General features: G+C 63.4%; 64 protein-coding genes and 1 tRNA gene (2 of these 65 cut by a window edge). 49 read left to right on the top strand and 16 right to left on the bottom strand.

The window, feature by feature from the left end; all coding sequences use genetic code 11:
• Together AAA069_RS00800 and AAA069_RS00795 are read left to right on the top strand one after the other, a co-directional pair.
• Positions 1-320: the 3' portion of a zinc-dependent alcohol dehydrogenase family protein gene (locus AAA069_RS00800; protein WP_349127307.1), read on the top strand. It extends 706 nt beyond the left edge of the window; 320 of the gene's 1,026 nt are visible here — the last part of the coding sequence; its start codon lies beyond the left edge, outside the window; it ends in the stop codon at positions 318-320.
• 65 nt (positions 321-385) lie between these two features.
• A complete protein-coding gene (locus tag AAA069_RS00795) occupies positions 386-1,141 on the top strand; it encodes a GntR family transcriptional regulator (RefSeq protein ID WP_349127306.1) in 756 nt (251 codons plus the stop codon).
• Positions 1,142-1,271: 130 nt separating this feature from the next.
• On the opposite strand, the gene AAA069_RS00790 is transcribed toward AAA069_RS00795, so the two are convergent.
• The 4 genes from AAA069_RS00790 to AAA069_RS00775 form a co-directional block, all read right to left on the bottom strand.
• A complete protein-coding gene (locus AAA069_RS00790; protein WP_195443546.1) occupies positions 1,272-2,525 on the bottom strand; it encodes a 4Fe-4S binding protein in 1,254 nt (417 codons plus the stop codon).
• 150 nt (positions 2,526-2,675) lie between these two features.
• Complete coding sequence (locus AAA069_RS00785) at positions 2,676-3,743, bottom strand: glycerol dehydrogenase (RefSeq protein ID WP_349127305.1); 1,068 nt, start codon at positions 3,741-3,743, stop codon at positions 2,676-2,678.
• Between the two features lie 113 nt (positions 3,744-3,856).
• Entirely contained in the window at positions 3,857-4,957 is a 1,101-nt protein-coding gene (locus AAA069_RS00780) for a glycerol dehydrogenase (RefSeq protein ID WP_117563611.1), read from the bottom strand.
• Between the two features lie 83 nt (positions 4,958-5,040).
• Positions 5,041-6,264 (bottom strand): iron-containing alcohol dehydrogenase, encoded by a 1,224-nt coding sequence (locus AAA069_RS00775; RefSeq protein WP_349127304.1) that lies wholly within the window; start codon positions 6,262-6,264, stop codon positions 5,041-5,043.
• Between the two features lie 500 nt (positions 6,265-6,764).
• Here AAA069_RS00775 and AAA069_RS00770 point away from each other — a divergent pair, with 500 nt between their 5' ends.
• The 4 genes from AAA069_RS00770 to AAA069_RS00755 all read left to right on the top strand — a co-directional run bounded on the left by AAA069_RS00770 (position 6,765) and on the right by AAA069_RS00755 (position 11,284).
• Positions 6,765-7,841: a hypothetical protein gene (locus AAA069_RS00770; RefSeq protein ID WP_349127303.1), complete on the top strand. Its 1,077-nt coding sequence runs from the start codon at positions 6,765-6,767 to the stop codon at positions 7,839-7,841.
• Entirely contained in the window at positions 7,841-8,884 is a 1,044-nt protein-coding gene (locus AAA069_RS00765) for a hypothetical protein (protein ID WP_349127302.1), read from the top strand. The genes AAA069_RS00770 and AAA069_RS00765 overlap by 1 nt, the downstream gene beginning before the upstream one ends.
• A 45-nt stretch (positions 8,885-8,929) precedes the next feature.
• Entirely contained in the window at positions 8,930-11,107 is a 2,178-nt protein-coding gene (locus tag AAA069_RS00760; RefSeq protein WP_349127301.1) for a MurT ligase domain-containing protein, read from the top strand.
• Positions 11,108-11,207: 100 nt separating this feature from the next.
• A tRNA-Glu gene (locus tag AAA069_RS00755) sits at positions 11,208-11,284 on the top strand.
• Positions 11,285-11,921: 637 nt separating this feature from the next.
• Here AAA069_RS00755 and AAA069_RS00750 read toward each other — a convergent pair.
• Positions 11,922-14,009, bottom strand: a complete 2,088-nt coding sequence (locus AAA069_RS00750; protein ID WP_349127300.1) for a glutamine synthetase III — start codon at positions 14,007-14,009, stop codon at positions 11,922-11,924.
• A gap of 426 nt (positions 14,010-14,435) precedes the next feature.
• Between AAA069_RS00750 and AAA069_RS00745 the strand changes: the two genes are divergently transcribed.
• The 6 genes from AAA069_RS00745 to AAA069_RS00720 all read left to right on the top strand — a co-directional run bounded on the left by AAA069_RS00745 (position 14,436) and on the right by AAA069_RS00720 (position 21,802).
• Positions 14,436-15,308, top strand: coding sequence for a methylenetetrahydrofolate reductase (locus tag AAA069_RS00745; RefSeq protein ID WP_138339668.1), 873 nt, complete (start codon positions 14,436-14,438; stop codon positions 15,306-15,308).
• On the top strand, positions 15,308-16,096 hold the full coding sequence (locus AAA069_RS00740) for a hypothetical protein (RefSeq protein ID WP_349127299.1): 789 nt from the start codon (positions 15,308-15,310) through the stop codon (positions 16,094-16,096). Before AAA069_RS00745 ends, AAA069_RS00740 begins: the two co-directional genes overlap by 1 nt.
• Before the next feature lie 9 nt (positions 16,097-16,105).
• Complete coding sequence (locus AAA069_RS00735) at positions 16,106-18,664, top strand: homocysteine S-methyltransferase family protein (protein WP_349127298.1); 2,559 nt, start codon at positions 16,106-16,108, stop codon at positions 18,662-18,664.
• A gap of 108 nt (positions 18,665-18,772) precedes the next feature.
• A complete protein-coding gene (locus AAA069_RS00730) occupies positions 18,773-20,137 on the top strand; it encodes a PFL family protein (protein ID WP_035136908.1) in 1,365 nt (454 codons plus the stop codon).
• 523 nt (positions 20,138-20,660) lie between these two features.
• A complete protein-coding gene (locus AAA069_RS00725; protein WP_349127297.1) occupies positions 20,661-21,344 on the top strand; it encodes a hypothetical protein in 684 nt (227 codons plus the stop codon).
• Positions 21,345-21,502: 158 nt separating this feature from the next.
• Positions 21,503-21,802, top strand: coding sequence for a YhbY family RNA-binding protein (locus AAA069_RS00720; RefSeq protein ID WP_006234690.1), 300 nt, complete (start codon positions 21,503-21,505; stop codon positions 21,800-21,802).
• Positions 21,803-21,871: 69 nt separating this feature from the next.
• Here the strand turns inward: AAA069_RS00720 and AAA069_RS00715 are convergent, their stop codons facing one another.
• The 10 genes from AAA069_RS00715 to AAA069_RS00670 all read right to left on the bottom strand — a co-directional run bounded on the left by AAA069_RS00715 (position 21,872) and on the right by AAA069_RS00670 (position 33,728).
• The gene (locus AAA069_RS00715; protein ID WP_349127296.1) at positions 21,872-24,871 is read right to left on the bottom strand and encodes a BTAD domain-containing putative transcriptional regulator; all 3,000 of its coding nucleotides are present in this window, start codon (positions 24,869-24,871) and stop codon (positions 21,872-21,874) included.
• A gap of 448 nt (positions 24,872-25,319) precedes the next feature.
• Entirely contained in the window at positions 25,320-26,048 is a 729-nt protein-coding gene (nagB, locus tag AAA069_RS00710) for a glucosamine-6-phosphate deaminase (RefSeq protein WP_055287061.1), read from the bottom strand.
• 271 nt (positions 26,049-26,319) lie between these two features.
• Positions 26,320-26,787: a PTS glucose transporter subunit IIA gene (locus AAA069_RS00705; RefSeq protein ID WP_306421699.1), complete on the bottom strand. Its 468-nt coding sequence runs from the start codon at positions 26,785-26,787 to the stop codon at positions 26,320-26,322.
• Between the two features lie 101 nt (positions 26,788-26,888).
• Entirely contained in the window at positions 26,889-28,226 is a 1,338-nt protein-coding gene (gene glmM / locus AAA069_RS00700; protein ID WP_349127295.1) for a phosphoglucosamine mutase, read from the bottom strand.
• Positions 28,227-28,349: 123 nt separating this feature from the next.
• A complete protein-coding gene (gene rpsI / locus AAA069_RS00695; RefSeq protein ID WP_022094634.1) occupies positions 28,350-28,745 on the bottom strand; it encodes a 30S ribosomal protein S9 in 396 nt (131 codons plus the stop codon).
• A gap of 2 nt (positions 28,746-28,747) precedes the next feature.
• Positions 28,748-29,191 (bottom strand): 50S ribosomal protein L13, encoded by a 444-nt coding sequence (rplM, locus tag AAA069_RS00690; protein WP_349127294.1) that lies wholly within the window; start codon positions 29,189-29,191, stop codon positions 28,748-28,750.
• Between the two features lie 194 nt (positions 29,192-29,385).
• A complete protein-coding gene (locus AAA069_RS00685) occupies positions 29,386-30,264 on the bottom strand; it encodes a patatin family protein (protein ID WP_349127293.1) in 879 nt (292 codons plus the stop codon).
• A 577-nt stretch (positions 30,265-30,841) separates the two neighbouring features.
• Positions 30,842-32,353, bottom strand: coding sequence for a recombinase family protein (locus tag AAA069_RS00680; RefSeq protein ID WP_349127292.1), 1,512 nt, complete (start codon positions 32,351-32,353; stop codon positions 30,842-30,844).
• Between the two features lie 2 nt (positions 32,354-32,355).
• The gene (locus tag AAA069_RS00675; protein ID WP_349127291.1) at positions 32,356-33,045 is read right to left on the bottom strand and encodes a hypothetical protein; all 690 of its coding nucleotides are present in this window, start codon (positions 33,043-33,045) and stop codon (positions 32,356-32,358) included.
• Between the two features lie 2 nt (positions 33,046-33,047).
• Positions 33,048-33,728, bottom strand: a complete 681-nt coding sequence (locus tag AAA069_RS00670; RefSeq protein WP_349127290.1) for an XRE family transcriptional regulator — start codon at positions 33,726-33,728, stop codon at positions 33,048-33,050.
• A gap of 110 nt (positions 33,729-33,838) precedes the next feature.
• On the opposite strand from AAA069_RS00670, the gene AAA069_RS00665 reads away from it, so the two are divergent.
• The 21 genes from AAA069_RS00665 to AAA069_RS00565 all read left to right on the top strand — a co-directional run bounded on the left by AAA069_RS00665 (position 33,839) and on the right by AAA069_RS00565 (position 43,731).
• Positions 33,839-34,045, top strand: coding sequence for a helix-turn-helix domain-containing protein (locus tag AAA069_RS00665; RefSeq protein WP_349127289.1), 207 nt, complete (start codon positions 33,839-33,841; stop codon positions 34,043-34,045).
• Positions 34,046-34,067: 22 nt separating this feature from the next.
• Positions 34,068-34,406: a hypothetical protein gene (locus tag AAA069_RS00660; RefSeq protein WP_349127288.1), complete on the top strand. Its 339-nt coding sequence runs from the start codon at positions 34,068-34,070 to the stop codon at positions 34,404-34,406.
• A 49-nt stretch (positions 34,407-34,455) separates the two neighbouring features.
• Positions 34,456-34,656, top strand: coding sequence for a hypothetical protein (locus AAA069_RS00655; RefSeq protein ID WP_349127287.1), 201 nt, complete (start codon positions 34,456-34,458; stop codon positions 34,654-34,656).
• An 88-nt stretch (positions 34,657-34,744) separates the two neighbouring features.
• On the top strand, positions 34,745-34,945 hold the full coding sequence (locus AAA069_RS00650; protein WP_117637854.1) for a hypothetical protein: 201 nt from the start codon (positions 34,745-34,747) through the stop codon (positions 34,943-34,945).
• Positions 34,933-35,331: a hypothetical protein gene (locus AAA069_RS00645; RefSeq protein ID WP_349127286.1), complete on the top strand. Its 399-nt coding sequence runs from the start codon at positions 34,933-34,935 to the stop codon at positions 35,329-35,331. The genes AAA069_RS00650 and AAA069_RS00645 overlap by 13 nt, the downstream gene beginning before the upstream one ends.
• Positions 35,328-35,693, top strand: coding sequence for a RusA family crossover junction endodeoxyribonuclease (locus tag AAA069_RS00640; protein ID WP_158551309.1), 366 nt, complete (start codon positions 35,328-35,330; stop codon positions 35,691-35,693). Before AAA069_RS00645 ends, AAA069_RS00640 begins: the two co-directional genes overlap by 4 nt.
• Positions 35,690-36,247: a hypothetical protein gene (locus AAA069_RS00635; protein WP_117765305.1), complete on the top strand. Its 558-nt coding sequence runs from the start codon at positions 35,690-35,692 to the stop codon at positions 36,245-36,247. The genes AAA069_RS00640 and AAA069_RS00635 overlap by 4 nt, the downstream gene beginning before the upstream one ends.
• A 42-nt stretch (positions 36,248-36,289) precedes the next feature.
• Positions 36,290-36,586: a hypothetical protein gene (locus AAA069_RS00630; RefSeq protein WP_117765307.1), complete on the top strand. Its 297-nt coding sequence runs from the start codon at positions 36,290-36,292 to the stop codon at positions 36,584-36,586.
• Entirely contained in the window at positions 36,574-37,857 is a 1,284-nt protein-coding gene (locus AAA069_RS00625) for a ParB N-terminal domain-containing protein (RefSeq protein WP_349127285.1), read from the top strand. The genes AAA069_RS00630 and AAA069_RS00625 overlap by 13 nt, the downstream gene beginning before the upstream one ends.
• On the top strand, positions 37,858-38,868 hold the full coding sequence (locus AAA069_RS00620) for a DUF1351 domain-containing protein (protein WP_349127284.1): 1,011 nt from the start codon (positions 37,858-37,860) through the stop codon (positions 38,866-38,868). It begins immediately after the preceding gene.
• A 1-nt stretch (position 38,869) separates the two neighbouring features.
• Positions 38,870-39,442 (top strand): ERF family protein, encoded by a 573-nt coding sequence (locus tag AAA069_RS00615; protein WP_349127283.1) that lies wholly within the window; start codon positions 38,870-38,872, stop codon positions 39,440-39,442.
• Complete coding sequence (locus AAA069_RS00610) at positions 39,443-39,796, top strand: hypothetical protein (RefSeq protein WP_117637860.1); 354 nt, start codon at positions 39,443-39,445, stop codon at positions 39,794-39,796.
• The gene (locus tag AAA069_RS00605) at positions 39,793-40,347 is read left to right on the top strand and encodes a single-stranded DNA-binding protein (protein ID WP_161160587.1); all 555 of its coding nucleotides are present in this window, start codon (positions 39,793-39,795) and stop codon (positions 40,345-40,347) included. Before AAA069_RS00610 ends, AAA069_RS00605 begins: the two co-directional genes overlap by 4 nt.
• 19 nt (positions 40,348-40,366) lie before the next feature.
• Positions 40,367-41,068, top strand: a complete 702-nt coding sequence (locus AAA069_RS00600; RefSeq protein ID WP_349127282.1) for a conserved phage C-terminal domain-containing protein — start codon at positions 40,367-40,369, stop codon at positions 41,066-41,068.
• Positions 41,052-41,780, top strand: a complete 729-nt coding sequence (locus AAA069_RS00595) for an ATP-binding protein (protein ID WP_152067353.1) — start codon at positions 41,052-41,054, stop codon at positions 41,778-41,780. Before AAA069_RS00600 ends, AAA069_RS00595 begins: the two co-directional genes overlap by 17 nt.
• The gene (locus AAA069_RS00590; protein WP_349127281.1) at positions 41,767-42,162 is read left to right on the top strand and encodes a hypothetical protein; all 396 of its coding nucleotides are present in this window, start codon (positions 41,767-41,769) and stop codon (positions 42,160-42,162) included. The genes AAA069_RS00595 and AAA069_RS00590 overlap by 14 nt, the downstream gene beginning before the upstream one ends.
• 256 nt (positions 42,163-42,418) lie before the next feature.
• A complete protein-coding gene (locus AAA069_RS00585; RefSeq protein ID WP_346964631.1) occupies positions 42,419-42,628 on the top strand; it encodes a hypothetical protein in 210 nt (69 codons plus the stop codon).
• Positions 42,625-42,816 (top strand): hypothetical protein, encoded by a 192-nt coding sequence (locus AAA069_RS00580; RefSeq protein ID WP_117637866.1) that lies wholly within the window; start codon positions 42,625-42,627, stop codon positions 42,814-42,816. Before AAA069_RS00585 ends, AAA069_RS00580 begins: the two co-directional genes overlap by 4 nt.
• A gap of 2 nt (positions 42,817-42,818) precedes the next feature.
• On the top strand, positions 42,819-43,325 hold the full coding sequence (locus AAA069_RS00575; RefSeq protein WP_349127280.1) for a hypothetical protein: 507 nt from the start codon (positions 42,819-42,821) through the stop codon (positions 43,323-43,325).
• Between the two features lie 2 nt (positions 43,326-43,327).
• On the top strand, positions 43,328-43,513 hold the full coding sequence (locus AAA069_RS00570; protein WP_117637868.1) for a hypothetical protein: 186 nt from the start codon (positions 43,328-43,330) through the stop codon (positions 43,511-43,513).
• On the top strand, positions 43,510-43,731 hold the full coding sequence (locus AAA069_RS00565; RefSeq protein ID WP_349127279.1) for a hypothetical protein: 222 nt from the start codon (positions 43,510-43,512) through the stop codon (positions 43,729-43,731). The genes AAA069_RS00570 and AAA069_RS00565 overlap by 4 nt, the downstream gene beginning before the upstream one ends.
• Positions 43,732-43,801: 70 nt before the next feature.
• Here AAA069_RS00565 and AAA069_RS00560 read toward each other — a convergent pair whose 3' ends face one another.
• Complete coding sequence (locus AAA069_RS00560) at positions 43,802-43,969, bottom strand: hypothetical protein (RefSeq protein WP_349127278.1); 168 nt, start codon at positions 43,967-43,969, stop codon at positions 43,802-43,804.
• A 55-nt stretch (positions 43,970-44,024) separates the two neighbouring features.
• Between AAA069_RS00560 and AAA069_RS00555 the strand changes: the two genes are divergently transcribed.
• From AAA069_RS00555 to AAA069_RS00480, 16 genes are all read left to right on the top strand, one after another.
• Positions 44,025-44,651: a DNA methyltransferase gene (locus tag AAA069_RS00555; RefSeq protein WP_349127277.1), complete on the top strand. Its 627-nt coding sequence runs from the start codon at positions 44,025-44,027 to the stop codon at positions 44,649-44,651.
• Positions 44,652-44,675: 24 nt separating this feature from the next.
• On the top strand, positions 44,676-45,107 hold the full coding sequence (locus tag AAA069_RS00550) for a hypothetical protein (protein WP_117765325.1): 432 nt from the start codon (positions 44,676-44,678) through the stop codon (positions 45,105-45,107).
• Complete coding sequence (locus AAA069_RS00545) at positions 45,091-46,374, top strand: PBSX family phage terminase large subunit (protein WP_349127276.1); 1,284 nt, start codon at positions 45,091-45,093, stop codon at positions 46,372-46,374. The genes AAA069_RS00550 and AAA069_RS00545 overlap by 17 nt, the downstream gene beginning before the upstream one ends.
• 224 nt (positions 46,375-46,598) lie before the next feature.
• Complete coding sequence (locus AAA069_RS00540) at positions 46,599-47,888, top strand: hypothetical protein (protein ID WP_349127275.1); 1,290 nt, start codon at positions 46,599-46,601, stop codon at positions 47,886-47,888.
• Between the two features lie 50 nt (positions 47,889-47,938).
• Complete coding sequence (locus AAA069_RS00535; RefSeq protein WP_349127274.1) at positions 47,939-49,564, top strand: phage minor capsid protein; 1,626 nt, start codon at positions 47,939-47,941, stop codon at positions 49,562-49,564.
• Positions 49,561-49,761, top strand: coding sequence for a hypothetical protein (locus AAA069_RS00530; RefSeq protein ID WP_349127273.1), 201 nt, complete (start codon positions 49,561-49,563; stop codon positions 49,759-49,761). The genes AAA069_RS00535 and AAA069_RS00530 overlap by 4 nt, the downstream gene beginning before the upstream one ends.
• 202 nt (positions 49,762-49,963) lie before the next feature.
• A complete protein-coding gene (locus AAA069_RS00525; RefSeq protein WP_349127272.1) occupies positions 49,964-50,521 on the top strand; it encodes a phage scaffolding protein in 558 nt (185 codons plus the stop codon).
• Positions 50,522-50,524: 3 nt separating this feature from the next.
• Positions 50,525-51,406 carry a hypothetical protein gene (locus tag AAA069_RS00520; protein WP_349127271.1) on the top strand — a complete coding sequence of 294 codons (882 nt, stop codon included), beginning with the start codon at positions 50,525-50,527 and terminating at the stop codon, positions 51,404-51,406.
• Positions 51,407-51,420: 14 nt separating this feature from the next.
• Positions 51,421-51,576, top strand: a complete 156-nt coding sequence (locus tag AAA069_RS00515; RefSeq protein WP_349127270.1) for a hypothetical protein — start codon at positions 51,421-51,423, stop codon at positions 51,574-51,576.
• A complete protein-coding gene (locus tag AAA069_RS00510) occupies positions 51,566-51,925 on the top strand; it encodes a hypothetical protein (RefSeq protein WP_349127269.1) in 360 nt (119 codons plus the stop codon). The genes AAA069_RS00515 and AAA069_RS00510 overlap by 11 nt, the downstream gene beginning before the upstream one ends.
• A gap of 32 nt (positions 51,926-51,957) precedes the next feature.
• Entirely contained in the window at positions 51,958-52,251 is a 294-nt protein-coding gene (locus AAA069_RS00505; protein ID WP_147336073.1) for a putative minor capsid protein, read from the top strand.
• A gap of 2 nt (positions 52,252-52,253) precedes the next feature.
• Positions 52,254-52,604 carry a minor capsid protein gene (locus tag AAA069_RS00500; RefSeq protein WP_118349157.1) on the top strand — a complete coding sequence of 117 codons (351 nt, stop codon included), beginning with the start codon at positions 52,254-52,256 and terminating at the stop codon, positions 52,602-52,604.
• A 1-nt stretch (position 52,605) separates the two neighbouring features.
• Complete coding sequence (locus AAA069_RS00495) at positions 52,606-53,004, top strand: minor capsid protein (RefSeq protein ID WP_349127268.1); 399 nt, start codon at positions 52,606-52,608, stop codon at positions 53,002-53,004.
• 2 nt (positions 53,005-53,006) lie between these two features.
• Positions 53,007-53,723, top strand: coding sequence for an Ig-like domain-containing protein (locus AAA069_RS00490; protein ID WP_349127267.1), 717 nt, complete (start codon positions 53,007-53,009; stop codon positions 53,721-53,723).
• Positions 53,724-53,831: 108 nt separating this feature from the next.
• Complete coding sequence (locus AAA069_RS00485; RefSeq protein WP_349127266.1) at positions 53,832-54,335, top strand: hypothetical protein; 504 nt, start codon at positions 53,832-53,834, stop codon at positions 54,333-54,335.
• Positions 54,335-54,550 carry the 5' end (the start) of a Gp15 family bacteriophage protein gene (locus tag AAA069_RS00480; protein ID WP_349127265.1) on the top strand. Its footprint extends 441 nt past the window's final position, so only the first 216 of its 657 coding nucleotides appear in the window; the start codon lies at positions 54,335-54,337; its stop codon lies off the right edge, out of view. Before AAA069_RS00485 ends, AAA069_RS00480 begins: the two co-directional genes overlap by 1 nt.

Below are 54,550 nucleotides of genomic sequence, written 5' to 3'. Positions count from 1 at the left end.
AATGCGTCGGCAAGCCCGTCACCATCGAGCAGGCCATCCAGATCGCCGGCCACAAGGCTACGGTCATGATGTTCGGCCTCACCAAGCCCGATGAGACAATCACCGTCAAGCCCTTCGAGGTCTTCCAGAAGGAGCTCGTGCTCACCTCGTCCTACATCAACCCTTACACACAGCGTCGCGCGCTCGAGCTCGTCGACTCTGGCAGGCTCGACGTATCCTCGATGGTCGCAAAGGTAGCCTCCCTCGATGAACTCGGTGCCATCCTGTCAGACCCGGCCCTGCGTGCCATGGGCAAATATATAATCGACCCCAGCAAGTAAATCGATTGACACCTGCGCGGGCGGCCCTCATCCGTCGTTCACGCACCCAGCTCTAGGAGACCGTCATGGCGCGAGCCATCTTCCAAACTATTTATGACAACGTGAAGCAGTCGATTGACGACGGCACATACGCTTATCAGAGCTATCTGCCTTCGGAGACTGAGCTCACGCAGCTGTTTGACTGTTCGCGCATGACGGTCCGTCGCGCCATCTCGATGCTTGCGGCAGATGGCTACGTGCTCCCCCAGCAAGGCAAAGGCATGCGCGTCATTCGCAACATCAGTGACGAGACGAGTCGTGGCGGCGGCGGACTCGAGACCTTTAAGGAAATCGCAGCCAGTCGAGGCTTTGAGCTCAAAACGGTTACCACTGTCTTTGAGCTCCTCGTCTGTAACAAGGCGCTCTCCAAGATTACCGGGTTTCCTGAAGGCTGTGAGCTCACGCGTGCCAAACGCATCCGTTATGCAGACGGACGGGCCGTGTGCTCCGACGACTCCTATTACCTAAGCTCACAGGTACCGGGGCTGACACCCGAGATTGTCAACGACTCGATCTATCGTTACCTCGAAGAAGGCCTTGGCATTAAGATTGCCACGGGCAAACGCGATGTAACGATTGAGCATCCCACGCCCGAGGATGCACGCGTGCTCGATCTCGACGACTTTAACGCACTCGCTGTTGTACGCGGACAGACCTACAACGCCGACGGCATCCTTATGGAATACACCGAGACAAAACAGGTCCCCGGGTTCTTTTTGCTCCATGAAACCGTGACGCGCAACGGTACCGGTCGAACCGGCCACCAAAGCAGCATGAACTAACCATCTATTAGTTGCGGTGGAATAGTTCCTAGAATGGCCAGCTTAAGGGCAACACAGGAACTATTCCACCGCAACTTTTTGGCCGGTGGGGCAGTACCTGTCCCACCGGCCATCATTTACGCTCTTTTAGCTAGTCCGCGAGCTTCTCCACCTGATCGAGCATCTTGTCGAGCTTGGCCTTTGCTTCGGCTTTGACCTTCTCAGCTTCTTCGTGAGCCTTCGCCTTCTGGGCGGCCTTTTCTTCGGCTTCAGGATCGACGACGACCAGATTGGACGCGTCGTGCTCAACAAGCTTGAGCGCATGCTCGGGACAAACCTTGACACAGGCGCCGCAGCCTAAACAATACGTGGACTCCAACGCAAAGCGGCCGCTTCCCACCAGATCGCAGGCAAACGTGGGGCACACGTTGACGCACTCGCCGCACGACGTACACTTGTCAAAATCGCACTCCGGTGTGCTCACCTGCATGTTCTGGGCAAGCTCGGGGTGGTTCTGCAGTGTCGAGAGCACCAGCTGCCGCCCATGGGTGAGCGAACGGCGACGCTTGGTCGTCGTGGTGCCGCACATGGTGTTGAGCGTGCGCTCCAGCTGGGTAATCTGATGGCGATGGGCCTTGAGCTTTTGCGTCACCGAGGCCAGCGCCGCCGTCGCCGGGTTGAGCTTGGTCACGGTAAGGCCCGTGGTGCGGGCGATCTTTTCCATGTACTCCTTGCGCTCGTACTCGCGGCGCTTATGGCATTTGAGGCTCTTGGAGTCGACCTCCAAGCCCATACCCGTACCGGACCACTCCTCGGCCTTCGCAATCGCCTCGCCCAGAATGTCCTCACCGCCGGTGTTGCGGCACTTATCGCACACGCCCAACGGCAGGTAGACGCTCACGTTGGGATAGTCGGCCAGCACCGAGAACCAGGTCTCGGCCGTAATATCGCCCACGCAGGCGACGACGACCTCGTTTTCGCGCGGCATGCGCTTGAGGGCGCGCGTGCAGGTGACGTAGGCGGTCTCGTGGCTCGTAGCAGCAGAGACGATATCGTCATACAGGTTTTTAGGCGCCAGGCGCGGCGAGATGATCGCCTCGGTCGGGCAGGCAGCGGCGCACAGGCCGCACTTGCGACAGGAGTCGAGGATCTCGATGGCGTCTTCCTCGACCTCGATAGCGTTGACCGGGCACACGTCCATGCACGCGGTGCAGCCGCTCTTTTCGTTTTTGCAGGTCAGGCACGGAATGGTGTTGCCGCGCGGGCGCTCCTTATAGTCGGCAGGATTCCACTGCGGCGCCGACGGATCGAGTGCATCGGTCACGCCACCAAGCGGGTTTTTAAGAAAGTCGAAACCCTTGCTGATCTCGATAATGTCATCAAACAGATCGTGTTCCTGCGCCATGCGCGGCCCCTCCCTGAGCAGTGCAAACAAGCAAGAGATAATGATACGCCATCGGCCCACGCCTCGGGCAAATTACACGCGGCGCACCTTGAGGGAAATAACCCATAGCCTATCGCTGCCTCGATTGCACAAGGTCAATCAAGCGCCAAACTATGCCTCGCACATGAGCTGCACGAGCTTTTGTCTGGTCACCTTGGCCTGTTCGTTAGCCATATTGCGTTCGTTTCTAAAGGCCGCATCTGCAACGCTCATCAGGTCGGCATCGGAAATCTCGTCAAGGCCCAGCTCCTCGAGCGTCGTCGGCAGACCGACGCGCTGGCAAAACTCGAGCACCTGATTAAGCTCGGGCGCACGCTCCAGGCGCAGCTGCACCACCAGACCAAACGCTACGGCCTCGCCGTGCATGGCTTTGCACTCGGGCAAAATCGTCAGGCCGTTGGCGATGGCATGCGCCAGCGCCAAACCGCCACTCTCAAAGCCAACGCCCGAGAGCAGAATATTGCACTCGATCAGGCGCTCAACCGCCGGCGATATACGGCCCTTTTTGAGATCGCGCTTGGCAGCGACACCACATTCCATGAGCGTGTCGTAGCAGGCACGTGCCGCGACCAGGGCCAAGTGTCCCGGCGTGCCACCGTGCTCGTTGGAGCCGTGCGCCGCGGCGCACGAACGCGCCTCGAAGTACGTTGCCAGTGCGTCGCCCATACCAGCGACTGTCATGCGCAGCGGAGCTGCCGCGACCACGTTGGTATCGACCACGACCAGGTCTGGATTCTTTTCGAGCATCAAGTAGCGGTCGAACGACCCATCCTCGTGATACAGCACCGAAATCGCGCTGCACGGACCGTCCATCGAAGCCGCCGTGGGGCATACGCACAACGGCAACTCGGCATAAAACGCAACGGCCTTTGCGATATCAAGCATCTTGCCGCCGCCAATACCCACCACCATGTCGCAATACTCGGCCCGGGCTTCCTTGGCCATTTCGACAACGGCATCTTCCGTACACGGACCGTTGTAAATCTTAAAGAACGGCTCGCTTAGATCTTCATCCAGAAATCCATCGACGATCTGTCTGCACAGTCGATCCTCGGTGCCCTGGTCAAACAAGACATAGGCAGCGCAGCCCAACCATGACAAATACCTGCCCTGACGCGAAAGTTCGCCCGGCCCCTGAACATACCGGCCGGGACCGCCATAAACCATGGGAAGCGCCATATGAGAATCCGCCCTTCATCAAACAACGATTGGTGCAAAGTAACCTGACCCCTTTGCACCATAGCAAAAAGGGGCAAAGCCATCTGCCGGCTTTGCCCCTTCCTTAGCTTGATTTACTCATCCATGAGGTAATAATGACCCAGCGCGTCGGCACCCAGGATGGCGTTGGCGACCATCTCAGGCGTCACCTCAAACGGCATGTTGCACATGGTGTCATCGGGCGCGCAGGCGGCCTCGGCAACAATCATGGCCTGCTCGCGCGTAAGCTCGGCAACGCCAAGTTCCTTCATCGTGACCGGCAGGCCCAGCTCAATGCAGAAGCCCAAGACTTCCTCGAGTTTCTCAGTCGGGGCATCCTCGAGTACCAGCTGGACGATGGTGCCAAAGGCGACCTTCTCGCCGTGATACATGCCGTGGCACTCGGGCAGCATCGTCAGGCCATTGTGGATGGCATGAGCAGCAGCAAGGCCCGAGCTCTCAAAGCCAATGCCGGAGAGCAGCGTGTTTGCCTCGATGATGTGCTCCACGGCAGGCGTCAGCGCACCTTTCTCCAACGCGACCTTGGCCTTCACACCATCGGCCATAAGCGTCTCGTAGCAGAGCTTGGCAAGTGCCAGACCAGCCATACCGCCCTTGCCGCCGGCGCAAGTGCCACCGTCGGCATCATGCGTCGCCTGAGCCTCAAAGTAGGTTGCGAGCGCATCGCCCATACCGGAAACCGTCAGGCGCACCGGGCTCGCCGCGATAACCGTCGTATCCATCAGGACAATGTTGGGGTTTGCCTTAAGGAACAGGTACTTATCGAACTGGCCGTCATCGGTATAGAGCACCGAAAGCGCCGAACACGGGGCATCGGTCGAAGCAATGGTGGGGCAAATGATAACCGGGGACTCCAGGTAATAGGCGACGGCCTTCGCGGTGTCGAGGATCTTGCCGCCACCGACGCCGACGATGATGTCGCAACCGTTGTCACGGGCGAGCGCAACCAGGCGATCGACCTCGCCCTTGGAGCACTCGCCGTTAAAGTCCTCAAACAGCAGCTCGGCCTTGGCCTCGGCAAAGCCGCCCTCGATCTTGGCACCGACGCGCTTCTTGCCCGAAGGCGTCACGATGACGAGGGCCTTAGCGCCGAGCGGCTCAACGTAAGAGCCGAGCTTGGCGAGCTCGTCCGGACCCTGGATGTACTTGCTGGGGCTATTGAAAATTGCAGCCATAACTATCCCATTCTCTAAAAGAAAAAAGAAAGGGGCTCCGTACGGATACGTGCGGAGCCCCTCGTTACGATAACAAGAGTCGATTAGAAATCGATGTCGGTGTCGTAGTAGCAGGCCTTGAGGATCTTCTCGAAGTCGGCAGCCTTGGTCTCACGCGGGTTCTCCGGCGTGCAGGCGTCCTGCTCGGCGTTCGCGGCGATCTCGGGCAGCTTGGCGAGGAACTCCTCCTCGGAAACCATCTGCGGGTTCTCGGCGTCGACCTTCACGCCACCATTCGCGTAATCCTTGATGGACTGCGGAATGTTGAGCTGGTCGTTGAGGTCGCGGATCTTCTGGACGAGCGCAGCGATGAGCTGCTCGTTGGTCTCGCCGGGAAGGTGCAGGATCTCCTTGGCCACGTAAGCGTAACGCTCGGCAGCACGCGGGTCCTTGGAGTTCCACTGGATGACCTTGCCCAGGTACATGGCGTTAGCAGCACCGTGGATGATGTGGCCGTTCTCGAAGGCAGCACCGGTCTTGTGAGCCATGGAGTGAACGATGCCCAGCAGGCCCGAGGAGAAGGCGATACCGGCGATGCACTGAGCCTCGTGCATGTGCTGACGGGCCTCATGGTCGCCAGCATAGGACTTGGGCAGCCACTCGACGATCTCGCGGATGCCGTGCAGAGCGTTGGCGTCGGTGAACATAGAGGCGCAGGTGGAAACGTAGGCCTCCATGCAGTGGGTCAGAGCGTCCATGCCGGTATGAGCGCACAGCTTGGCGGGCATGGTGTAGGTGAGCTCGGGGTCGACGATGGCGACATCAGGAGTGATGTTGAAGTCGGCCAGCGGGTACTTGATGCCCTTGGCGTAGTCGGTGATGACGGAGAAGGCAGTGACCTCGGTAGCGGTGCCGGAGGTAGAGGAGATGGCGCAGAAGTGAGCCTTCTGACGCAGCTCGGGGAAGCTGAACGGCTGGATGATGTTATCGAAGGACTCCTCGGGATACTCGTAGAAGACCCACATGGCCTTAGCGGCATCGATGGGCGAGCCGCCGCCGATGGCGATAATCCAGTCGGGCTCGAACTCGCGCATGGCCTCGGCGCCCTTCATGACCGTCTCGATGGACGGGTCGGACTCGACGCCCTCGAACAGCTTGACCTCGAAACCGCCTTCCTTAAGGTCGGCCTCAACGTCCTGCAGGAACCCGCCGCGGCGCATAGAGCTGCCGCCAGAAACGATGATGGCCTTCTTGCCCTTGAGGTTCTTCACCTCGTGGCGAGCGCCCTCACCAAAGTACAGATCGCGAGGATTGGTAAAACGTCCCATACTGTGCCTCCTAAACAAGCCCCTCTTAGACTTGCGTATATAACGGAGCACCCAATTGGCTCCGTTAGGACCGGTTTGCGCGTTGCCGGCGATGGCAATGCACGATGTCCAAACGTCTCAACGCTCAGACAAACACTATTTTACCGTTCTGGTTGGTCAGTTATTCACCTAAAGCTGACAATGATGAAACGTTTTTTCTATCCCTGAAGACTCTTGTGGGGCATTCGTACCCCAAGCTGGGCAAACGTTTTATCAAGGTTGACTACATATCCCGGGCAGGGCTGTGCCCCTCAAAAATGTTCCCCGTTCGCCGCCAAAAATCGACCGTTTACGGCACTGTGATACCACCCGCGCAACCGAGGTGCCGACATTTGTGCGACATCCGTCTTCGTGGTGCAAAGGTGCAAGTCCAAGTGCGGCACCCCCGGTGTGCCACATGTGGGTAAACTAGAACCTTATATAGAGATGATTTGAACCCTAACCGCAGCAAAGGAGGCCCCATGGCATTCGACCCCATTCAAGAGGATTGCCATCGCCTCGTTCTTGAGGCCTTGCGCCGCGACAATATTCCACTCACCGACGGCCCCGCCGTCGAGCGTCTGATGGAACAATTCACCCGTAACCCCGCGCCGCTCATCGTGCACGACCGCGACCGAGCTGGGCATCTGATTGCCAAGGTCGTCGAGGCTGTCGACTACCGCATCCCCTTTATCCCCGACGACGCCCAGGCAGAGCAAGAAGAAGCCGCAGCCGAGAACATGCTCCGCGAGGCAGCCGCGCTCGATCCGGCCAACTGGGATGCCCAGCGCATGCTGACGGCGCTCACCGCCGAATCCAACGAGGAATACGTACAGTATCTGGTGTCCAAGTGCGACGAGGTGGAGCACGACCTGGCGCTCAAGATTGCCTCGGCACAGGACCCCTACGAGCGTGAGGCCGCAGGCGACCTGACCCGCCGTCCCTACCTGCGCTGGCTTGCCGCCTTGGCATCGCGCGCGCTCATTAGCGGCCGCTACCGCATGTCGCTGGATGCCGCGAATCGCAGCCTGGACTTTGCGCCCAACGACCCCGCTGGCGTCCGCCATACCGCGATGCTTGCCATGGCAAAGCTTGAATACCCTGCCGAGGAGCTCAAGCGTTTTCGCTCCGCCCACTCCGTACCCTATCTCGCGAATACCCCGCTGCGCCGCCGCCCCAAAGATGCGGAGCGCGACCTGGACCCGTGGACGCTCATCGCGCTGATGAGCGCAGCCTGGCGCGAGCTGGATTACGAGGGCGCCGAGCACTACCTGCGCATCCTGGTGCGCTCATGCCCGCACGCGGCCGAAGCACTCTACTTCCAAACCGAATTTCCCGATGGCGTCTATGCCCGCGTCAACGTGGGCGTGGGCTCCACCGACGAGCTTGTCCTTGCCCTGTCCGAGGCGACGCCGGTGCTGCAGGAGGGCCTAGGCGCGCCCGACAACGCCAGCTTTGCCGCCTGGGTCGCCACCAACGACATCGTGCGCTCCCAGATCGACGAACGAATCCTGCGCGCGGCCGAACAGGGATTGCCGTTTAAGGGAGGAGACCTCTAATGGATCCGAGCGTCTACATCCCCGCCTATCTGGAGCGCACCTATCTGGCATCGCACCCCGAACTCACCGATGCAGCACGCGAGCTTGTCCATAACGACATCAGCGCAAACCCTCACAAGTATGCGCAGACCGAGCATGCCCAAGCGCTGCTGTCCTATGCCGGCGTTCATCGTCACCTGCTCGACGAGCTTCGCCGCATCGAGGACATGGGCAGCGACGAGGAGTTTGAGCAGACGCGCAACCGCTTGTTCGACGACATGCGCGATGAGCTGCTCAAGATTGTTCGCGTCGATGCACATGTCCTCGATGCCCAGCTGCTCGCCATCATCCTGGCGGACACGCCCGTCGATGCCTGCCTGGGCGACTTGATGAAGCTCGAGACGAGTACGGCCGACTACCTGCAACAGAGCGTGCCCGGGTTTGATATGGAGGCCCCGCACTACTGGGCCAATAATGTTTTGGCCGACGGTGTCACCGCAGCAGACCTTACCGTGAGCGAGCCGGCCCTTATTGGCTGGCTTCACACGCTCGAGGCCATCTCGCAGCTGTGCATGGCGAGCGCTCGTTACCGCGCCGCCGCCAACTACTCTCGCCGTGTTCTTAAGGCGGGGGGCTATCCCACCCGGGCCGCCGGCACCGTGTTGCTTGCCCTCGCCCGTTTGGAAGACCAGGACGGTTTTTTTGCCCTGGCACATCAGCTCGAGGAACAGATGGGGGCAGACGCACTCGAGAACTCCCCCTGGTACCTGCTCGCCCGCACGATTCTGCTGTTCAAAACAAACAAGATGCGCCCGGCGACGCGCGCGCTGCGTGAGTTCGCTAACCGTTGCGAGGGCGGCGCGTTCTTCTTGCTGAACCCCATGTACCAGACGCCGTATCTTCCCTGCCGACCCGAGCCGCGCGACCCCTGGGACCTCTCGCACCAGGCGGTTTGGGAAGCCGACGGCATTATCTCGGACACCCCCGACTTTGCCCCCTGGGCCAACGCCTGCGAAGACGTGTCGCAGCTTGCCCAGGAATTTGCGCGCCGCTACGGCTTTTAGCGACGCGATCGCCCCGACCATGTCATCTATGTTAGGAACGGCTTCATGAACCTCCGCTCATCTCTCGCCTGCACCTCGAGCGATATCGCCCGCTGGGGACTGCGCTCTGTCTTCAAACGCCAGGGTGGCGTGCTTCCCGGCCGTATCGCCATGAAGATCGACCCCGAGCTGCTAAGCGACCTCGCAAGCCTAGTCGACCGCAGCGTGGTGATCACCGGCACCAACGGCAAGACCACAACCTCCAACCTCATCGCCGACGCAGTTGCTGCCAGCGGCGCTACCGTGGTGTGCAACCGTGCCGGCAACAATATGGAGCCTGGTGTGGTGGGCGCTCTGCTCGAGGCCCGCGGCGGCCTTAAGCACACCAGCAGCGACAAACGCGTGGGCGTTTTTGAGTGCGACGAGCTCTACACCGTACGCGTTCTGCCCAAGCTCAAGCCGACGTACTTTGTGCTGCTCAACCTGTTCCGCGACCAGCTGGACCGTTACGGCGAGATCGACCACACCCAGGACGTCATCGCCCACGCGCTGGAACTTTCGCCGGCAACGACGCTCATCTACAACGCAGACGACCCGCTGTGTGCCGCAATCGCCGCGCGCGTTCCCAATGCAAGCATCGCCTTTGGCATCGACGGCGCCACCGACACCGAATCCGACCGCATTAGCGACTCGCGTTTTTGCTCACAGTGCAACGCGCCGTTGGAGTACGACTATGTGCAGTACGGACAGCTTGGCGCATACCATTGCCCCTCGTGCGGCTGGGCCCGCCCCGGGCTTGTCCGTCGCGTGACGGGCGTGGAGCTCGGCTGCGACGGCTACGGCTTTGACCTGGTCTTTGGGTCTGCGCCCGACGCGGCTGCCGTACACATCGCCACACGCTACAACGGCCTATATATGGTTTACAACGTAGCCGCAGCCTTCTTCGCCGCCCACGAGCTGGGCGTGGACGCGGCGCATCTGCAGCCCACGCTCGATGCCTACATCCCCGCCGGCGGGCGTATGGGCCGCTGGGAGATCGCCGGCCGTACCGTCGAGGCAAACCTGGCCAAGAATCCCGTAGGCTTCGATCGCCAGATCCAGTCCATTAAAACAGCAGGTGGCAGGCTCTGCGCTTTCTTCCTCAACGACAACGATGCCGACGGCCACGATGTATCGTGGATTTACGACGTCGACTTTGAGCGCATCGCCGACACAACGGGGCTTGTCGCCTTTGCTGGCGGCACGCGCGCGCACGACATGCAGGTGCGCCTCAAGTACGCCGGCATCGACGCCGCCATCATCTCGAATATCGAGCAGGCAATCGGCGCCGTGGCAGACGAGGAGGCTGGCGACACTTTCTACGCCGTCGCCAACTACACGGCCTTTCCGCCGCTGGTCAAGGAGCTCGACGGGCTTAAGGATACCGATGCGAGCTCGGTTGCCTCCTGCGCCGTAACACGCGCCGATGGGAGCGCTGTCCCCGTCGGCGTCGCGCCGACCGAGCTTTCGCGCCCGCTGCGCATCGTCTATCTGTACCCCGATGCCCTCAACCTCTACGGCGACGGCGGCAACGTCATCGCTCTCGAGCGCCGCTGCGCCTGGCGCGGCATTCCCGTGCGCGTGGACGAGGTCCGTATGGGCGAGTCGCTCGATCTGCATGATGCCGATATCGTCATGATGGGCGGCGGCTCCGACCGCGATCAGTTGGCTGTGGCACACGAGCTGCTCGCTCAAAAAGACAAGGTTGCGGCCTATGTTGAGGACGGCGGCTCGCTGCTCGCCATCTGCGGCAGCTATCAGCTGCTCGGCCGTTCGTACTATATGGGCGAAAATCGCATTGAGGGCATGGGCATCATTGCCGCCGAGACCGTGCGCGGCTCCGACCGTCTGATCGGCAACGTCGCCGTCAAGACCGACCTGGCACCCGAGCCCTTTGTGGGATTCGAGAACCACGGCGGCCGCACTCTGCTCGACGCAGATGCCACGCCGCTCGGAACGTCCGTCGTCACGGGCACCGGCAACAACGGTGACGATGGCTTTGAGGGTCTGATCTACAAGGGCGTCATCGGCACGTACCTGCACGGCCCGGCGCTGCCCAAGAACCCCGAGCTCGCCGACTGGCTCATCGCGCACGCCCTCGAGCGCCGCGGCGATGCACAGGCCACAGCCCTGCTGCCGCTCAAGTCCCTCGACGACACCTACGAGCACGCCGCCCACGACGCCGCCATGAAGCTCCTCTCCTAACGCCCCACCACCACAAAGGGGACAGGCACCTTTGTGGTGGTTTTTCAGTTTGCCAACGATATGTGAACGGCTAAAAAAGTCTGCTATACTCTTTCCCGCTGTCCCCATCGTCTAGCGGCCAAGGACGCCACCCTTTCAAGGTGGATATCGCGGGTTCGAATCCCGCTGGGGGCACCACAGAATCTGAGAAGCCCGTTACCAATTCGGTAGCGGGCTTTTTGCTACCCATGCGCCGGGATTCGAACCCGACAGGGTGCGGAGCTGAGGAAACGCGCAAGCGTTTTCCAGCGTAGCACGCAAGGAGCGAAGCGACGCAGCGAAAGCGGGCGGCGCCAGCCGCACGCGGACATCCCGCTGGGGGCACCATTTGAATTGAAGAGCCCGTTACCCTCGCGGTAGCGGGCTTTTTGCTACCCATGCGCCGGGATTCGAACCCCGAGGGCATTAAATCACACTGTCGTCCAAGGGCCTGTGGGCAAAAAATAGCAAATATGAGTACTGTTACCAATTTAGTAACAGCGATTTCATGCCATCAGAAGGCGATTTAGACGCCAGGGGTCCTACGGCGGAAGAATTGCAGGCGTTTATCAGCTATGTACTTGGACATATGTTGCGTAACAACCCATATTTTGTAAATAGATAATGCTACAGGACTTGTGACAGTACTCATATTTGACGTTTTTTGCCCACGACCCCTTATTACGTGGGCGAATCAGTTGCAAAACGGACTCCTAAGCGTCCTTCGCAATCAAAAAGCCGGGGCCCGCGCGATGCGGACCCCGGCTCAATACCGTGACGATATGTCAGTTACGCTCTACACGTAGAACAGGATGTCGTCGTAGGTCGGGACCGGCCAGTAGTCGGCTGCCACGATCTCTTCCATGGCATCCACGGCGGCGCGCAGCGTATCCATAGCGGGAACGACCTCGTGTGCATACACATTGGCCTGCTCCTGCCCATCGAGGGCTTCGGCCTTCTGATGCACGGCGTCGAGCGCCTTGATGGAGTCGTTGATGGTGGTGATACCGTTGCAGAGCTTGTTGAGCGTGTTCTGCTCGCACTGCATGGCGGCCTCGGCACCGGCGGCACGAATAGTCTCAAGGCCCTTAGCGACCTTGGTGGCATAGGCGGTAATGACCGGGCGATAGGTACGACGCGCCTCGCGAACCATCGTGGTAGCCTCGATGTTCATGAGCTTGTTGTACTTCTCGAGCTTGCAGTCGTAGCGGCACTGAGCCTCGGCCTTGGTCAGGACACCCGTCTCCTCGAAGAGCGCGATAGCCTTATCGGAAACAAAGGCGGGCAGGGCATCGGCCGTGGTCTTGTTGTTGGCAAGGCCGCGCTTCTCGGCCTCAATGGGCCACTCGTCGGAGTAACCGTCGCCGGAGAACAGGATGCGCTGGTGATCGGTCAACACCTTCTTGCAGTACTCGAGCGCGGCATCCTGGAACTCATCCTCGGGCGTACCCTCAAGCGCGTCGGCGAAGGACTTGAGCGACTTGGCCACGGCGGCATCGAGCACCAGGTTGGAGTCGGAGACGTTCTGCTCGGAGCCGCAGGCACGGAACTCGAACTTGTTGCCGGTGAAGGCGAACGGGGAGGTGCGGTTGCGGTCGGTGTTGTCCTGCATCAGCTTGGGCAGGGTATCGGCGCCCAGGTCGAGCACGCCGCGCGTGGCATGGACGGAAGCCTTGCCATCGATGATCTTCTCGACGACCTCGGTAAGCTGGTCGCCCAGGAAGATGGACATAATCGCCGGAGGAGCCTCGTTGGCGCCCAGACGATGGTCGTTGCCAGCCGAGGCAACAGAGGCACGCAGGAGCTCCTGATAGTTATCGACGGCCTCGATCACCGCGGTGAGGAAGACGATGAACTGCAGGTTGTCGAGCGGGGTGTCGCCCGGATCGAGCAGGTTCTCGGACTCGGTGCCAAGCGACCAGTTGTTGTGCTTGCCCGAACCATTGATGCCCTCAAAGGGCTTCTCGTGCAGCAGGCAGACCAAGTCGTGGCGGGAGGCGATCAGCTTCATCTTCTCCATCATGACCAGATTCTGGTCGATGGCCTCGTTGACCTCGCCATAGACGGGGGCAAGCTCATGCTGGCAGGGAGCAACCTCGTTGTGCTTGGTCTTGGCGGGAATGCCGAGCGCCCACAGCTCATCGTCCAAGTCCTTCATGTAGGCCGAGACGGTGGGGCGGATAGCGCCAAAGTAGTGCTCCTCGAGCTCCTGGCCCTTGCAGGGAGCGGCGCCAAAGAGGGTGCGGCCGGTGATGACCAGGTCCTTGCGCTTGCGGTAAGCGTCCTTCTTGATCAGGAAGTACTCCTGCTCGTCACCCACGGAAGGAACGACCTTCTTGGGGGTCTTACCGAACAGCGCCAAAACGCGCTTAGACTCACGCGAGAGCGCGGTCATGGAACGCAGCAGCGGGGTCTTCTTGTCCAGGGCCTCGCCCGTGTAGGAGCAGAAAGCCGTGGGGATGCACAGGACATCGTCCTTGATAAAGGCGGGGCTAGTGGGGTCCCAAGCGGTGTAGCCACGGGCCTCGAAGGTGGCGCGCAGGCCGCCGTTGGGGAAGCTCGAGGCATCGGGCTCGCCCTGGATGAGGTTCTTGCCCGTAAACTTGGTAATGGCGGTGCCGTCGTGGTTGGGCTCCAGGAAGCTGTCGTGCTTCTCGGAAGTAATGCCCGAAAGCGGCTGGAACCAGTGCGCGTAGTGCGTCGCGCCCTTGGAGATGGCCCAGACCTTCATGGCATGGGCAACGGCGTTGGCCACATCCAGGTCGAGCGGCTCACCGCCCTCGAGGGTTGCAGCAAGGCGCTTCCAAATGTCCTTGGGGAGGTAGTCCTTCATGACTTCCTCAGAGAACACCATGGTCCCGAAGCGGTCAGTAAGATCGGCCATACGGAACTCCCTTCGTATCGGCACCGCGTGAGAAGCGGTGTTGATTACTAACGAACGAGTCATAGCTTAGACTCGCCGTGTTTCCGCGACATTACCGTTATGTTGCTGTCGCGAAACCAATCAATGAGGTTACCCTATCGAGGCGGCGTTGCCACCCTCAACAGCCAATCAACTGTATAAATAGCAGACCTCTCCCCATGGTTTAAGGGTAGTCAATTTGGGATGGAGCTCTATTAACTGGTATTTTGCATCAGATACCAGTCTTTATAGTCCGTGCCTAGATTAGCCGCTCTGTTATAGGAAATGCCGATAGCAAGGCATCTTTGATTGGTATCCTCAAATAGCGAGTGAAACTCCACCGTGGCACAGTGGTGCTGTAGAATCCTTACAACACATCACACTATTACGTATCTAGAGGAGCACGATATGCGCGTCGACGAGGTTTTTAAGCAGGCAGCATCCCAGGGCACCGCACCCGTTTCGTTTGAGATGTTCCCGCCCAAGGGCGAGCTCACCCTCGACACGGCTCGCGAAGTGGCAGGCAATCTGTGCAAGCTTTCGCCGAGCTTTGTCTCGGTCACCTGCTCGGCTGGCGGCTCGGGCAACGGCGCCACCACCGCCCCCATCGCGCATATGATTACGAGCGAATTCGATACACCCTCGGTGGCACACCTTACCTGCGTGGGCCGCTCGCACGCCGATATCGCCGCCAAGATCGACGAGTATCGCACCGCCGGCGTGGAAAACATCCTGGCCCTGCGTGGCGATCTCCCTGCCGGCGCGACCGAGGACGACAAGCCCGCCTCCGACTACGCCTACGCCCGCGACCTCATCCCCGAGCTCGTCGACGCCGGCTTTTGCGTGGGCGCCGCAGCCTACCCCGAGGGCCACATTGCCTGTGAGGATCTCAACCTCTCGGTCGAACACCTCAAGCAAAAACAGGACGCTGGCGCGAGCTTCTTTGTGACGCAGCTCTTCTTTGATAACGAGTGCTTCTACCGTTTTCGCGAGCTTGCCGACAAGGCCGGCATCACCGTGCCCATTACCGCGGGCATCATGCCGTTTATGGGCAAGTCACAGATCAGCCGCATGGTCTTTATGTGCGGCGCGTCGCTGCCCTCCCCCGTCATCAAGATTCTCGCCAAGTACGAGAATGACCCCGAGAGCCTGCAGGCAGCTGGTGTAGATTATGCAGCCCGCCAACTTTGCGACCTCAAGGAGCACGGCGCCGACGGCCTGCACCTGTACACTATGAACCGTCCTGCGATCGCCGCGACCATTATGGAGCGCCTGGGGTAATGGAAAAATCGCACATCGATACAACCGCTGTCGAAGTGCCGGCCGACCTTGCGTCGCCGGCGCTCTACCGTATCGATGCCGCGCACCATCCCCGTGTCGACCGTGCCGAGATGCTGCGGTATCTGGGTTACGGCGGCCAGCAGATTGAGCCCGAACTGTCACGACGTATTGAGCTTGTCGTTGAACGTCTGGAACTGGACATTGAGCCCCGTGGCGTGCGCCGCGTGTTTGCCGTCGATGCCACGGGCGTGGACGAGCAGGGAGAGCCCAGCATCCGTCTGGTTGGCACCAACGTTGAGCTGCGAGGTCGCGATATCTATCGACATCTCAAAGATGCCCGCTTTGCCGCGCTCATGGCATGCACCCTCGGCATGGACGCCGAGCGCCGTCTGCGCACCACGGGAGCCCAACATCCCCTGGAGGGCGCCGTGCTCGACGCCGCGTGCTCCGCTTACGTGGAAGCCGCCGTTGAGCAAATGGACCAGCAGGTCAAGACGGACGCCGCCGTTCATGGGCTCGCCGGCAACTGGCGCTTTAGTCCCGGCTACGGCGACTGCCCGCTTTCGGCCCAGCGCGCGATCGTCAATGCGCTCAACGCCACGCGGCTCATCGGCCTGACCGTCACACCCACCAGCCTACTCATGCCCACCAAGAGCGTGACCGCGGTGATCGGTCTGTTCGAAGGCGAAGTCCACGACGCCCAGAGCCGCCCCACCTGCAATATCTGCCGTATGCGCGAGCACTGCCGCTTCCGCGCCGCCCACACCACCTGCTATTCCAGCCATTAGGAGCCCCCGATGTTTACTCCGCTTATCACTCATGATTCTGACGGCACTGCATTGGCAGCACCCGTTGATGCTGCACGTCGCAACGGTGCCACGTACAAGACGCGCACGATCGACGATCTGCGCATTAAGGACGATCGCCTGCGTGCGGCCATCGAGGGCACGGGACACCTGCTGTTCGACGGCGGCATGGGCACCATGTTGCAGGCCGCCGGCATGAAGGCGGGCGCCCTGCCCGAGCTGCTCAACTTTGAGGAACCCCAGGTCATTACCGACATTCAGCGTCAGTACGTCGAGGCCGGCTGCGACGTGATCACCGCCAACACCTTTGGCGCCAACGCCCACAAGCTCGACGGTGCCGCCACCGTGGCAGATGTCTTTGCCGCCGCTGTCGCCTGTGCCCGCGAGGCCGGCGCCCACTACGTCGCCGGCGATATCGGTCCCATCGGCGCGCTGCTTCGCCCCCTGGGTACCCTGAGCTTCGACGAGGCCTATGACCTCTTTGCCGAGGAAGTGCGCGCAGGCGTCGCCGCGGGTGTGGACCTCTTTATTATCGAGACTATGACCGACCTGGCCGAGATCAAGGCGGCGGTCCTCGCCTGCCGCGAGAACTCCGACCTGCCCGTCTTTGCCACCATGACCTTCGAGGAAGACGGCCGCACCTTCCTGGGCACGAGCCCCGAGGTCGCCGCCATCACGCTCGATGCCATCGGCGCCGACGTTTTGGGCATCAACTGCAGCCAGGGACCGGCCGAGCTCCGAGGACTCGCCGCACGTATGCTCACCGTTACCGATAAGCCCATTATGGTGCAGGCCAACGCGGGACTCCCCCACGTGGACGACGACTGCAACACCGTCTTTGACATCCAGGCCCCCGAATACGCCGAGGCCGTCGCCGGCATGATCGCCGACGGCGTGAGCGTCGTGGGCGGTTGCTGCGGCACCACGCCGGCGCACATGGCGGCCTTGTGCACGCTTATCGACAACCACACGCCCAGCCCGCGCCGCCGCAAGCCCAGCATGTCGGTCACGAGCGCCCAAACGGTCGTGGACCTTCCCTGCGACGGCCACAAGATCGCTGTCATCGGCGAGCGCATCAACCCCACCGGCAAAAAGCGCCTGCAGCAGGCCCTGCGCGACGGCGACCTGGACTACGTCGTGAGCCAGGGCATCAGCCAGCAAGAGCAGGGCGCCGACATCCTGGACGTTAACGTGGGCCTGCCCGAGATCGACGAGGTCAAGATCATCCAACAGGCGACCGAACAGCTCCAGGGCTCCACGTTGCTGCCGCTGCAGATCGACTCCACCGACCCCGCCGCTGTCGAGGCCGCCGTGCGCCGCTACGCCGGCAAGCCCATCATCAACTCGGTCAATGGCAAGCAGCAGATCATGGATGAGATCTTTCCGCTGGTCGCCCACTACGGCACCAACGTTGTCGGCCTTACGCTCGACGAAGGCGGCATCCCCGATACCGCCGAGGCCCGCTTCGCCATCGCCGAGCGCATCGTGGCCGAGGCCGCCCGCTACGGCATCGGACCGGACCGCATCCTCATCGACTGCCTGGTCATGACCGCCTCGACCAATCAACGCCAGGCCGAGCAGATCCTACGCGCCATGTCCCTGTGCAAGGAGCGTCTGGGCGTCAAATGCGCGCTCGGCGTGTCGAACATCAGCTTTGGCCTGCCTGCCCGCCCGCTGCTGGGCTCGGTCTTTTTGGCTGCCGCTTTTGGCGCGGGTCTGGACGCCCCCATCATGAACCCGGGCTCCAAGCGCTTTATGGATACCGTCTACAGTTATCGCGTCCTGAGCGTTGAGGACGAGGGTTCGACCGGATACATCGAGCGCTACGCCGGTTGGACCGATCCGTATAAGATCGCCGCAAACCCGGCAGCAGCTCAGGCCGCATCGAGTGATGCCGCGCCTGCCGCGGGCACCGCCGGCACCGACGGCAACGACGACCCAATTCGTCGCATGGTCGTCTCGGGCCGCAAAGGCGAGATCGCTGCCGAGACCGAGCGTCTGCTGGCAGACCACGACGCCATGGACCTCATCAACAATCACTTTATCCCCGCCCTCGACGAGGTTGGCGTTCTCTTTGACCAGGGCAAGTTCTTCTTGCCGCAGCTTATGGCCTCGGCCGAGGCAGCGCGTGTGGGCTTCGACACCATCAAGCGCCTGATGCCCGCCGGCGAGATCGCCGACAAGGGCAAGATCTGCGTGGCCACCGTCAAGGGCGACATCCACGACATTGGCAAGAACATCGTCAAGATGCTGCTCGACAACTACGGCTATACCGTCTTTGACCTGGGCCGCGACGTCGATCCGCAGGAGGTACTCAAGACCGTCAAGGAGCGCGATATCAAACTCGTCGGCCTCTCGGCGCTTATGACTACCACGGTCGTCGCCATGGAAGAGACCATCAAGTTGCTCCATGCCGAGGTTCCGGGCGTCAAGATCATCGTAGGCGGCGCCGTACTCACCCCCGAATACGCCAAGCAGATCGGCGCGGACTACTACGCCAAGGACGCCGCCGAAAGCGCTCGTATCGCCGAAGAGGTCTTTGGGCAGTAACACAACGGAAACAACCGAGCACCAAAACGTGCCGCATGCGCCACTTGGCACGTGCGGCACGTTAGAATAGATAAGACTATGCTCGTTTTGGCAGATAGGAGCGCAAGGATGGCGATCACGCCCGCAGAAATCGCGGAAACCCGCGGCATGGTTGAGGAGCAGAACCTCGACATCAGGACCATCACCATGGGTGTTTCGCTCATGGGTTGCGGCGACGAGAACCTCGACCGCATGTGCACGAAGATCTACGACCACGTGACGCACACGGCTGAGCACCTGGTCGAGACCGCCGAGAACCTCGAGCGCGAGTACGGTATCCCCATCGTCAACAAGCGTGTTTCCGTCACCCCGGTGGCACAGATTGCCGCGTGTTGCAAGGATGAGGACCTCACCCCCATCGCGCACGCCCTCGACCGCGCGGCAGAGACGCTCGGCATCGATTACCTGGGCGGCTTCTCCGCACTCGTCCAGAAGGGCATCGGCGACGCCGACCGCCGCGTCATCCAGTCCATCCCCCAGGCGCTCGCCACCACGAGCCGCGTCTGCTCCAGCGTCAACGTCGCCAGCCTGCGTGCCGGCATCAACATGGACGCCGTGCTCATGGCCGCGCAGACCATCATCGATGCCGCCAAGCTCACGGCCGACCAGGATTCCGTCGGCGCTTCCAAGTTTGTCTGCTTTGCCAATATGGTCGAGGACTCCCCGTTTATGGCGGGCGCCGTCCACGGCGGTGGCGAGGCCGACGCCGTCATCAACGTAGGCGTCTCGGGCCCCGGCGTTATGGCTGCTGCCTTGGAGACGCTCCCCGACTCCGCCTCGATGATGGAGGTTGCCGAGAAGATCAAGCAGACCGCCTTTAAGATCACCCGTGCCGGCGAGCTCATGAGCCGCGAGGCCGCCCATCGCCTGGGTGTCGAGAAGGGCATTGTCGACCTGTCGCTGGCTCCCACGCCTGCCATCGGCGACTCCGTCGCGCGCATCCTCGAGATCATCGGCGTGGGCACCTGCGGTGGCCCCGGCACGACCTGCGCGCTCGCCATGCTCAACGATGCCGTCAAGAAGGGCGGCGTCATGGCCAGCTCCAGCGTGGGCGGTCTCTCCGGCGCTTTCATCCCCGTGTCCGAGGACGCCGGCATGATCGCCGCCGTCGAAGCCGGTGCGCTTTCGCTCGAGAAGCTCGAGGCCATGACCTGCGTGTGCTCCGTTGGCCTGGACATGATCGCTATCCCCGGCGACACCCCGGTCGAGACCATCGCCGGCATCATCGCCGACGAGATGGCCATCGGCGTCATCAACAACAAGACCACGGCCGTCCGCGTGATCCCCGCCATCGGCAAGGGCGTGGGCGACTGCGTCGAGTACGGCGGCCTGTTTGGCCGTGCGCCCATCATGCCGGTGAACCCCAACGCCGGCACCGTGCTTGCCCACCGTGGTGGACGCTTCCCGGCACCGCTGAACTCACTGAAGAACTAGCTGAGGGGGACTGGCGAGGAGCCCCGGGGAGGGCAAATATATAAGGTCGCCTGCTCGGACAGTCCTGACTCACACGGAGAGCACATTAAGTGCTCTCCGGCTCGTGCGGAACTCGCGATCGACCTTATATATTTGCCCTCCCCGGGGCTCCCGCACAACGGGACCTCGGTTGGGTTCTATCCCGGTTGCAGTCGCTTCGCTCCTGCACCACTTGACTGGTGCGGTGGTTTGGCGTTGGAACGGTTCTTTTTCTGATATATGCTGGTTGCGGCTCTTCTTTTTGGGGGGAGTCGCTTTTTTGTTGCTAGGAGGTTGGCCCGTGGTTGATGGGGATTCTCGTTCTGAGCTGCTTTCTGCGGATTGGAATGGCGAATGGATGCGTCTGCAGGCCGCTCGGCATCGGGCTGATGATTCTTTTGAGTGGGATAAAAGGGCTCGGCATTTTCGGCCGCTTGAGACTGCTCCGTATGCCCGGGATTTTATAAAGCTGTTGGCGTTAAAGCCTGGTGAATCGGTGCTGGATATGGGGTGCGGGGCTGGGTCGATTGCTATTCCGCTTGCGCAAGACGGGCATCCCGTGATTGCCGCTGATTTCTCCCCCGCCATGCTGGGCACGCTTGATGCCGGCATTGAGTACTACGGGCTCGAGGATCGCATAACGCCGCTTGAGCTTGCTTGGGATGATGATTGGGATTTGGTTGGACCGGTCGCGAAAGCGGTGGATGTTGCCTTTGCCAGTCGGTCAGTTACGACGACCAATCTAAAAGGTGCGCTTGCCAAGCTTGATCGTACGGCTCGTCGGCGTTGTGCTGTCACGATGGTCGCCAACTCCAGCCCGCGCTATGATCTGCACCTGATGAACGCCATTGGCGCCTCCGTTACCTGCAGTAATGGCTTTGTGTATGCTTTTAATATCCTCATTCAGATGGGTGCGTTGCCGCAGGTTACGTACTTTGAATCGCCTCGTCGCGATACCTTCGATAACCTCGAGGCAGGCGTGACGGACTTCTCCCGTATGCTCGAGCGTGGCAACGAGGATAAGATCGACCGCCTGCGCGACTACATCGCCCAACACATGATTGAGAACCCCCATGCCGGTGAGCCGGGCTCCAAGGGCGTGCCGCAGGGGCGCTATATGCTCGATCATGTCCGTAAGGTTCGTTGGGCGTTTATTGCATGGGAGCCGGTCTCTGCACCCCGCTCATAGCCTGTTCGCAGCCCGCACCGCCCACTCACTCGGCATCCGCATTCTTTTTGAACTGGGCAAACGCGCTCCACACCGCGCCGTTCCTGCGCTATCGTGGGACAGCTCACGTAGATTAAGGCCCCGTCGCGGGGCGCCCCATACATAGAAAGCGAGAACCCATGGCACTGACAGGAGCCCAGGTCAAGCAGCTTCGCAGCATGGCCCATCACCTCAACCCCGCCATCATCATCGGCAAGTCCGATGTCAACGAGGGCACCGTCGAGCAGACGGTCGCCTACCTGGAGAAGCACGAGCTCGTTAAGTGCTCCGTGCTCGATGGCTCCAGTCTTTCCGCCCGCGAGGCCGCCGAAGAGCTCGCTGAGCGCTGCCACGCCGAGGTCGTCCAGGTCATCGGCCGCAAGTTCTCGCTGTATCGCGAGTCTTCGCGCAAGGACATCGAGAAGATCAAGCTCGTCTAAGAGCCAATGATCCGGCGAGCCAACACATAGCAAGCTTACGGGTGCCCAAGTACTTCGGGCGCCCGTTTTTTATCGCTCGACCAGCACGCGATTGAGCCGCCCCTCCACCAAGCGCTCGTATAGACGCCGCGTCTCGGGCTCGGGCACGCCATTGACCTGCTCCCTCAGATGGTGCATATGCCCGCTGTACAGCTCGACGATATCGCGCCGCCGCCCCGCCGCACTGTAGACGTGCATGGCGCAGCGCACCATATCCTCACGCGCCGTTTCCTGCCGAAGCCCCGACTCCGCCAGCCAAATCGCCGACTGCAGATCGTTTTCTTCTAGAGCGGCATTTGCTCCCTTAATCATGCAATCGATGTACTTTGACTGCATGATGCGTCGCATACGCAAAAAGTAGGTGGGATTACAGCCATTGGGAACATACAGCGGTCCGGCATAAAGCTGCTCAATCTTAAGGCACAACTCGACCAGATGGGGCCCGCGCGCACCCGTGCGATTTCCCAAAATCTCGCGGCTTATCTGGTCAAACAGCCGTACATCGGTCTTGACGTAGTCACCGTTGAGTCCGATGCATTCATTTTGGATGAGCACACACGACTTGCCATCCGGCGTCGGCCCCAAAGCCGACCGCAAGCGCGATATCGTCGAGTACAGGTTGTTGCGGGCGCTATTGAACTCGGCATGGGGCCACAGCTCCATTGCCAGCGTCTCGCGATCGACGAGCGAATCCATGCCCAGCGCAAGCCGCTCGGCAAGCGTCGCCGCCTTCTTGCGGCGCCACATTTTGTCCGTGATGGGAAACCCGTCGCGCTCGGCGCGAAACGCACCAAACATGCGAATCTCGATATGGTCGATGGTATCAACGGCTTCAACCTCGCCAGCCTGGAACAGGCGCTCGCCCTCCCCTTCCAAATCGTCGCGCAGCGAGTACCGCGACAGCTCGCGCACGGGAAGCTTCTTGCGTATCCTGCCCGCCGGCTCGCCCAGACAATGCATGGCAAGGCGCGCAAAGAGCCGATACGATGGCTCTAGAATCCCCGCACGATTCATGGACATCCAGGCCGCAAGGTCGCTGTCTCGGCCCGCACAGGCCAAATGAAGCGCCACCATCCAGGCCTCCGCTCCACCAACCTGCGTCTGGCTTATATCGAGTAGCTCCGCTTCCTCGCGCACCGAAACCATCGAGGTGTTACGCAGATACGCTATGCGCTCCAGCAGCAATGCGTTATCGCGCATGTACGCAATCGACTCCTCGGCAAGTTTGAGCACTTGGACCGCACGGAACTTTGCATTAACCGGCCGTCCCTCTGCCAGTGACTGCCAGCCTTCTAGCAACAGCCCAAACAGCTGAATCTGGTTGTCGCGCATGCGCACGGCAAAACGATCGAGCTCGTTGAACGCCGCGTCGTCGGTTACCGGCAAGCCGGAAAGGAGCCGCCGTGCCGCCAACACCATGCGCACCCAGATAGCCATCGCCTTAAGCCCACGTACGTCGAGCGCCTCCCGCACCACCGTCATCTCGTCGTCGCGCTCGTCGGTTCCCGCAAACGACCCGTCAAAGAGCTCCACCAGCATGCTATCGGCCCGTATAACAATCCCCACGATGTCGAGCTCGCAATCGTAGGCCCTGCTCGTTTTGAGCTGCTGTAGAACGCCGCCGTCATCTCCCCGTTCGGTCAGGCATCGCTTGATCTCGATATGCGCAGACAACATATCGAGTGCGGTATGGGATGTCTCGATTTCTGGCACGGCCAGGTTCGTAGGGAGCCCAAGCCCGTTGTCCCCATAGCAAACAGCTGTCAGTGTCTGGGCCACCCTCCATGAGACAGGGTCTATTTCGCAGGCCGCCCGTTCGCCCCCGCGCTCGATAACCGATGCCATATAGCGAGCGAGCTTTGTATTGGACACGCTGACCGCTGCCAGATATACGCCGAGCGCCTCGGCGGGCGTTGGCTCTGGAGCCGGATCGTCGGCATCGATCGTGCCCAGTGCCGCTCGGCAGATATCGGCCCCGTGCCCCGTCAGAGCCAGATCGACCCCATACTGCCCAGCAAGTTCAAGGACCGCTTCACGGTCCAAAAAGGCGTCCGCCAGGCCCATCGCCGCATCGCATCGGCCCGCCTTAAGCAAAATCCGGGCCGCCCTCGGAACAAGTTCGGGGCGGACCTCGGCCACCAACTTACGCAAGCGCAAGCGTCCGTTATCCTCCGTGCCCAGACACGTAAAACTCCGCTCGGCGGGATCCAAGCCAAAGATCGGGTAGTCGCGCACAAAATAGGACTGGTCGACCATCGACAGCCTCACCCCACAGGCCTCGAGTTCTGCGATATTGCCCTCGCCCATCAAAACCATGAGACATGCCACGCAAAACAGCGCATTATTGTCGAGCGAAGCCAGATCGGCAAGTGCCGCGCCATATACGTTGACAATCTCGTTTTCGAGCAGACCGGCTACGTCACCTTGGCCATACAGACCCGTCTGCAATGCCGAAACGAGCTCGGGCACGCCCTGCGTGAGCTGATAAAAGTCGAGCGATGTGCTGATCGAAAACGCCGATGCCCACGCCGAATACTCATAGGCATGCACCTTAAGCATCTGCGCATTGATCTTAACCGAATCGCCCAGCCCATGAATCAGCTGACGATTTGAAGGACGGCAGGAGATAAAGACCCCTACCCCCATAGCGCGCAGGCCGCGAATCCTGTCGATGAGGTCTTCGGTATCGTGCTGATCGAGGTTTGGCACATTATCAATCGCGATAAGGGAGTGCGGTTTGTCTTTGAGTTCTTCGGTAACCACCTCGAGCTGCATAAACACCTCGCGCCCAATGGCGCGATCCGCCTCGATAATCCGCACGGGGCCTCGCGTCGGGTCGCATTTAACCTCATGGGTGTACTGCAGCAGCACCGAGGTCTTCCCAAACCCGTCGGGCGCATAAAGAACCACGATGCCGGCCTTTCGGCCCTTGGCGATAAGCTCATTCATCAAGCGTTCGCGTCGCACCATATAGCCTCCGCCCAACGGCATCAGCTCGAGCTCGTCTATACCGCCCAAATCGTTTACCATGCCCGCTCCTCAACTCGACCGTATGGACACTGTAGCCGCAAGACCATACAAGCCGCGCTATGAATAGAGCGACCTTGTGTTTTAGGTTGTCTTTTGGTACGCAAGCGGCAAGTTTTTGTACAGCGAGGGCCGATTGTTATTAATCCCCCGACTAATCGGTCTTTAAGCAGGTAAATGAGCTTGTCAGCTTGTCCCATCTAAGCGGCAGTGTAACGCAGATGAACAAGGTTCAGCCATGTCATTCAACTCGCCTAGCACCCGCTACCGTCTACGACCTTCTAGTGGCATTTTTGCATAGAATCTGGTATGGAATGAATCAAGCTGTTGGGCATCCGGCATTCGTCAAGCTTGCGCCAAGATTTTGGTCAAGCGGGCGGAAAGGGATAGCAAAAAGGCCCCCGCAAAGCGGAGGCCTACGGCAAGGCTATGTCGAGGTGCAGGATTCGCGCTACTCGCAGAGCGAAAGGGCGGCCTCGTCGGCAACGACAACGCAGTTGGTGTGCAGCTGCAGGATCGAAGCCGGGCACTCGGGCGTAACCGGGCCATAGCACATGTCATGCACGGCCTGAGCCTTGGCCTCGCCGTTGGCGACGACCAGGATCATGCGGGCATACATGATGGTCTGGGTACCCATGGTGTAGGCCTGACGAGGAACATCGTCGATGCTGTCGAACAGGCGGCTGTTGGCCTGAATAGTGCTCTCGGTGAGGTCGACGCAGTGCGTACCCTTGGAGAAGTGGTCATCGGGCTCGTTGAAGCCGATGTGGCCGTTGTTGCCGATGCCGAGCAGCTGCAGATCCGGGTAACCGGCGTCGGCGACGATCTTGTCGTACTCAGAGCAGGCAGCGGCGGCGTCGGGGTTGGAACCGTCGGGCACATGCGTGTTGTTCAGGTCGATGTTGATGTGATCGAAGAAGTTCTCACGCATGAAGTAGTGATAGCTCTGGGGATCGTCGTGCGAAAGGCCGCGATACTCGTCCAGGTTATAGGTGCTGACCTCGGCAAAGTCGACGTCGCCCTTCTCGTACCAAGCAGCGAGCTGCTTGTAGGCACCGATCGGGGTGGAGCCGGTGGCAAGGCCCAGTACACAGTCGGGCTTGAGGATAACCTGGGCCGAGATGATATTGGCGGCCTTGCGGCTCATATCCTCGTAGTCTTTAGCTTTAATGATCTTCATTACGCGTCCTTTCTCGTACAAGAGAGGCAAGGCTCCCTTACAAGCACTTGCCCGCGGCCCGCGTCGGCCGCAACCAACGTGTGCGGCCACCAGGGCGAGGTCGCGTAATGTATGTGTCTCGTGTCTAGCCGCGTCGAGGCCCCTGCCCGTCCACGGTGACCCGAAGCTGTTTAGCCTCGGACGTTTCCCATCTTGCCACGGAGGGCGTCCTCTTTCAAGGGCGCCCTCCGTAAACGTGTTTGAATTGTAGGCTAATGGCCACGTGCACTTGCTAGCGCTCGCGAGCAACGATGAGTTGGTCCATCTCTTCGACATGCACGCCAACGGAGCCCTTGATGCTCGAGAACTCAACGGAGTTGCACACCAAGATGGGAACCGTCACATCGTAGCCCTCGGCAGCAATTGCCTCGCGATCGAACTCAATGAGTACATCGCCCTTATGGACGATGTCACCCACTTGCGCATGTACGGTAAAGTGCTTGCCCTCGAGCTGAACAGTGTCCAAACCAACGTGGATGAGCACGTCCAAGCCATCGACCGTGTTAAGCGCAACGGCGTGTCCCGTGGGAAAAATGGCCTCGACCTTGGCGTCAGCCGGTGCAATCACACGCGTTCCGGTGGGCTGAATCGCCACGCCCTGGCCCAAAAGGCCGGTGGCAAACGTCTGATCGTTTACCTCGGAAAGCGGAATGACGTCGCCCGAGATGGGAGCATCCAGCGTAAGGACTCGACCACGCATACCAAAAGACCTTAGGACTTTAGTGAACATGCTCCCCCTCGGACATACCAATCAATCAAAATAACCTTAACAGTTTACCACTTGGCAACGGTTTTTGACCATTAGGGAAGTTCGCGCTTGACAACCTCGACGATGTCGTCAACAACGCGCTGGGTCAGCTCGTGCGTCTCAGCCTCGGCCATCACACGGACCAGCGGCTCGGTACCGCTCGGGCGCACCAGAATGCGGCCGCGGCCGTCAAGCTCCTTCTCGGCAGCAGCGACGGCATCCCAGATGGGCTGGCAATCGTCCAGGCCGGCCTTGTTGTCGGAATGCACGTTGACGAGCACCTGCGGGTACTTCTTCATGATGCCGGAAAGATCGGTGAGGGTACGACCGGTGCGCTTGAGCACGGCCAGCAGCTGCAGAGCCGTCACCAGGCCGTCGCCGGTGGTGTTGTGCTCCAGGAAGATGATGTGGCCGGACTGTTCGCCGCCGATGACGGCGCCGTCCGCGAGCATGCGCTCCAGAACGTAGCGGTCGCCCACGGCGGTCTGGACCATCTCGAAGCCCTGCTCCTTCATAGCGATGGAGAAGCCCAGGTTGCACATGACGGTCGAAACGATCTCGGAGTTAGCGAGCTTGCCGCGAGCGGCGAGGTCAGAACCGCAGATAGCCAGGATGTAGTCACCGTCGATCTCATTGCCCTCGCTGTCCACGAACAGTACGCGGTCGGCGTCGCCGTCGTGGGCCAGACCGATGTCTGCATGGGTGCGCAGCACGAGCTCGCGCAGGGGCTCGAGGTGCGTAGAGCCGCACTCAACGTTAATGTCAGTGCCGCAGTAATCGGTGTTGATAGCGTGCACCGTGGCACCCAGGCGCTGCAGCGCGGCGGGCGTAGTCTGGCAGGAAGCACCGTGACCGCAGTCGACGGCAACGACCAGGCCGTCGAGCCTCAGGCCATCAAGCGTATCGATGGCGTGGTCGACGTATGCCTTGCGGGCGTCCTTCATCTTGATGATGTGGCCCACGCCGGCGCCAGTCGGCAGCGTGTCGGCAGCCATGGCTTCCTCGGACATGACCCAGGCGCTGATCTCTTCCTCGACAGCATCAGGAAGCTTCATACCCTTGCGGCTAAAGAACTTGATGCCGTTGAACTCCGGCGGATTATGCGAAGCAGAGATGACGATGCCGCCGTCGAGCTCGTTCTGAACGGTGAGCAGTGCCACGGCAGGCGTGGGGATAACGCCGCAGCAATGCGGGCGGCCGCCCTCGGCCATAATGCCGGCGGTCAGAGCGCTCTCGAGCATGGTGCCCGAAAGGCGCGTGTCACGGCCGATGCAGATGTCCGGACCAAGAAACTTGGTCGCCGCGCGGCCCAGGCGAAACGCGAGGTCGCACGAAAGACCGGCGTTGGCGACGCCACGGACGCCGTCGGTACCGAAGATGTTCTGGGGCATAGGATCGCTCCTTCCCTAGCAGGCGATATGCAACCGCCCGCCCTAGTCGAAAAAGAAAAGCGGGACCCGCCGAGGAATCGGCAGGCCCCGCTTGTACATTGTATCTCGAAAGGAGATAAAACCTTAGCGCTTGGAGAACTGGGGAGCGCGGCGGGCCTTCTTGAGGCCGTACTTCTTGCGCTCGACCACGCGAGCATCGCGCGTAAGGAAACCGGCCTTCTTGAGGTCAGCACGGTAGTCGCCAGCGTTCAGAAGAGCGCGAGCGATGCCCAGGCGCAGAGCGCCGGACTGACCGGAGATGCCGCCGCCATCGCACAGAGCGATAACGTCGAACTGACCGGCGGTGTCGGTCACCTTGAAGGGAGCGAGGGCGTTCTCAACGAGCTGATGACGGCCGAAATACTGCTCGGCGTCACGCTTGTTGATGGTCACCTTGCCGGTGCCGGGGACGAGACGGACGCGGGCGACGGCGTTCTTACGACGGCCGGTACCCTGGTAGACAACGGTGTTCTCAGCCATCTTTAAGCCTCCAGCTCAATCTTCGTGGGGTTCTGGGCAGCGTGCGGATGCTCGGCACCAGCGTAGACCTTAAGCTTGGTCATCTGGGCACGGCCGAGGGTGGTCTTGGGCAGCATGCCGCGAACGGCGCGCTCGATGACCTTCTCCGGGTGCTTCTCCATAGCCTGGCGGAAGCTCTCAGCCTTGAGGCCGCCGTTGTAGCCGCTGTGGCGATAATAGGTCTTCGTGTCGGCCTTGTTACCGGTAAGCTGGACCTTATCGGCGTTGATGACGACAACGAAGTCGCCGCAGTCGCTGTTGGGCGTGAACTGGGGCTTGTTCTTACCGCGCAGGATCATTGCGATCTGGGCGGCAAGACGGCCCAGGACAGCACCATCGGCGTCGACGAGAACCCAGTTGCGCTGGACCTCGCCCTGCTTGGCGTAGTGAGTCGATTTCGAAATCACTTAGACTCCTCCATGTACAGTACGTGTTGTTACAGAGATTCACGGGGCTCTGCAAGTAACCCGTCCATATTACCCCGCTCGCCGTACGAGTCAACAGGTATTTTGGCTCCGACCAGAGTTTCTGCACATGTCATCCACGAGCCGTGATTTTTCCAGCTCTTTAGCTGTTGTCATTTTTTGAGGGTTCGCCGTCGCTAGCGTTCAACGAACTCTTGGATTTCCGCGAGCAGGCGCTTTGCCTCCTGACGGCCCTGGATATACAGGTCCAAAAGCTTTGTCGAATCGTGCTCGACATGGCCGACCTCGACCGGCTTTTGCGGAGCGACGACCAACGCGCGGCCCTCGCGCTCATACTTCCACAGGTGCATGCGCTGGATGTTGTAGCGGTCGTGGCGCGTCTCGATAGCCTCGAGCAGATAGGGGTAGTCGGCATAGCGGGCGCGCGCGGCAGGCATAAACTCGTAGGGCTTTTTCTCGTACGAGCGGTCCTGCGTGACAATGACAACCGCGCGATCGAAGCCCGCCTCCTCGAGCACATGCTCGATGGGGACCGAATCGGCTACGCCGCCGTCGACGTATTTGTGCCCGTCAATCTCGACCGGCGGCGTCACCAGCGGCAGCGACGTCGAGGCGCGAACAGCGTCGAGGTCGAGCACGGCGCTTTTGACCGGGAGGTACGTGGCGGTTCCAAAGAGCATGTCCGTCGCGACGGCGTACATCTCGATGGGGCTCGCGTCGAACGTCTCATTGTCAAAGGGATCCAGGCGGTCCTGGACATCGTTGAAGATAAAGTCGTAGCCGACGATAGAGCCCGTGGACGCAAACGATGCGGCGCCCATGAAGCGGCTGTCGTTGCAGAAAGCCAGGTTGATGCGGTTGGCACGGCCGATCTGGTGCGACTTGTAGTTCACGCCGTTGAGGGCGCCGGCCGATACACCGTAGACAGCCGGAATCTCGACGCCGGCCTCCATGAGAACGTCGAGCACGCCCGCGGTAAACTGCCCGCGAAAACTACCGCCCTCCAGGACGAGCGCGACCTTGCCGGCGTTCTTTGCCTTATCTTCTGCAGTCATATTGACCTCCTGCGATTGCGTTTTGGCTTTCTTCTACCCAGTTTTGGGATGGAGGGCGCGCAGGTTTTGGAGTTGAGGAGGGCGGAGCGGTCGGCGGGAAAGCGTGTCCCGTTCTCAGAGCAAATTCCGGGTCGTATTTTCCGCTGAGCCTGTCATCAGGAAAATGAATCCCATTTCGAGCTTAGATTCCGGGATGCGCTTTCCGCTTGATGTGTCATCCGGAAACTACGTCCCAGTCTGAGCGCGGATTCCGGGATGGACTTTACGCCTGGGCCGCCATTGGGAAAGCACGTCCCACCCTGTGCTGCCGCGACGTTTTCTTAACGTCCGCGCCCTGCACAGAGTTCGATTCTCCGCGGTGCGGGGGGATCCGTTGATGCGGCGCATGGCCGGCTGAGATTCGATAAACATCGCATCCATATTGAGCTGATAGTTTGCGCGGAGAATCCGCGTATTTGCTTCGCAAATCCGCACCGGCTTCGGCCGCCTGCCGGCGTCCTCGCCCGCGGGCTAAAAACGCTTACGCGTTTTCTTTACGCCCGCGCCCTGCATAGAGTTCGATTCTCCGCGGTACGGACTAGAAATAAAAAGGCAGGTAGATATAAGTATCTACCTGCCTGTTACTTATGGTGGAGCTGGCGTTCATTCGGTCGAACACCTCGCCACCTGGACCTATAGCGCCAGGCAGCGACGGATTATCGCCCAAGCCGGCAGAATCGTCAAACGTGAACGCCACGCGCAGGCCGTCGTCATCGTCGGGGCCGCCCAGCACCACGCGCGCCACGAACGTGCGCAGAAGCTGCGCGTCGTCCACCTCGGCGGCGGCCATGCCCTCAAGCCAGAACAGCGCGCGGTCGTAGTCAAGGCGGGCGGCCTCAAGGGCCTCGGCCGTGCGCAGCTCGTCCTTGAGGAGCGCCTGCCGCTGCTTCAGCGCGTCTATGCGCTCCTTGCCGCCCGGCGGCGCGATGCCCGACTCGATGGCCGCCCATATGTTGGAGAACGCCGTCTCGATCTTGGCCAGCTCGCCCTTTATGGTCTCGCTCAAGGGCTTCTCGTCGGCGCGCTCCTCCTCGGCGTCGGCCAGCATGCGAGCGATGCGCTCGCGGCTGTCGGCGCTGCCCAGGGCCTCGCGCACGGCGTCGGCCACGCGCTTCTCCACGACATCGCGGCGCACGGTGCGCCCGCAGCTGCGGCAGCGGTAGTAGTGATAGAGCCTGCCCGACTTGCCCGTGCCGCTGGTGCCGGTCATCAGCCCGCCGTCGCGCCCGTCGTAGAGCTTGCCCGTGAGCGGGAAGTCCCACGCTTCGGTCTTGGCGCGGGGCCTGTGCGAGTCCTCAAGCATCCGTATCACCCTCTCCTCGTCATCCATGGGAACGATGGCGGGCATGCCGCCGGGCACGACCACGCCCGCGTAGCGGTACTCCCCGCCGTTCTCCCGCCGCATCAGTATGCGGCGCACCGTCTGGAAGCGCCACTTGCCGCCGCGCTTGGTGCGGTACGGCTCCCAGGCGCGCACCACGTCGGCCACCGACTTACCCGACAAGACCATGCGCACGCCCAGGCGGATGGCGGCGGCCTCCTCCTCGTTGACCACGTAGCGCCCGTCCACTATGTCCCAGCCGTAGCGCACGCAGCCGTTGGCCATGCACCGCTGGGCGTTCTTCTGGATGCCCTCGCGGATGCGCTCCGCGTCGACCGCGCTCTCGTACTCGGCGAGCAGTTCGAGCATGCCGAGCTGCAGCACGCCCGCCGAGCCGCCCGCTATGTCCTCGCCCGCGTACAGTATCTCGACGCGGCTGCGGCGCAGCATGATGCGCGCCATGGCCATCTCGTCGCGGTTGCGCATGATGCGGGTCACCTTCCAGATGACCACGAAATCGAACAGCCCGCGCCTTGCGTCGGCCATCATGCGCTGGAACTCCGCGCGGTCGGTGTTGGTGCCGGTCTGCGCGTAGTCGCAGTACTCCGCGACCACCGTCAGCTCGTTCTCGCGGCAGTAGTCGCGGGACTTCTCCACCTGTATCTCGATGGACTCGCTGCGCTGGTTGTGGCTGGAGAAGCGGGCGTATATCGCCACACGTCCGCCCATGGCTACCTGCCTAATGTGTAAAGAGTCGGCGGAGTATCGCCTGTCGGACTCGTTTCGCTGATTCGTGAGACGACAAGTTCTCCGTTGACGATCTTTGAGGTGACTATCCAATAGTGGCCGAACGAGGCACCACTCTCGAAGAGAGCGTACTCGCTTTCAATCCTTCCCGGGTCCCCGTTCGGCATCAAGCTAGCGGTCATCCTGATATGAGCTCTCGGCGCCCTGGGCTTGCGCATCATCCCGGAATCGTATTCAAACCGGAACGGAAACTTCGACACCCGACCGGTTTTTTCCGTAAACGGGATGCACCGAATAGCGCAAAGCGGAAAACGCAACAAGCATTTATAGGAATCAGATAAATCAGGCATAGGGACGGAAAACTCGGGAAAAGTAGCAAGGGAATGAGCATCAGCAAGCAAGCTGTTGGCCTGATGAACAAGAGCCTCAACTCTCGGAACGTCCTGCGGAGCAATGCTGAACATATCGCGCATACGCTCGGTTAAAGTCGTCCTGATCGCTGGTCTTCCTTGGAACTCATAGGGGAAGTCGGGAAACTGGTCAGCCCATTCCGGCTGAAACTCGTCAAATAGTTGGTCGTAGTTCGACTCCGGGAGTTCCAAACATTCGGGAACATAGGAAACCGGCTCGGCCGTCCTCCTCCCCTTTTGCTTCAGAAAATCAAACAGGCCCATGGCTACTCCATCTCGTTGGAGGCTTGGAACCACACCACCGTGCCGATCACGCGCACAGGGCCGTCGTCCATGCCGAAAATCATGTCCTCGTAGTCCTTGAAGCTGTCCGCCGACAGCATCAGCTTGGTGCTGCCCTTGTACCAGCGGCGCATGACCGCGCGGTAGTCCTCCGTCTCCACCACGGCGATGGACCCGTTGGCGGGCTGGCGGTCGGGGTCGACCAGCACGTGGCTGCCCTCGGGTATGACGCGGTTCATGCAGTCGCCCTCGACCTCCAGGGCGAAAGCGCGCGGGTGGCCGGCACACACGGAGGCGGGCACCTCCACGCGGTGCGCGACCTCCTCCTCGTCGGCGAGTGAGCCGGCGTGCACGCGGCCAAGCGTGAGAAGCGGCACGGTTGCGCTGCTGGCCACCACGGGGATGGCGCCGGAGGGCATATACGGGCTGCCCTTGGGCTTTTTGGTCACGGGGTCGATGAACGACATCCCGTTATCTTCAATAATGTTGCTTTTAGAAATGCGGAAGTAGTCCGCAATCTTTTGTATCGAACCCATACGAGGTTCGGAGAAACCGCCCTCCCATTGAGAGACGGCACCACGGGAAACGCCCGCAATCGAGGCAAGCTGCTCTTGCGTAACGCCGAACAGTTCCCGCAGTTGGATGATGTTCTCGCGGATACCCATAGCGACCTCCTGTTAACTTCTCTTGCATTTTATTGCAAAAATAACTTGACATGCAATGCTAGAAAAACTAACCTTTGAGACAGTTCGACAAGCGAAGGAGGTGATAAGGCTTGGCGAAGTTCAAAACTCTTCGCGAAGCGCGCGAAGATGCAGGCTTCACGCAGCAATACATGGCTGATGAACTGGGTGTTTCCCGTCCGACATACATAAAAATCGAGGAAAAGCCCGAGAATGCGAGCGTTTTACAGGCGCGCCGCATCTGTGAAATCCTGAGCCGTAGCTACGAGAGCATTTTTTTCGGCAGAAACGCTAGTTAAACTAACCATAAGGAGAAACAACATGACCAACGCAAGCCACCAGCCCGAGTTCGTCGCGAATATCGTCGGCAAAACGATCGATTGCATCGTCAACAACCGCAAGCGCGTGGCCGTCAACTTCGAGCTGGCAGAGAACGGCTGCATGGAGGAGACGCACGACAGCCTCAAGCGCCGCATCACGGCCATGTGGGGCTTCCAGACGAGCGGCATCGAGCTTCTGGAGGCGAGCACGACGTGGTTCGAACTCGGCGGCATGCAGTTCAACGTCTACGACTCCGTGCAGTTCAGCGTGAACGGCAAGGGCTGGAGCACCGACTTCAAGACCATCGCGCGCGACACCGCGTACGACGAGAAGGAGTAGGCCATGCTGAACGAGGTGACCGTACGGGGGGGGGTTCACCGCCCTCAACGTGAAGAGCGGCAAGTGCGTGCTGCAGTTTGAGCTGGACCCGAAGTTCCGCGACTCCATCCCCAAGCTGGTGGAGTTCACGGGGCAGGTGCTCAACATCCACGTGTACGACGACCAGGAGGTGATGTTCGTGAACGAGGACACCGGTGAGGTCGCCTACGAGGACGCCCCGCTGCTTCTGCCGGGCGTCGCGGGCGAATGACCCCGATACAGCGCGCCATGTGCGACGAGTGCGCCGCCATGATGCGCGAGTTCTACAAGGACCCAGAGAACGAGAGGAAGTTCCAGGAATGGAAAAGATCAAGGGAAAGAGGGTGCGCGTCGCAGCCGGCAAGCGAAAGACGCGCACCGCAACGGTTCACTTCCGAACCGAGACCAGTGTAACACCCGAGCAGCGCCGCGAGAGGCTGCAGGCCGTTTTCGCCGCCCTGTTCGTCTGCGCGTGCATCGCCGCCACATGGGCGCTGGAGGCAACAGTATGGCCGAGGTAGACGCCAAGGCCCAGGCCCTCGTGGCCAAGGCGTGCGGCTGGGTTGCCTCGAACCCCGATACATGGGCGAAGCTGCGCCGCATCTGCTACCGCCTGATGCTGGAGGGCCACGTCATCCAGCGCGACAACGTGTACACCCTGTCGTGCCAGAACGGCATGACCGTGAGCGAGGCCAGCGAGTTCAAGCGCGACCACAACCTGTGGAGCGTGCTGTCCCGCTACATGGTGTTGCAGCGCCCCTCCATGCTGGCCGCCGTGAGCTTCCGCCGCACGCCGGTGGACTCCGTGGACCTGGTGGGCGCGTGGGAGGCCATCGTGGGCCCAGCCGTTTTCGCCGCCTCCACGCTAACCGAGGCGCAGGGCATCTACGACAGGGGCGCGCAATGAGGTGCACCGTCACGGTCGAGGGCCGAATGCCGAGCCTGAACGACTACATCAGCGCCGAGCGCGCCAACCGCTACAAGGCGGCGGCCATGAAGAAGCGCGAGACGGCGCGCGTGAGGGCGGCGGCCATGCAGCAGCGCGCGCCGCGCTTCGAGCGCCGGGTGACCGTGCGCACCACGTTCTACGAGCCCGACATGCGCCGCGACGCCGACAACGTGGGCTTCGCGCGCAAGTTCGTGCTCGACGGCCTGGTGGCGGCGGGCGTAATCAAGGACGACTCCCGCAAGTACGTGGAGCAGTGCCCCGACAGGGTGCTCACCGACAGGGCGCGCCCCCGCGTGGTCGTGGAGGTGAGCGACGAGTGACCCGCCGAGACAAGGGCAGGCCACACAGGGCGTGGCGCAAGGCCGACCTCGACCGCATAGCCGAGCTGGCGGGAAAGGTGCCCGCCCGCGAGATTCGCCGCGAGCTGCGGCTGTCCAAGAACCAGTTGGATAACGCGCGGCGCGTGATCAACGCCAGCGGCGGCCACGTGTCCCTGCGCTGCTACCGCCACCGCCTGGAGCTGTGCCCGTCGTGCGGGTGCCGCAGGGCGACCCTCGGCAAGGACGGCATCTGCGAACCGTGCAGACGCCAGCAGCAGCTTGAGGCCATTGAGGCCCGCATAGCCGAGCTGCTGCCGAGGCTGACCGCAGAGGAGCGCCGCACCTACGAGCGCACCGAGTGCGGCCGAGAGAGCCGCGCCGACCCCATGCCGCAGGCCCCGGACACCTCGGGCATGAGCCGCTACGCCGCCGACAAGGCAGCAGAGGCGCACGACGAGGCCATGGAGCGGTGGCTGTGCCGTTACCTGTACCGCAGGGTCAAGGCGGCGCAGAAGCGCAAGGAGCGCATAGAGAAAAAAGTTCCGAAATCCTGAAAAGTTTTTATCACTTTTAGTTTTCCCAGTTAGGAGACCCAAATGCTCACGGAAATCATCAGCAAGACCGTCGCGGACAAGACGGTGGACAGCATCCTGAAGCGCATCGAGCGCGCCGTCCCCGTGCCCGAGCCGGGCGACGGCGGCTTCGACGCCGCCATGCGCCAGGCGTTCAACATGGGGGCCGCCTGCATGGCCGCGCAAATCAAGAACGGCCCCGTGCCCACCAAGCGCATCGCGCTCATGGGCGAGGTGGCCCGCGTGGCGTGCCGCGCCCGCCTGGTGGGCATGGAGTGCCGCGTGGTCGTAGACGAGGAGGCCCGCGCATGCAATCGCTAGAGGAGGTCGCGATCTGCGACGTGTACCCCTACGAGCGCGCCGACGGCGAGCCGATGAACCCGCGCGACTTCACCACCAGGGAGAGCGCCGAGCACATCGCGGGCCTGGCCGCGCAGTTCAAGGCCAACCGCCTCAACCCCGGCCAGCCCGTCATGAAGCCCATCCTGTACAAGGAGGGCGGCATCTACTGGATCATCGACGGCGAGTGCCGCGTGCGCGCCATGAGGTCCATCGGCACCGAGCATTTCCTCGCCGAGGTCTACGACGACCTGGACGACGCCGAGCTGGCGCGCGTGGAGGCCGCCAAGGCCATGGTGGAGACCGACGCCAAGCTGGGGCTGACCGCCGAGGAGAAGTCGCGCGGCGTGCAGACCATGCTGGCGCTCGACATTCCCGACGAGGAGGTGGCCGTGGCCGCCCGCACCGACGCGGGCACCGTGGCCAAGGCGCGCCGCGCCGCCCGCAGGGTGCAGGACGCCGCCTACGACATGACGCTCGACCGCCTGGCCGCCATCGCCGAGTTCGAGGGCGACGACGAGGCCGTGGCCGAGCTGCGCGACTGCAAGCAGTCCGAATGGCAGCGCGTGTACGCGGGCCTGAAGTCCAGGGCCGAGCAGAGGCGCAACCGCGCCGAGGTGGTGGCGGTGCTTGCCGACGCGGGCGTCGAGTTCGTCGACGAATGCCCCGAGGGCTTCGCCGCATGCCGCACGTTTTCCGACTACCGCCCCGACCTGGCGGCGCTGGACGCCTACGTGGCCGACAACGCGGGCGCGGGGCTTCTGGCCGAGGAGACGCCGTTCGGCGTGACCCTGCTGGCGCCGGTGGCCGAGGGGGCCGACGAGGCCGCACAGGCCGCAGCCCAGCGCAAGGCCGACTTCCAGGCCGCCTACGAGGACGGCGCGAAGGCCCGCCGCGAGTGGCTTGCCGCCCACGCGGGCGACCTCAAGTCGATGCGCCGCACGGCTCTGGCGCTGACCGCGCTCGCCATGGAGGCCGAGGCCGTGGAGACGTTCGAGGAGATGCTGGGGCGCCCCATCGACCGCACGCCCACCGAGCTGGCCATGGCCATGGGCTGGCGGGCAGCGTGGAACATGAGCGGCTGGACGGCCTGGAGCCTCATGGAAGGCGGCAGCTCCGTGTACTTCAACCGAGCGACGGTCGAGAACGTGACCATCATCTACGAGGCCATGAAGGCCGACGGCTACGAGCCGAACGCGGCCGAGACGGAAACCTACGAGGCGTGCATGGCGCGCCTGGGAAGCGAGGAGTAAATGAGCGAAGCAGTTGAGGCCGAGATCATCGAGCCCGAGGAGGCGTCAGAGCTGACCGTGGCGTACTCCCCCGCCGTGATCGAGGCCAACTTCGACGCCCTGGAGGCGCACGTGCGCAGGCTGGTGGCCGACTACGAGGGCGCGACCTACGACATGGGCAAGGACGAGAACGTGAAGGCCGCCAAGCGCGACCGCGCCTACCTCAACGGCATCGCCAAGGAGATAGACGAGCGCCGCAAGGCCGTGAGCCGCGAGTACACGAAGCCCCTGGCCGCGTTCGAGGACAGGTGCAAGGCCGTGGCGGGCATCGCGAAGCAGGCAGCCGACGGCATCAAGGCGCAGCTGGACGAGGCCGAGGAGGAGCGCCAGCTGCGCGCGTACGCCAAGCTGCGGGAGCACTACGAGGAGTTCGCCGGGCTGCTGGCCCCCGTCGTGCCCTATGAGCGTTTCCACGAGAAGCAGTGGACCAACAAGACCTTCGGCGAGGTGAAGGCATTCAAGGCCCTGGAGGCCAAGGTAGAGCGCCTGGCCCAGGACTGGGAAACCCTCAAGGCGCAGTTCCAGGGCGAGCCGTTCTACGACGAGGCCGAGCGCGAGCTGTTCGCCACCCTGGACCTGGGCGCGGCCATAACGGCGGCGCACAAGGCCGAGGAGGAGCGCCGGCGCATCGCCGAGCTGAAGGCGGCCATGGAGCCGGAACCCGTGGAAGAGCCCGAGCCCGAACCCGAAGCGGTGTCCGAGCCCGCGGAATGCCAGCCCGCAGAGTTCCCGCAGCCGCTTGAGCAGATGCCCGAGCCGCAGCCCGCGCCCATGCCCGCCCCGGTGCCGCCAGCGCCGCCCGCACCGGCACCCGTGGCCATGGCGGGCGACCCGTGGACGGTCGTGGTGCCGTGCGCCACGCGCGAGCAGATGCAGGGCGTCGCGGCGGCCCTCAAGGCGCAGGGCGTCGTGGGCACCATCATGCACGGCACGGTGGGCCAGGTTTACGAGCGAATGAACGGAGGCTACTAGCATGACCCAGGAACAGCAGTCCATCGACCTCATGGCGGCCGTTGCCCGCGTGCAGCGCGCCGTGGTGGTGCCCAAGGCAAAGTACAACGCTTTCGGCAAGTTCAGCTACCGCAGCTACGAGGACATAGTGGCCGCGCTGAAGGAGCCGTGCGCCAAGGAGGGCCTGGCGTTCTTCATGACCGACGAGCTGGTGCAGATAGGCGACCGCTACTACGTGAAGTCCACGGCGTGCGTGTTCCCCGCCGAGGGCGGCGATGGCCTGCTGCAGGTGAGCGCCTACGCCCGCGAGGACGAGCACAAGAAGGGCTCGGACGATGCCCAGGTGACCGGCATGGCGTCGAGCTACGCCCGCAAGTACGCGCTGTGCGGCGCGTTCGCCATCGACGGGCAGAGCGATCCCGACGCCATGGAGAAGCAGCCCGCGCCCGAGGAGAAGCAGCCGCCCGCAGACGGCCCCTTCACAGCCCACTGCCGCAGCTGCGGGGCGCGCTACCAGTTCGCCAGCATGCCGCAGTACATGGAGTTCGTGGCCAACAGCCCGTGCTGCCCGCGCCCCGACTGGCAGGTGGAGTAGATGCAGGCGCTCACCGAGGAGCTGGACGAGCTGACCGACAGGCTGGAGGCCGAGCTGAAGACCTGCAAGGAGTCGGGCTGCCAGTACGCCGAGAACGAGGCCGAGTACCGCAAGGCCCTGCGCATCGCCATCCTGAACGAGCGCCAGAAGGGCACGCCCGTCACCATCATCGGCGACGTGTGCCGGGGCCAGGAGCAGATAGCGGAGGCCAAGCGCCGCCGCGACTGCTCCGAGGCCATCTACAAGGCCTCGCAGGAGGCCATCAACGTAATCAAGCTGCGTATCCGCATGGTAGACGCGCAGATCACCCGCATCTGGAACAGCGGGGACGTAACCCAAGGAGGGTATCTATGAGCATCAACCGCGTGTGCATATCCGGCAACCTGACCCGCGACCCCGTGCTGCGCTCCACGTCTGGAGGCATGTCCGTGCTGTCCATGGGCGTGGCCGTCAACGACCGCCGCAAGAACCAGCAGACCGGGCAGTGGGAGGACTACCCGAACTTCGTGGACTGCACGCTGTTCGGCACCCGCGGCGAGAAGCTGGCGCAGTACCTCGCCAAAGGCAGCAAGGTGGCCATCGAGGGCAAGCTGCGCTACCGCAGCTGGAACGACCAGCAGACCGGCCAGAAGCGCAGCGCGCTGGAGGTCGTGGTGGACGAGCTGGAGTTCATGAGCGGCCAGCAACAGCAGCAGGGCTACGCGCCGCAGCAGTACGCGCCCCAGGCGGCCCCGCAAGCGCCGCAGGCCCGCACGTACGGCCAGGGACGCCCCGCCCCGGCACCTGCGCCGCAGCAGCCCGCCTACGCGCCGCAGCCGGCCACTCAGCAGGCGTACGCGCCACAGCAGCCCGCGCCACAGCAGCAGGCCATGCCCGATCTGTACGACGAGGATATCCCGTTTTAGGGAAGGCGACGGCGACACTATGGGCATGGTTATACACGACGACTTCTGGGCGGCCGCGCAGGCCATGCCCGAGAAGCAGCGCGCGCCGTTCATCTACGCCATCGTCGAGTACCGGTTCACGGGCAAGGAGCCGCAGGGCAGCCCCGCGTGGCTGCCTACCTTCCTGGTGCTCAAGGGCAGGCTCGACATGGGCGACGAGAAGAGCGAGCGCGCAAGGAAGGCGGCCAACGCCCGCTGGGGCAACAGGCCGGGGAAGGAAGACGCGGTGGACGATGCGGCGGCACGGGCGCAAGCCGATGCGCAAGCACATGCGGGAGCATATGCGGATGCAGATGCAGCCGCACATGCGCAAGCAGATGCGGATGCACATGCAGGCGCATCGAGTTGCGGCAATGCAGAGGTTGAGGTTGAGGTTGAGTATATAGATAACCCCTTAATCCCCTTTGACGAAATCGTGCATGCGCTCAACGAGGCAGCCGGCACCCGCTACCGCTCAAGCAGCGCCAAGACCCGCAGGCTGATACACGCCCGCTGGGCCGAGGGCTACCGCCTCCCCGACTTCCTGGCCGTCATCGACACGATGGCAGCCGAGTGGGCGGGCGACCCGAAGATGGCCAAGTACCTGCGGCCCTCCACGCTGTTCTCGCCGAAGTTCGAGGACTACGTGAACCGCGGCCCGAGGACCCGGAAGGAGGCCGACGGCTATGCCGAGTACGACTGAGTGCCCCCACTGCGGGGCGCAGCTGGAGGTCCGCTACGTGGTGCTGGCTGGCCGCCGCACCTTCTGCGGCTGGAAGCCGTGCGGCTGCCCGGGTGCCGTGGCGGAGCGCGACGAGCGTTCGCGCCTTGAGGCCAGGGCCAAGGCCGAGGAGGCCGCAGCCAAACGCCGCCGGGCCTACGAGCGGGCCGGAATCAAGCCCCGCTTCATGACAGCCGCCTCCCCCATGGCCGAGGGCATTGCCGCGAAGGTTGAGCAAGGGCGCGGGGCGTACATCTGCGGCCCCGTGGGAACCGGCAAGACCCACCTGGCGAGCGCCGTGGCGCGGCTCCTGGTGGACGGCGGCACCAGCGTGAGGGTGACCGACATGCTGGGCGTGCTGGCCGCCATCAAGGGCACCTACGGCGGCGACGGCACCGAGGACGGCGTGCTGTCCAGGCTCTCCCGCGTGGGGTGCCTGGTGCTGGACGACCTGGGCAAGGAGTCCCCCACCGACTGGACGCTGGGGCAGGTGTTCCGCGTCGTGAACGACAGGTACGAGAACATGAGGCCCGTGGTCGTGACCACGCAGTACGGCAAGAGCGACCTCATACGCCGCCTGGCCAAGAACGGCGACGAGGAGACGGCGGTGGCCATCGTGAGCCGCCTGTCGGAGATGTGCGACAAGTACGAGCTGCAAGGCAAGGACAGGAGGCTATCGAATGGCAAACGTTGACACGCTGCCCGAGATCCTGCGCCCCCTCATGGAGGGGCCGAGCATCGAGACGCCCAGGTGCGCCGTGTGCGGCGCGCCGTGGCTGCTCAACCGCCACCACATCGTGAGGCGCGGGGCGGGCAAGCTGTTCCGCGACGGGCGCGAGGTTCCCAAGCCCACGGTGATGCTGTGCGGCAGCGGCAACGGCAGCGGCTGCCACGGGCTGGCGCACGCCAACCGGCTGCACTTCCGCTGGGTCAGGGCCGAGCAGAGGTTCAACCGCCCCGCCCCGCCGGGCTCGGGGCACTGGGAGTACCTGCTGCTGCCGGAACCGACCAAGTACGCGGACGCCCTGGCCATGGACGGCTGGGGGCGGCTGCCGAGGGGCAGGCGGTGCATGTGAGCGGGTACGAGCCTTCAAGCGGGTGGAACCTCCCGCCCGGGTGCTTCGAGTCCGACCCCAGGGCACCGTGGAACCGGCCCGACCCGTGGGAGGGCCGCACGTGCCGGGAGTGCCGCTTCTGCGGCCGCGTGCAGGGCGCTGGCGGCGAGGCCGTGTGCGCCCGCGACGCCATGACGGGCGGCGGCCCCGACGTGGAGGCGGTAGACGAGACAAGCGAGGCATGCGAGTGCTTCGAGTTCGAATAGGAGACGAAACGATGAAGAAGATCTACGCGGTGGCCACGGAGAGCGACGTGGTGCTGGCGTTCGAGAGCAGATCGGACGCAGACGAGTACGCAGGCGAGCACGACGGCATGGCGGTGCTGCCGGTGCCGTGCGTGGGGGCCTACGAGTACCCCAGCGAGAAGTCGGCCACCGACTGGGACCGAATCGCCGACGCTCTGCCGAAGGGAGGCGAGCAGGCATGAGGCTGTACATGTGCGCATGCGAACGCTGCGGCAAGGAGGTGCCGGCGACCCTGGCGGGCTACGCCAAGATGGTGCTGAGGAACAGCGCGCGAATCGACGGCAAGGCAAGGGCCTTGTGCCCGGAGTGCGCCGAGAGCCTGCGGGCGTGGTTCCTCGCAGGCGCGGTGAAGCCGGAAGGAAGGGAGTAGCCATGGGAATCATCTGCGATACCTGCGGGCGCGATATCGACGCCCTGTGGCAGGACAACATGGGCGTGGACGCGCCGCTGTGCGAGGACTGCTGGAGCGAGCAGCAAAGCCATACGGCAGCAGTGCCGCGTCGCGAGGCTCGCAACCTGAGGTTCGAGAACGCCCGACTGCGCGAAAAGCTGGACGCCGGAACCGAAGAGACGGCCGTGCAGAACCTGCGCAAGGGCATCGAGACGGCCTACGAGGCGAGCCGCGAGCGCGCCCTGGCGCTCACGAAGCTGGACGAGTGCGAGCTGTGGCTGGGGCGCTGCGAGCCGAAGGAGACGGCGGCGCCGACGCTCAAGGGCGCGGCTCAGGAGGTCGCCATGCCGTGCCTGAAGGACGACGAGGCGCGCGGCTTCGCGATGCCCGACGTGAACGTGGAGGTGAAGGCCGAGGTAACGGCCGAGGAGCTGGCCAAGAGCCTGCGCGAGACCATGAAGCCGGCCATGCGGATGGCGGTGGAGTAGCCATGGAGCAGCAAACCGAGAAGCCGAAGCGCCGACCCAGTATCGAGGTGCGCTGCCCGAAGTGCGGCATGCGCGAGATCTGGCACCACCTGCCCAAGGGCGGCGACCGCTGCCGCTGGTGCGGTCACCTGTTCGAGGACTTCACCTACCGCAAGGTCGGGCCGAGCGCGAAGGAGGGGGCGCGATGACGAACTGGGGGCACCTTTTCGGCACGCCCGAGCGGGCCATCCACACGGAGACGGAGTTCCACTCGTGGCCCTTCTTCATCGCCGTGTATGAGACGAGCCGCATGAGTAGCTGCACTACCAGCAAGCGGCTGCTGGCCAGCTTCTGCGAGGAGGCCGACTACCTGGAATGGCTCAAGGCCGAGTACGACGACGGCACCGTCGAGTGGGAGGAGCGATGAACCGCCCGGGATGCAACTGGGGGTGCCTGCTGTTCATAGCGGCGGCAATCACCATAGACGCGGCGGCCATCTACGCCATAAGGGCGCTGGCGCTCGGGCTCATGGCCATGGCCGTGGCGGCGTGCGGATAGGGGCAACCGAATACGGAAACAGGCAGAGGGCCGTCCTTCGGGGCGGCCTTTTTCGTGCCCGGCGACACGCTTGCGACCATATGGGCCGAGAGATAGGAGACACTCAATGGATTCCGTGAAGACCCCCCCCCGAGGCTCATTGCAGGCGACTTCGAGCACGCCATGCCCCGCATCCCCTCGCGCAGCATCGGGATGGTGCTGACAGACCCGCCGTACGGCATCGCCTATAAGACCGGCATGCGCAAGGACAGGCATCACCGCTTCTGCCGCGAGATAGAGGGCGACCGCGATCTATCCGCATTGGAACGGGCTGCGCCTGAGATGATGCGCGTGCTCATGCCAGACAGCGCCGCATGCGTGTTCATGGCTCAGGAAACGCTGGCCCAGGCCGAGAGGATTATGCGCAGCGCCGGTTTCGAGGTGGTGAACCGCATAGTGTGGGACAAGGGCGCGCACACGATGGGCGACCTCGCCCACGCCTTCGGGAAGCGATACGAGGTGCTGCTGTACTGCGCGAAAGGCAGGCCGCGCATACGCGGGCGCAGATGGCCCGACGTATGGCGATTCCCGCGCGTGCCGCAGAATCGCCTGCAGCACCAGAACGAGAAGCCCGTGGAGCTGCTGGAGCGGGCCGTGGAGAGCCTGAGCGACCCCGGAGACATGGTGCTTGACCCGTTCATGGGTAGCGGCAGCACCGGCGAGGCATGCGCGAGATGCGGCCGCGCGTTCATGGGATGCGAGATTGACCCGTATTACTACGGCGTCGCGGAGGCCCGCCTAATGGGGTGACGCGGCGCAGGAAGGAGGCCGCAGGTGCCCAAGAAGGACAAGCCGCTCACGGCGAAGCAGGAGGCGTTCGCCCGCGAGATGGCCAAGCCCCGCGCCAAGCAGCAGGACGCGTACCGCGCGGCCTACGACTGCAAGCGCATGAACTACAACTCGATAAGCTGCGCCGCGTCCAAGCTGATGCGCGACCCCCGAATCGCGCACAGAATCCAGGAAATCCGCGACGCGGCCGCCAAGGACTGCCGCTGGGAGCTGCAGGACGCGGCCGCCCCGCTGTTCGAGGTGCTCGACGGCGCGCTGCCCATCTTCCGCCGCCAGGCGGCCGAGGGCAGCATCAACGGCGACGCGCGCCTGGCCATAACCGAGAGCGTGAAGCTGCTCAACGACATGTTCGGCGTGGACGGCGCGAAGGCCGCCATGGCGGAGGCGGGGGTGACCATCGTTGACGACCTCGGTTAAGCTCTCGGACGTCGTGGCCTCCGTGTTCGCCGGCGTGTGGCGCTCCATCAAGGCGCACGAGTTCACGCACTACTGGTTCAAGGGCGGGCGCAACTCCACCAAGTCGTCGTTCATATCCATCGCCATCGTGCTGCTGATCATGCTCAACCCGGAGGCCAACGCCGTCGTGCTGCGCAAGGTCGGCAACACGCTGCGCACGTCCGTGTACGAGCAGATAGGCTGGGCGTGCGACGTGCTGGGCGTGGCGCACCTGTTCGACTTCGGCCTGTCCCCCATGGAGGTGACGTACCTCCCCACCGGGCAGGTCATACGCTTTGTGGGATGCGACAAGCCGAAGAAGCTGAAGTCCGCGAAGTTCCGCACCGGCTACTGCGCCGTGGTGTGGTTCGAGGAGGTAGACGAGTTCGACGGCATGGACGAGGTGCGCAGCGTGCTGGCCACGTTCCTGCGCGGCGGCGACATGTTCTGGGTGTTCTACAGCTACAACCCTCCCCGCTCGGCTCGCAACTGGGTGAACAAGGAGGCGCGCGACCTGGAGGCCCACCCGGGCGAGGACGGGCGCTTCATATGCCACACCACGTACCTGGACGTCATAGACGAGCACCCCGAGTGGATAAGCGCCGCGGCGCTGGCGGAGGCCGAGCGCAGCCGCCGCAAGACGCCCGAGTCCTACCGCTGGCAATGGCTCGGCGAGGTCATAGGCACGGGCTCCGAGGTGTTCCCCGACGAGCTGCTGGACATACGCCCCATCACCGCGGAGGAGCGCGCGTCCATCGCCCTGCGCTCGTTCGGCGTGGACGCGGGCAGCGTGCACCCCTGGGTGTTCATGGAGGCGGGATACGACGAGAACGAGCGCGTGCTGTACCTGCTGGACGAGGAGAGCCGCCAGGGAACCGAGGCCATCGACGTCAAGACCGCCGAGCTGGTGGCGGCCAAGCTGCAGGCGGCCGAGGACCCCGCCGCCGACGTGTGGTGCGACAGCGCGGCGCGCGGCATGATCCTCTACTACCAGGAGCAGGGCATCGGCGCGCAGAAGTCGCTCAAGCAGGGCCTGAACGCGCCCAAGAGCCGCATCAGGTGGATGCAGAACCTTACGCGCATAGTCATCGACCCCGACCGCTGCCCGCTCGCCGCCAAGGAGTTCCCCGAGTACGAGTACGTGTCGAACGGGCAGGGCGACATAACCGAGACACTGCCGAAGGTGAACGACGACGCGATAGACGCGGCGGGCTACGCCGCAGGACTGTGGATAAGGAGCAACCTCTGATGGAGAAGCGAGGCAACACGGGCTACGCCGAGGCGTGGCTGCGCCGCATGGGATACCAGCCGGACACCCGCATGCAGGGCATGGTGGGCGTCTGGTTCGGGTGGTTCGCGGCGAACAACGGCTGGTACCACTACAGCGAGCGGCGCGGCTTCCGCGTGTACAAGCGCGAGCGCGCGAGCCTGCACCCGGCGGCGCTCGTGGCCGACGAGTGGGCCAGTCTGCTCATGAACGAGAGCACGATCATCTCCAGCACGAGCGACGAGCGCCGCGAGTGGATGGCGCGATACTTCGCCAACCCCACGGCGACCGGCGGGGACGGCCAGGAGGCGACGGAGGGCAACGCGCCGGCGCAGCAGCCCACGGAGGACAGCGACGCGCCCACATCGTTCGCCATGGACAACGCCGACTTCATAGCCCGCGCGTTCGCCATGGGCACGGGCGCGTGGGTCATCGAGCCGCGAGGCGTGACCGACAGCGCCTACACGCCCGACGCCGAGCTGCGCATCGTGCGCTACGACGCCACGCAGATAACCCCGCTCACGTGGAGCGCCGACGACTGCACGCAGTGCGCGTTCGTGGGCCGCGTGGAGGTCGCCGGGCGCGACTACGACCAGTGCCAGGCCCACGTGCTCAAGGGCGGCACCTACCACATCCTCACGCAGCTGTTCGACACCAAGACGCACAAGCAGGTGGCGGTCGAGGGCATCAGCGCCGACATGGACACGCACTGCACCCGCCCGCTGTTCAGCCTGGTGCGCCCCGCCGTGTCGAACCGCTACTACGACTACTGCGCGATGGGCGCGAGCGTGTACTGCAACGCCGTGGGGGCCATGAAGGTGGTGGACGAGGCCGCCACCTCCCTGCTCGACCACATTCGCGTGGGCCGCCCGCGCACGTTCGTGGACAAGACCCTCATAGAGTCCAAGACCGACAAGGGGCCGGACGGCAGTCTCACGAAGACCTACTACGCCTTCGGCGAGGCCGACGACACCATCTTCAGCATGAACCCCGGCGACGAGGGGTCGGCCAAGATTCAGACCGTTCAGAGCGACCTCAAGGCCGACGAGAACGCCAGCGCCATCAACACGGGCCTGCGCCTGCTGTCGGTGGCGTGCGGCTTCGGCAACGGCTACTTCTCCTGGGAGTCGCACACGGGCCTGAAGACCGCCAAGGAGGTGGCGGCCGACAACTCGCAGCTGATGCGATCCATCCACCGGCACGAGAACGCCCTGCGCAAGTCCATCGTGCGCCTCGTGAACGGCATGGCCGACGCGTGCCGCAGCATCAAGGGCGAGGCCGTGCCCTACGGCGACGTCACCGTGGACTTCGACGACTCCATCATCAGCGACACGCAGAGCGCGCGCGAGATGGCCATGAGCGAGGTCGGCGCGGGCATCATGGCCCCGTGGGAGTACCGCCGCCGCTTCTACGGCGAGACCAGCAACGAGGCCAAGGCCAACGTGCCCGAGCAGCAGGGCGGCGCGTTCGACATGCTGGGCGACGGGCTCGCCTGATGCTGGGGCCGGACTACATAGAGCACTTCACCGACGCAGCGCAGGGGGCCATGGACGAATACACCCTGCGCCTGGTGTGCATCTACGCCGCGCTCATAGGCTCCATCGACTTCGAGGGCGACAGCGCCTACTCGCAGGCCGCCCGCAAGGCGGCGCTTGCCGCCAAGGACGTGCAGAAGGCCATGAACGAGGAGGGCCGCAGAGCCGCGCGCGAGGCTGCCAAGGCTGCGGCCGAGGCCGTGGCCAAGAGCGCCGAGGCCGACCTGGCCACGCTGGGCACGGCCATGGGCGCGCTGTCCAAGACGATGCAGTGGAGGCTGCACAACTCCGCGCGGGCCACGGCGGCGGGAGTGCAGGACGTCGTGAGCCGCGACAACCTGAAGATGCCCGCCAACGTGCAGCGCGCCTACCTCGAAGTCGTGGCGCAGGCCGTGGCTCGGGTGAACTCGGGCATGGCGGGCTACGAGCAGGCCACCCGCGAGGCCGTGCTGAAGCTGGCGCGGCGCGGCGTGTCCGTCGTGGACTACAAGAGCGGGGCGTGGGCGCAGGCCGACGTGGCCATGCGCCGCCACATCCGCACGCAGGCGGTGCAGGCCGGCAGCCGCAACACGCTGGAGCTGCTTGAGGAGACCGGGCACGACCTCGTGCAGACCTCCTCGCACGGCGGGGCGCGCGAGAGCCACGCCAAGTGGCAGGGCCGCGTGTTCAGCCTGTCGGGCAAGTCCAAGAAGTACCCGCCGTTCTACCGCGAGACGGGCTACGGCTCTGTCGATGGCCTGTGCGGCGCGAACTGCAAGCATGACTTCGGCATCTACGTGGAAGGCCAGCCGCTGCGCTACGAGCGCGACCCCGACGGAGGCGACGAGAAGCGCGAGAAGCGATACCAGGCCAGCCAACAGCAGCGCGCCATCGAGCGCGAGGTGCGCACCACGAGGCGCGAGGCCGCCGCGCTCGAAGCGGCTGGCATCGACAACACCAAGGAGCGCATGAAGCTGAGCAGACTCCAGCAGAAGCGCCGCGACCTCGTGACGAAGTACCCGCACCTGAACGCAGAGCACGGGCGCGAGAACCCCTACGAGACGGGCAGCAAGGTGTACGCCCTCACCCGCCAGAAGGTGAGCCGCACGGCCTACATGGCGCACCCGAACACCAAGGCGCTCATAGCCGAGGCAGGCGTGAGCCAGAAGCGCGTGGGCGAACTGGTCAAGGCCAGCGGCGATGGCTTCGAGCTGAAAACCGCAGCAGAGCGCCGCGCGGCGCTGGACAACGCCATCAAGCGCGCCAAGGCCGAGAAGGAACGCGACCGGCGCGTGGCGAACGCCGCAGCCATGGAGGTGCACGCAGACAAGCAGGCCAAGCACATCGCGGGCAGCCGCCAGCACGAGCAGTACGTTGCGAACCTGAAGCGCAAGGGCGGCGCGTACAAGGAGCCGAGCGGCATCACGGTGCCGCTTGAGGAGGTGCGCGACCTCATAGCGAAGCATGCGGGCACGGGCACGGCGCAGACCACCAGAAGCGGCAAATGGAGCGGGCGCGAAACATGCGACGCCGGGCGTGTGATCGGCTACGTGATAGGCGATAATGGGGAGCACATACCGACGACGCGCTTCACCATCCACTACGCCGACGGCGACGTGCACATAGTCCCGACCAAACCAGAGGAGGCACAGCAATGAACCTGAGCGAAACGCTGAAATACTACGGCAAGCAGGTGCGGGTGACGTGCACCGACGGCGAGGAGTACCGGGGCAGGTACGACTGGTACCAAAGCGACGCCGAATCGCTAGACGAGCCCAATGCCATCGGCATAGAGGGCGCGGGCATCATCACCGAGATACCCATCGACGAGGTGGCGAGCATCGCCGCCCTGTAGCGAAGCAACGGCAACCGAACAGCGACACGGCATCAAGGCCGCCCACCACGGGCGGCCTTTTCTTTTGCCTGGCGACACCTCGGGGAAGATGCAGGCACGCGATGGGGCGGCGACAACATGCCCCGCACGCGACCACGGCGACAACGGTGGGCCATCCAAGCGCGCAGGGAAGCGCGACAACCAAACACGGAAGGAGCAAGCGATGGCTGAAGACGACAAGCCCCAGGGAAACGAGGGCGGCGAAGGCCAGCAGACCGAGCCCCAGAAGGAGGTCGTGTCCTACGCGAAGTACAAGCGCGAAACCGACGAGTACCAGGAGCAGGTGAAGGCCCTCAAGGCCGAGCTGGAGCAGCGCGACAAGCAGATCGAGGAGTTCACCTCCAAGGCGGGCAACGCCGAGGAGCTGCAGGCCGCGCTCGACAAGGCCAAGGCCGACAACGAGGCGTACAAGGCCGACGCCGAGAAGCGCGAGGCCGACATGCGCCGCGACTTCGCCATCGACACCAAGCTGGCGCAGATGGGGGTGCGCAACGCCAAGGCGGCGCGCGCGATCATCCCGAACATCGCCGACGCGAAGCTGGACGAGCAGGGCAACCTAACGGGCATCGACTTCGAGGCCCTGAAGAAGGACAACGCCTACATGTTCACCGACCAGCCCCGCGAGAGCGCGGGCGGCGACCCCAAGGGCGGCGCAGGCTCCGACGGCCTGGCCGACTTCCGCGCAGCTTTCGGACTCACCGACGAATCTTCAAAGGAGTAAATCATGCCAAACAACATCGAACTGCCCAAGGGCTACGAGAACGTGCTCATGGAGGCGTACCGCAAGGAATCCCTGACCGCAGTGCTTGAGAGCGCCGCGCCGCAGGGCAACATCGCGCAGATGGAGCAGCTGGGCGAGTTCTACTACCCCGTCTACTCCATGGGCGGCCTGGGCGACGTGCAGGCCAACGGGCGACTGCCGCAGAACAGCGGCGCGTCCCTGACTTGGAAGCCCATCAGCGCCAACTACGACCGCGGCACCATCCTGGAAATCGACCAGAAAGTGGACGCCCAGTCCTTCAACCTGGCGTTCGGCAACGCCGCCGCGCACTTCAACCGCACCAAGGTGGTGCCCGAGGGAGACGCGTTCGTGTTCTCCACGCTGTGCGCAGGCACCGGCATCACCAAGGAGCAGAAGACCTACGCCGACGGCGCGGACATGCTCAAGGGCCTGAACGCCGCCATGTGCGACATGGACGAGAAAGAGGTGCCGGAAGAGGGCCGCGTGCTGTTCATCACCCCCACCCTGCTGGGTATGGTGAAGGACCTGGACACCACCAAGTCCCGCGAGGCGCTGGACGGCTTCTCCTCCATCGTGAAGGTGCCGCAGTCCCGCTTCTACAGCGCCATCGACCTCTTGGACGGCACCACCAAGGACGAGGAGATCGGCCACTACAAGAAGGGCACCGGCGCGGTGGACATGAACTTCCTCATCGTCCACAAGGACGCCGTGGTGCTGCGCTGGAACTTCGCGCACGGCAAGGTCATCGACGCCGAAGACAACCAGCAGGGCTTCGGCCACCTGTTCAAGTACCGCAAGTACGGCGTGTGCGGCGTGCGCGAGAACCTGGCGCACTACATCACCGCAGGCATGAAGGCCGCGTAGGAAGGAGGCGCGACATGCGCACCGTTGGACTGACCTTCGAGAAGAAGGCCCCGAAGAAGGCCAAGCCCGCCAAGGGCAAGGCGGAAAAGCCCGAGGCGAAAGCCGCAGACGAGCAGCCCGCCAAGGGCAAGGCGGAAAAGCCCGAGGCGGCCGAGGACGATGGAAACTAGAGCCCCGACCCACGAGGACTACCTGGCAGCCGGGCGCGGGGAGCTGTCCGCCGAGGAGTTCAAGGCGGCGCTCCCCCACGCCACGGCAGCCGTGCGCGACCTGATCTTCCCCAACGAGCCGGACGGCTCCGAGGAGTGGGCGCGCGCGGTCATGGCGGCCTGCGAGGTCGACACCGCGTACGGATGCTCGGGCGGCATCATGGAGGGCGGCGGCTTCACCGTCGGCTCGTTCTCGTGGAACCCCGGTACCGAAGGGGCCAGCACCTACCGCAGCGACATGGAGGCCGCCGTCCGCCGCGAGCTGCTTGGAACGCCGCTGCTCTACGCGGGCATCGGGGGTACCAGATGATGCGGGTGCCGCGCTCGGCGCGGCCCTCCACCATGTCCGTCAAGGTGCCCAGGGAGGGCGGCTACGGCGGCGAGTTCGAGCAGCCCGTCGAGGTGCGCCGCGTGCGCTTCGAGCCCGTCTCGGCGTGGCTCGTGCGCGAGTACGCCCTGGGCGACGGCGCGCAGGGCCTCGTGATAGCGGACGGCGCGGACAGCCCCGGCATGTTCGACGTGCCAGTGGGCAGCCGCGTGAGCATCGACGGGGGCGAGTGGATGAACGTGGCGAGGTGCACGCCCCGCCGCGCGTTCGGCACCCGTCCCCACCACTGGGAACTGGAGGTGAGGTAGCCATGCCCGCAGCAGTTACGGTCGACCTGACCAAGCTCATGAAGCGTTTCAGCGCGAAGGAGCTGGAGGCCAAGCAGGTGAAGTTCGCCATGAGTGTGGCCGAGGACATGAACGCGTTCACGCCAGAGGACACCAAGCGCATGCACAACTCCATGCAGGCCGCCTCCGACTTCAGGCAGGGCCTCGTCATATGGGACGCCGACTACGCCGCCTACGTGCGCGACCTGCCCGACAGCTCCATCAAGCACGGCAAGAACCCGAGGGCCAAGGCCGACTGGCCGAAGGCCGCGAAGGAAGCGCATGGCGAGGACTGGGAGCGCCTGGCCGTCGACCTCCTGACCGAGGGGGCGTGACATGGCCCCAGACGTGATGGAGGCGGCGAAGGCCGCCATAGAGGCCCTGGGCTACGGCCCGGTGCTCCTCACCCGCCTGGCCGCCTCGCGCGGCCACGACGACGCGGTGGTGCTGCGGCCCATGCCCACCACCGACGCGGTGCGCCACATGGACGGCACCCGCCGCGTGGGATACGTGCTGCAGGTCATCGTGAAGGACACCTCCGAGGCCAAGGCCATGGGCGACGCCTACGACCTGGCCGACGCGCTGGACGGGGCCGACCTGCCCTCGCCCACAGGCTCCTACGGCTTCACGAGCGCGTCGCTGTACACCGAGCCGCAGGAGATAACGCCGCCCGAGGGCGGGCCGTACCTGTGGGAGTTCCGAATCAAAGCGACCATAACCATAGAGAAGGGATAACGATGGCAAAGAACCAAGACCTGGGCTTCGCGCCCAACTACATGAGCGCGCTGGAGATCGACACCACGCCAGACGCGGCCAGCCCCACGTGGGCCATCTTCTCGCGCGGCATCACCGAGGTGAAGCCGACCACCAACGAGACCACCGAGACCAAGGACTACTACGACGGCTACGGCACTCCCACCGACAAGGTGAAGAGCGTGCAGCCGCAGTACGAGGTCACAGGCGACCGCTGCTACGGCGACCCCGCGCAGGACTTCGTTGCCAGCCTGGCGCTTGAGACCGGCGAGGGCCGCACGGGCCACTTCCGCCACACCGACCCCAACGGCGACGTGGTGGAGGGCGACTGCACCTACCTGGGCCTGACCGTCGGCTCGCAGCAGGGCGCGGCGTCCGACCCCGGCGCGTTCTCCTGCACAATCTCGGGCGCTGGCGCTATGCGCTACATCCCCGCCAACAAGCTCAAGCAGCCCACGGGCGTCACCTGCACCGCGCCGACCGGCCCGGCCGTGGGCAAGTCCACGAAGCTCGCGCCGACCGTCACGCCCGCCGAGGCGAACGCCAAGTGCTTCTTCGCATCGGGCAACACCGACGTGGCCACCGTCGACAGCGACGGCAACGTGACGGGCGTGGCCGCAGGCGAGGCGGTCATCACCGTGCGCTGCGCGTCCAAGCCGAGCATCTGCACGCAGGTGAAGGTCACCGTGGCGGCGAAGTAGCCGCAGGCGACACCAGACATAACCTCCTGGACATGGGGGCGCGGGCTAGTGAGCGGCCCGCGCCCCTTTTCTATGCCCGACGCTCACCGCTCACGAAAGGGGCAACAAATGGAACTTCTAAAAAACATCCGCGCGTACGAGGACGTGTTCTTCGAGGACCCCGAGGAGAACCCCGACACGCCGCGCTTCCGCGTGTGGTTCGACGACAAGCACATCGAGGAGTACCTGGCCAAGGTCGGCAACGCCATCGACCGCGCGCAGGCCAACGAGCAGATGGCCCGCGAGGCCGACACCCCCGAGAAGGCGGCCGAGGCCAACGCCGCGCAGGGCCGCCTCATGAAGCGCACCATCTCGGCGTTCATCGGCACCGAGGGCTGGGAGCAGCTGCTCGCGTGGATGGGCGGCGACGAGGGCCCCATCGCGCCCGAGGAGAACATCCGCATCCTGGGCGAGGTCTTCGCCACGTTCCTCAACATGTTGGCGCGCCACGCGACCAGCGAGCAGCTGATGGCGTGCGGCCTTGCATACAGCGAGCGCGCCGATCAGGTCCAGGCGCTCAACCGCGCCCAGCGCCGCGCCAAGGCCAAGCGCAAGAAGAAGGGCGGCAAGTAATGCTGCCAGCCGCGCTCACGGCCGAGCGGGTGCGGCTGCCCGACGGCACGAGCGCCACGCGCTACCCGTGGAACGGCGAGGAGGTGCTGGTGCGCGACGACGCGCTCACGATCATCCGCGTCATCGAGGTGCTGACCGACGAGGGCAAGTCCGACGACCAGCGCCGGGACGAGTTCCTGGCGCTGTTCTTCGTGGACTGGGCGGACGCGTGGTGC

Source organism: Collinsella sp. CLA-SR-H006, from assembly GCF_040097075.1.
Lineage (GTDB): Bacteria > Actinomycetota > Coriobacteriia > Coriobacteriales > Coriobacteriaceae > Collinsella.
Note: the sequence above shows the minus strand (reverse complement) of the source record. Positions and strands in the feature narration are given on the sequence as shown.

Bases quoted from the DNA above. Each gene is read 5' to 3' on its own strand.
- AAA069_RS00620 (WP_349127284.1), top strand. From the start codon at position 37,858: ATGAGCGAAGCAGTTGAGGCCGAGATCATCGAGCCCGAGGAGGCGTCA.
- AAA069_RS00740 (WP_349127299.1), top strand. From the start codon at position 15,308: ATGGAAAAATCGCACATCGATACAACCGCTGTCGAAGTGCCGGCCGAC.
- AAA069_RS00715 (WP_349127296.1), bottom strand. From the start codon at position 24,871: ATGGTAAACGATTTGGGCGGTATAGACGAGCTCGAGCTGATGCCGTTG.
- AAA069_RS00675 (WP_349127291.1), bottom strand. From the start codon at position 33,045: ATGGGCCTGTTTGATTTTCTGAAGCAAAAGGGGAGGAGGACGGCCGAG.
- AAA069_RS00790 (WP_195443546.1), bottom strand. From the start codon at position 2,525: ATGGCGCAGGAACACGATCTGTTTGATGACATTATCGAGATCAGCAAG.
- AAA069_RS00615 (WP_349127283.1), top strand. From the start codon at position 38,870: ATGACCCAGGAACAGCAGTCCATCGACCTCATGGCGGCCGTTGCCCGC.
- AAA069_RS00785 (WP_349127305.1), bottom strand. From the start codon at position 3,743: ATGGCGCTTCCCATGGTTTATGGCGGTCCCGGCCGGTATGTTCAGGGG.
- AAA069_RS00585 (WP_346964631.1), top strand. From the start codon at position 42,419: ATGAAGAAGATCTACGCGGTGGCCACGGAGAGCGACGTGGTGCTGGCG.
- AAA069_RS00570 (WP_117637868.1), top strand. From the start codon at position 43,328: ATGGAGCAGCAAACCGAGAAGCCGAAGCGCCGACCCAGTATCGAGGTG.
- AAA069_RS00770 (WP_349127303.1), top strand. From the start codon at position 6,765: ATGGCATTCGACCCCATTCAAGAGGATTGCCATCGCCTCGTTCTTGAG.
- AAA069_RS00680 (WP_349127292.1), bottom strand. From the start codon at position 32,353: ATGGGCGGACGTGTGGCGATATACGCCCGCTTCTCCAGCCACAACCAG.
- AAA069_RS00670 (WP_349127290.1), bottom strand. From the start codon at position 33,728: ATGGGTATCCGCGAGAACATCATCCAACTGCGGGAACTGTTCGGCGTT.
- AAA069_RS00485 (WP_349127266.1), top strand. From the start codon at position 53,832: ATGGAACTTCTAAAAAACATCCGCGCGTACGAGGACGTGTTCTTCGAG.
- AAA069_RS00720 (WP_006234690.1), top strand. From the start codon at position 21,503: ATGGCACTGACAGGAGCCCAGGTCAAGCAGCTTCGCAGCATGGCCCAT.
- AAA069_RS00580 (WP_117637866.1), top strand. From the start codon at position 42,625: ATGAGGCTGTACATGTGCGCATGCGAACGCTGCGGCAAGGAGGTGCCG.
- AAA069_RS00600 (WP_349127282.1), top strand. From the start codon at position 40,367: ATGGGCATGGTTATACACGACGACTTCTGGGCGGCCGCGCAGGCCATG.
- AAA069_RS00515 (WP_349127270.1), top strand. From the start codon at position 51,421: ATGCGCACCGTTGGACTGACCTTCGAGAAGAAGGCCCCGAAGAAGGCC.
- AAA069_RS00640 (WP_158551309.1), top strand. From the start codon at position 35,328: ATGAGGTGCACCGTCACGGTCGAGGGCCGAATGCCGAGCCTGAACGAC.
- AAA069_RS00685 (WP_349127293.1), bottom strand. From the start codon at position 30,264: ATGACTGCAGAAGATAAGGCAAAGAACGCCGGCAAGGTCGCGCTCGTC.
- AAA069_RS00510 (WP_349127269.1), top strand. From the start codon at position 51,566: ATGGAAACTAGAGCCCCGACCCACGAGGACTACCTGGCAGCCGGGCGC.
- AAA069_RS00490 (WP_349127267.1), top strand. From the start codon at position 53,007: ATGGCAAAGAACCAAGACCTGGGCTTCGCGCCCAACTACATGAGCGCG.
- AAA069_RS00765 (WP_349127302.1), top strand. From the start codon at position 7,841: ATGGATCCGAGCGTCTACATCCCCGCCTATCTGGAGCGCACCTATCTG.
- AAA069_RS00750 (WP_349127300.1), bottom strand. From the start codon at position 14,009: ATGGCCGATCTTACTGACCGCTTCGGGACCATGGTGTTCTCTGAGGAA.
- glmM (WP_349127295.1), bottom strand. From the start codon at position 28,226: ATGCCCCAGAACATCTTCGGTACCGACGGCGTCCGTGGCGTCGCCAAC.
- AAA069_RS00645 (WP_349127286.1), top strand. From the start codon at position 34,933: ATGGCCGAGGTAGACGCCAAGGCCCAGGCCCTCGTGGCCAAGGCGTGC.
- AAA069_RS00630 (WP_117765307.1), top strand. From the start codon at position 36,290: ATGCTCACGGAAATCATCAGCAAGACCGTCGCGGACAAGACGGTGGAC.
- AAA069_RS00705 (WP_306421699.1), bottom strand. From the start codon at position 26,787: ATGCGTGGTCGAGTCCTTACGCTGGATGCTCCCATCTCGGGCGACGTC.
- AAA069_RS00660 (WP_349127288.1), top strand. From the start codon at position 34,068: ATGACCAACGCAAGCCACCAGCCCGAGTTCGTCGCGAATATCGTCGGC.
- AAA069_RS00535 (WP_349127274.1), top strand. From the start codon at position 47,939: ATGGACGAATACACCCTGCGCCTGGTGTGCATCTACGCCGCGCTCATA.
- AAA069_RS00530 (WP_349127273.1), top strand. From the start codon at position 49,561: ATGAACCTGAGCGAAACGCTGAAATACTACGGCAAGCAGGTGCGGGTG.
- AAA069_RS00795 (WP_349127306.1), top strand. From the start codon at position 386: ATGGCGCGAGCCATCTTCCAAACTATTTATGACAACGTGAAGCAGTCG.
- AAA069_RS00575 (WP_349127280.1), top strand. From the start codon at position 42,819: ATGGGAATCATCTGCGATACCTGCGGGCGCGATATCGACGCCCTGTGG.
- AAA069_RS00540 (WP_349127275.1), top strand. From the start codon at position 46,599: ATGAACGAGAGCACGATCATCTCCAGCACGAGCGACGAGCGCCGCGAG.
- rpsI (WP_022094634.1), bottom strand. From the start codon at position 28,745: ATGGCTGAGAACACCGTTGTCTACCAGGGTACCGGCCGTCGTAAGAAC.
- AAA069_RS00725 (WP_349127297.1), top strand. From the start codon at position 20,661: ATGGGGTGCGGGGCTGGGTCGATTGCTATTCCGCTTGCGCAAGACGGG.
- AAA069_RS00505 (WP_147336073.1), top strand. From the start codon at position 51,958: ATGTCCGTCAAGGTGCCCAGGGAGGGCGGCTACGGCGGCGAGTTCGAG.
- AAA069_RS00605 (WP_161160587.1), top strand. From the start codon at position 39,793: ATGAGCATCAACCGCGTGTGCATATCCGGCAACCTGACCCGCGACCCC.
- AAA069_RS00500 (WP_118349157.1), top strand. From the start codon at position 52,254: ATGCCCGCAGCAGTTACGGTCGACCTGACCAAGCTCATGAAGCGTTTC.
- AAA069_RS00520 (WP_349127271.1), top strand. From the start codon at position 50,525: ATGCCAAACAACATCGAACTGCCCAAGGGCTACGAGAACGTGCTCATG.
- AAA069_RS00590 (WP_349127281.1), top strand. From the start codon at position 41,767: ATGGCAAACGTTGACACGCTGCCCGAGATCCTGCGCCCCCTCATGGAG.
- AAA069_RS00495 (WP_349127268.1), top strand. From the start codon at position 52,606: ATGGCCCCAGACGTGATGGAGGCGGCGAAGGCCGCCATAGAGGCCCTG.
- AAA069_RS00555 (WP_349127277.1), top strand. From the start codon at position 44,025: ATGCCCCGCATCCCCTCGCGCAGCATCGGGATGGTGCTGACAGACCCG.
- AAA069_RS00760 (WP_349127301.1), top strand. From the start codon at position 8,930: ATGAACCTCCGCTCATCTCTCGCCTGCACCTCGAGCGATATCGCCCGC.
- nagB (WP_055287061.1), bottom strand. From the start codon at position 26,048: ATGAAGATCATTAAAGCTAAAGACTACGAGGATATGAGCCGCAAGGCC.
- AAA069_RS00650 (WP_117637854.1), top strand. From the start codon at position 34,745: ATGGAAAAGATCAAGGGAAAGAGGGTGCGCGTCGCAGCCGGCAAGCGA.
- AAA069_RS00625 (WP_349127285.1), top strand. From the start codon at position 36,574: ATGCAATCGCTAGAGGAGGTCGCGATCTGCGACGTGTACCCCTACGAG.
- AAA069_RS00595 (WP_152067353.1), top strand. From the start codon at position 41,052: ATGCCGAGTACGACTGAGTGCCCCCACTGCGGGGCGCAGCTGGAGGTC.
- AAA069_RS00525 (WP_349127272.1), top strand. From the start codon at position 49,964: ATGGCTGAAGACGACAAGCCCCAGGGAAACGAGGGCGGCGAAGGCCAG.
- AAA069_RS00745 (WP_138339668.1), top strand. From the start codon at position 14,436: ATGCGCGTCGACGAGGTTTTTAAGCAGGCAGCATCCCAGGGCACCGCA.
- AAA069_RS00775 (WP_349127304.1), bottom strand. From the start codon at position 6,264: ATGGGACGTTTTACCAATCCTCGCGATCTGTACTTTGGTGAGGGCGCT.
- AAA069_RS00565 (WP_349127279.1), top strand. From the start codon at position 43,510: ATGACGAACTGGGGGCACCTTTTCGGCACGCCCGAGCGGGCCATCCAC.
- AAA069_RS00780 (WP_117563611.1), bottom strand. From the start codon at position 4,957: ATGGCTGCAATTTTCAATAGCCCCAGCAAGTACATCCAGGGTCCGGAC.
- AAA069_RS00735 (WP_349127298.1), top strand. From the start codon at position 16,106: ATGTTTACTCCGCTTATCACTCATGATTCTGACGGCACTGCATTGGCA.
- AAA069_RS00610 (WP_117637860.1), top strand. From the start codon at position 39,443: ATGCAGGCGCTCACCGAGGAGCTGGACGAGCTGACCGACAGGCTGGAG.
- AAA069_RS00730 (WP_035136908.1), top strand. From the start codon at position 18,773: ATGGCGATCACGCCCGCAGAAATCGCGGAAACCCGCGGCATGGTTGAG.